Raw genomic sequence first — 57,426 nt, 5'->3', positions numbered from 1 at the left:
CACCGATCCCGAGTACAGCGCCTATCTGGGCAGCCGCTTTCTGGGCGGCCGCCGCATCCTCCGAACCTCGCCCTGATTGCTCTCTTGCTGGCAAGACGAAATAGCTTCTCCAGTGGGCACGCCACCGCTCGCGCCGGGGCGGCTATCTGACCTGGTGGTGCTGGCGGACGATGTCTTCCGGCTGTCCACCAAGGACCTGCGCCAGGTCCCCTTTCCTGGTGGTGATCAGGGTTGCCTGCCATGTCTCAACAATGACACAGGACTTCTCGATATTTGGAGCACCGAGTGGGCCGCAGGGCGGGGGTGCCAGCAGGAACCGCCCCAATTCGTGCCTTTTCCGGCTTCCGACGACCGCGATCCCTGGGCAGGCTTGGCATGATTCTTGCAAGTCATGCTGCGTGGAACCAGGCAAATGAACGCGAAGGGAGGCCGAGGGATGGAATTGGGAGCTTACCCGTACGCGAACTGGGTCCTGGTGGTGCTGGCCGTGTACCTGGCCGGCATGGTGCTGGTGGGCTGGTGGGCGTCGAAGCGGATCAAGGACGTGGCGGACTACGTGGTGGCGGGTCGGCGGATGGGGATGCTCTGGATTGCCGGGTCGTTATTTGCCACCTGGTTTTGCGCGGGCACGTTGATGGGGGCTACGGCAAACGCTTACCTGTTTGGAAACCAGGGGGTGATATTTGACCCCTGGGGGGCGGCGTTGTGCCTGGCGCTGGCCGGTTTCTTCTTTGTGCGCATTATGAGACGAGGCCGCTTCATCACGCTGGTCGACTTCTTCGAGATGAGGTACGGCCGGGAAATGGGGCTCGCCAGCACCATAGTGCTCATCATCGCCGAGATCGGCTGGGTGGGCGCTCAGCTGGTTGCTTTCGGGACGATCATCCAGATCTTCAGCGGCCTGCCCCTGTGGGTGGGTATCGTCATCTCCACCGTGGTCCTGGTGGCTTACACCTACATGGGCGGCATGTGGGCTGATACTCTCACCGACATCGTCCAGATGTTGATCCTGGCGGTGGGTGTAATCGTCATGTTGCCGGCGGCCATCTCCCACGTGGGGGGGTGGAGCTCGTTCTTCGCCAACGCCGGTAACTGGGCCGAGCTGCCCCCGTTCGCCATGGGTCCGGTCAAGGAGTCCGGGTACCTGGGATACACCGGCACGCTGGGATGGATCTATTACTTCGCGGCCTGGATGTCCATCGGGCTGGGCAGCATCCCCGCTCAGGACTTCATGCAGCGCGCCCTCTCCTCCCGGGACGAGAAGGTGGCCGTATACTCCTCGTACATCGCCGCCGTGGGTTACATCGTGATAGGCCTCATCCCGGTGGCCCTGGGCATGGCCGCCTACATTATCAATCCCGATCTGACCGTCCCCGAGACGGAGATGATCCTCCCCTGGATGGCCATGAACTTCCTTCCCCCGGCCCTGGCCAGCATCTTCGTGGCGGCTGCCGTGGCTGCCCTCATGTCCAGCGGTGACAGTGCCCTGCTGGCCATCGGGTCCCTGGCGGGTTACAACGGGCTGCGCTATTTCAAGCCCAATCCCTCCGAGAAGGAAAGCCTCTGGGTGACGCGCATCATAGTTCCCATCGCCGCGGTCGCGTCCCTGCTCCTGGCCCTGTACGCGGAGACCATCTACCGGCTCATGGTGATCGCCTGGACGGTGATCCTGGTAGGCCTGTTCGCCCCCTATGCGGCTGCGTACTTCTGGAAGAAGGCGAACCGGTCGGGTGCCTTAGCTGCCCTGCTGGGGGGCTTCGCTTCCTGGCTGGCGTTCATATTCTATTACCTTCCCACTACCATGGAGGCCAACACGGGGGTAATCGAAGAAGGCGTCGTCTACATGGACTGGGCCATATGGGATGCTGTGTACCTGGCATCGGTGCCCGGGTTCGTGATCTCCGTGGTGCTGCTGGTGGTGGTGTCCCTGCTCACGCAGCGGGCCGATCCGCCGCGGCTGCTAACGGATATCGACGGTAACCCGCTTCCGCTCAGGGACTGGCTGGGCATATTCCGCCGCAATCAGGCTGCGGAACGATCTTGAGGAGGGATGTATGGTGCCCCGTGCCAGCTACGAGCAAGTGATCGCGGAATCTCAGAAGATCCTGGACATGATCGCCAAGAGGGAACTGAGCCCGGAAGAGAGAGCCTGGGTGGTGGAGGAGACGGTGCGGGGGTTCCGGGATCATGTCAACCCCGGCTTCCTGGAGTATCGCAAGTCGGTATCCACCGATTACACCGCGGTGGAGTGGGATGACCGGGGGGTCACGTTCCGGGACGTCCACGGCAAGGTGTTCATCGACTGCCTGGGAGGTTACGGCATTTACAACTGCGGGCACCGCCACCCCAAGGTGCTGGCCGCGGTGCAGAACCAGCTCAACCGCCAGGCCCTGCACAGCCAGGAGCTGCTTGACCCCCTGCGGGCCATGCTGGCCAAGCTGGTGGCCGACATTACCCCGGGTGACCTGCAGTATTCGTTCTTCACCAACAGCGGCACGGAGAGCATCGAGGGGGCGCTCAAGCTCGCCCGCCTGCACACGGGGCGCAAGACCTTCATCGCTGCGGTTAACGCCTTCCATGGCAAGAGCATGGGCTCCCTGTCGCTCACCTCCAAGGCCGTGTTCCGCAAGCCATACTTGCCCTTGCTTTCCCACGTACATCACGTACCCTTCGGGGATGCCGATGCCCTGGAGAAGGTGATGTCAAGTTGCGCCTTCGTGGGGGAGGACGTGGCGGCGGTGGTACTGGAGCCCGTGCAGGGTGAAGGGGGTGTGCACGTGGCCCCCGACGGCTACCTGCCCCGGGTGCGCGAGCTGTGCGACCGTTTCGGCGCCCTGATGGTGCTGGACGAGGTGCAGACGGGCATGGGCCGCACCGGGAAGATGTTCGCCTGCGAGCACTGGGACGTGGTGCCCGACATCCTGTGCCTGGGCAAGGCCTTTGGTGGTGGCGTCATGCCCATCGGGGCGTTCGTCTCCACAGCCCGCATCTGGCAGGAGATGACCCCCAACCCCTTCCTGCACACCACCACCTTCGGCGGCAACCCCATCGCCTGCGCGGCGGCCATCGCGGCCATCAACGTGATCCTGGAGGAGAAGCTATATGAGCGGGCTGCGGTAGTGGGCGATTATTTCCTGCGGGGGCTGCAGGTGCTGGCCGATCGGTACCCGCAGGTATGCCAGGAAGCGCGCGGTCTGGGCCTCTTGCTGGGGATGGAGTTCCGCTCCAACGAGCTGGGTTACGAGGTGGCCAAGGGCCTGTTCGAGAACGGGGTTTTGGTGGCGGGGACGCTCATCAACGCCAAGACCATCCGCTTTGAGCCGCCGCTCACCATCGAGAAGGAAGAAGTCGACACCGTGCTGGGCATTTTGGAGTCGGTGCTCAAGAAAGTGGCACGGAGCCTGGGGTGATGATCATGAGACCGGTAGCGGTTCTGTCCATTGACGGGTCGAAGTGCACCGGTTGTCAGATGTGCCTCCTGGCTTGCAGCGCGGCCCGGGAGGGGGTGTTCAACCCCCTCCGGGCCACCCTGCGGGTGGAGAAGCCTTACACGTACGCGGGCCCGGAGGTGAAGTTTTCGGCCTGTGACGGGTGCCTTACCTGCCGGGAGGTGTGTCCCACGGGAGCCATCAGCCTGCGGGACGGTCACCTCCACCTGGAGCGGGAGCTGTGCACGGAGTGCGGCCTGTGCGTCGAGGAGTGTCCCCGGCACGTCATCGTCAGCGATCCCGTGCGGCTGTGCGACGGATGTGACGGCCGCGAGGGCGGCCCGGCCTGCGTGATGTGGTGTCCGGTGGGCGCGCTTTCTCTGGGGCAGGCGGTGGAGGAGGTGATCCGACGTGGCTGAGCCGGGTGCCGGTCGGGACACGTATGCGGGAAAGGTGCTGAGGGTGGATCTGGGGGCCCTGAGCAGTTGGGCGGAGCCCCTTAACCGGGAGTGGGCCCGTCTGTTCTTCGGTGGCAAGGGCCTGGGGTTCCGGTACTTCTATGACGCCGTGCCCGCGGGGACGGATCCCCTTTCTCCCGGGAATGCGCTGCTTTTTGTGACGGGGCCCCTCACGGGGACGCTGGCCCCCTGCACGGGGAAGCTGGGCGTGGTGACCAGGTCGCCGGCCACGGGGACCATCCTGGACTGCTCGGTGGGGGGCACGGTGGCGGCGCGGTTGAAGTACGCCGGGTACGACCTGGTGGTGATCACGGGGCAGGCTCCGCGTCCCGTGGTGCTGGTGATCGATGGCGACCGGGTGTGGTTCCGGGAAGCGGACGACCTGTGGGGCAAGGGGTGCCACGAGACCGAGTTTGTCCTGCGCGATGCCCTGGGTGAGGGGTTTTGCATCATGTCGACCGGGCCGGCGGGTGAGAACCTGGTGCCGCTGGCCTGCTTGACCTCGGAACTGTACCGGCAGGCGGGCCGGGGCGGTGTGGGGGCGGTGATGGGATCCAAGCGGCTGAAGGCGGTGGCGGTGCGGGGGACGGGGTCGGTGGCGGCTCCCGACATGGGGCGTTTCCTGGAATTTGCCTACCGGGCCATGCGGGATGACCTGCTCACCGACACCAACCTGTGGGCCTACACGGACGGTACCCCCATGATCGTGGGGCTTTCCCAGTCGGCGGGGATCCTTCCCACCCGCAACTTCCAGGGGGGTACGTTCCCGGGTGCCGAGGCCATCGGAGCCGATGCGGTGCGGGCACGCCGGGTGGCGAAGAAGTCCTGCTTCGGCTGCGGCCTGGGTTGCGGGAACTTCCTGCGCGTGACTCGGCAGGTTGCGGGGGCCGCGGGTGCAAACCGTCCGGATGCCGGAGCGAAGGCCTGGCCGGGTGAGGGGGCGGTGGAGGGGCCCGAGTACGAGACCCTCGCCCTGACCGGTTCCAACTGCGGCATTGGGGACCTGGAGGCCATCATCGAGTTCAACCGGCTGTGTGACGACCTGGGGCTGGACACCATCTCCACGGGCGGGGTGGTGGCGTTCGCCATGGAACTTCAGCAGCGTGACCTGGTCGACCTGGGCCTGCGCTTTGGCGACGTGGAGTCGTACCTGCGGGCGCCTGTGCTCATTGCCCGGGGCGAGGGAGCGGGCAAGGAACTTGGCCGGGGGGTGCGGTACCTGGCCGGGCGGTACGGCGGCAGGGAATTCGCGATGGAGGTCAAGGGCCTGGAATTCCCCGGGTACGAACCGCGGGGCTCCTGGGGGATGGGACTGGCTTACGCCACCGCCGACCGGGGTGCCTGCCACATGCGGGCCTGGCCGGTGGCGGACGAGGCGTTTGGAGGGCTTGACCCCTTCACCGGGGAAGGCAAGGCGCAACTGGTGATTCGGGGTCAGGACCAGAACTCCATCAAGTTTTCCCTGATCTTTTGTGACTTCTGGGCGCTGAGCCTGGATCTTATGGCCGGATTCTGCACGGTGGCGCTGGGCCGGGAGGTGACGCCCGGCGAGCTGCGCCTGGCCGGAGAGCGCATCTGGAACCTGGGCCGGCTGCTCAACGTGCGGGAAGGGTTCCGGCGCGAGCACGACTACCTGCCCGGGCGCGTCCTGCGCGAGCCGCTCCCGGAGGGGCCTGCTGCGGGCAAGGTGCTACCGCCCGAGGTCTTTACTTCCATGCTGGACGAGTACTATCGGCTGCGTGGCTGGGACGAGGACGGGGTACCGACCCCGGCAAAGCTTGCCCAGCTTGGGCTGGGGGGAATGTAGGATGGGCACCATCCGGATCAGCACCCCTGTACCGGGACCCCGCACCGGGGAGTTGCTCCAGAAGCGGGCCCGTTTTGTCCCGCAGGGGGTGTCCATGGCTACGCCCCTGTTCGTGGAGCGGGCTGCGGGCGCCGTGCTGGAAGATGTGGACGGCAACGTGTTCATCGACTTTGCGGGCGGCATCGCGGTGGTGAACGCCGGGCACTGCCCGCCTCCGGTGGTGGAGGCGGTGCGGCAGCAGGCGGGGCGTTTTCTTCACACCTGCTTTATGGTGGTGGGGTATGCGTCCTATGTGGACCTGGCGGAAGCGCTGGCACATGTCGCGCCCGGTTCCAGCCCCAAGAAGGTCATGTTCGTCAACAGCGGGGCGGAGGCGGTGGAGAACGGGGTGAAGATTGCCCGGAGGGCCACGGGCCGGCAGGCGGTGGTGTGCTTCGATGACGCCTTCCACGGACGCACCCTGCTTGGCATGACCCTGACCAGCCACCTTATGCCCTACAAGGACGGGTTCGGGCCCTTTGCCCCCGAGGTGTACCGGTTCCCGTATGCGTACTGTTACCGTTGTGCCTATGGCAGGTCGCATCCTGGCTGTGGGCTGTACTGCCTGCGGGCGTTTGAGGATGCCCTGGAGGACCGGGTGGGCGGTCGGAACGTGGCGGCGCTGGTGGTGGAGCCGGTGCAGGGGGAGGGTGGATTCATTGTGCCACCTCCGGGCTACCTGCGGGGGCTGAAGGAGATATGTGAGAAGTACGGGATCGTGTTCGTTGCCGACGAGGTGCAGACGGGTTTTGGTCGTACGGGGAAGCTGTTTGCGGTGGAGCATGAGGGTATTGAGCCTGACATCCTGCTGGTGGCCAAGTCGATTGCGGCGGGTTTGCCGCTGGCGGGGGTGATTGGCAAGACCGAGATCATGGACTCCGTGCACAAGGGTGGCATCGGGGGAACTTACGGTGGCAATCCCCTGGCCTGCGCGGCTGCCCTGAAGGTGCTCCAGATCGTGGAGGAGCCCGGCTTCCTCGCGCGTGCGCAGCAGGTGGGAGAGCGCATTGCGGGATTCTGCCGTGACCTGCAGGTGCGCTACCCGCTGGTGGGTGACGTGCGGGGGCTGGGTGCCATGGTGGCGATGGAACTGGTGAAGGACCGGCAGACGAAGGAGCCGGCTACGGCGGAGACGGCGACCATCATCCAGTATGCCTATGAGCACGGGCTGATCCTGCTCAAGGCGGGTCGCTACGGGAATGTGCTGCGCTTCCTGCCGCCGCTGGTGATCAGCGACGAGCAGCTTGAGGAAGGGCTGAGTGTGCTGGGCGATGCTATGGCTGCCGCATCGGCGGCCTGACGGTAAGCCGCACGGGGGCTCCGCGCGGGATGGGGTGGGTGCCGGCGTAACCGCTTGCCTCGCAGCGGGGTCATCGGGCACCGGCCCGGTTGCGCTCGGTCAGGATGCGATGGGCCTTGACGGCGAAGGCGAGGGAGGCGAGGCGTTCGCCTTCGAGGCTGGTCAGCCGTAGCAGCTGCTTGATACGGGTAAGGCGGTACTTCAGCGAATTCCGGTGGACGTAGAGCCGGGAAGCGGCCCTCTCCAGGTGACATCCGCTGTCCAGGAATACTTCCAGCGTGCGCACAAGCTGGGAGCCCCGGCGGCGGTCGTGTTCGATGAGGGGGCCGATTTCTTCGCTCACGAACCGCTCCAGTTCCGCCTGCGGTCCGATCCTCAGCAAGAGGCGATGTATCCCCAGGTCCTGATAAAAAACGATGCGGTCGCCTCCCGCCAGCCCGAGGCTGATATTGAGGGCATCTCTGGCGGCTGCAAAGCTTTCTGCGATCTGGGAGGGGCAGTTGCACAAGAGGCCTATCCCCACCGAAAGAGTGAGACCGGGCAGGACACGCGCGGCCGCCTGCTTAACCCTGAGGGCCAGGTCCTCGATGATCGCCCGCGGGGCGGGGGGCAGGGGGCAGGGATAGACGGAGGTGGGGGACAGGTTATCGTCCGGTACCTGGGCCAGGATCACCACGCTGTCGCTGCGGGGAGCCACCACGTGCTCTCCTGCCAGGGTCCTGTGGGTGGTCTCCGCCACCACGGTGAGAAAACGGCTCTTCAATTCCTGGATGGCCCGCTCGGAGAGGCGCCCTGACAGGCAGAACGATTGGAAGTCGTCCAGGTCAACGATGAGCACCGTGCGCTTACCATCCAGCTTCCAGGCCAGGTACCTGGCCCGTTGCTGGATCGCCTCGGGTTTGACGTTGCCCTCCAGGAGGTCTTCCAGGAAATCGTCCCGGCTGCGCTTGCGGGTGAACACCGCTTCCAGCACCGGGGTGATGATGTCGATGTAGCTGGCGTCCTCCGGGATCTCGATGACGGGAAAGTCGCACGACTCCGCCACCTCAAGTACCTGCGGGGGAGCACCATTGAGGTAGCTCTTGGTGTCCAGTGCTATGGCGGCTGCCCCGTGCGCGGCCAGGTAGCGGATCAGGTCCTGCTGGGTCCGGAGATTGTCCCTGATGGCATAGAAGCTGGTCAGGTACAGGACGTTCGCTCGCACCCAGGGGTCGATCTCGGGCATTTCGATGACGTCCACGTGCTCGATGAGCCTGCCCAGCCCCCGGCGGCCTGCCAGGACGCGGGCCCGCTGCAGCTTGCCTATGCGCAGCGCCTCCATGACACTGATGGCCACGGCCACTCCCCCCTGAGGGTGATTTCGCGCTGCCGGTGGTATTTTCCTGTGTATATCGGACAAAGCAATGACCCATTTTTGGTGCAAAAGGGAGACCCAGTACGGCAGGATGCCAGGCGCGGCTGCAGAACACTCGCCCACCAAAACGGGCTGCGGTGTTGCCCCGTCCGGAGCTGCGGTACTGGCACTTGCCCCGGTACCAGGAGAAAGCCGGCCCACGCGGTGGACCCGGGCGTGTGAGCGGGGGAGCACAGGACACCCGGAGTGAGCCGGGCCAGGGTGTGGGCCCGGCCACGTGTAAGCAAAGGGGGGACAGGGATGAACGGGCGGAAAGGTAGGTTAGGCCTACTGCTGGTGGCGATTGTGGCGGTTTCCCTGCTGGCCGCCTGCAGCAAGCCGGCCCAGCAGCCGGCCAAACCCCAGGTCGCGGTCTACGCCAACTCGAGCGAGGTCATGGTGTTCTGGGACCCGAGCGACAGCTTCTCCAACGAGATCATCGCCATGAACAACATGTACGAGACCCTGCTCCGCTACGACCCCATCGCTGGAAAGTTCACCCCGGTACTGGCCACAGACTATTCCCATTCTCCGGACGGGCTGGAATGGACGTTCCACATCCGCAAGGGTGTGAAGTTCCACACCGGCAATGCCATGGACGCCCATGCCGTGAAGTACTCCATCGAACGCACCATCCAGCGGGGGAAGGGGGCGTCCTTCATATGGGATTCCGTCGACAGGATAGAGGTGCCCGACCAGTACACGGTGGTGTTTAAGCTGAAGTACCCGGCTCCGCTTGACCTGGTCGTTTCTTCGGGGTACGGAGCCCATATATTCGACCCCCAGGCGGTGAAGGAGCATGGGGAGGATTGGTTCGCGGCCGGGCATGAAGCGGGCACGGGTCCTTACATGCTGGAGAGCTACGAGAAGGCCGGGGACCTGGTGCTCACCAAGTTCCCCGACTACTGGGGAGGGTGGGAAGGTAAGCACTTCGACAAGGTGGTGTTCAAGCAGGTTACCGAACCTACCACGCGCCGGCAGATGATCGAGGCGGGACAGGCTGACTACACCAACCAGCTTCCCCTGGATCAAATCGCCGACCTGCAGAAGAATCCCAAGGTCAAGGTGGTGGTGACTCCCTCCTTCCAGAACCTCCTGGGGATGCTGAATACGGAGAAGAAGCCGCTGAACAACCCGGATGTCCGGCGGGCCATCTCGTACGCCGTGCCTTACCGGGACATCATCTCCACGGTCATGCTCGGTTACGCCTCCCAGGCCCGGGGGCCAGTGCCCAAGGGGTTGTGGGGCTACTCCGAGGAAGTGCCCCAGTACACGTACGACCCGGCCAAGGCCCGTGCCCTGCTGGACAAAGCCGGCTACGGCAAGGGCGGGTTGAAGCTGACGCTTACGTACACCAGCGGGGACGACCAGGAGCGCAGGGTGGCGGAACTCATGAAGGCCTCCTTCGCCGAGCTCGGCATCGGTCTGGACATCCGGGTCATGAACTGGGAGCAGCAGTGGGAACTCGCCAAGAATCCGGACCCCCAGAAGCGTCAGGACATCTTCCTCTTTTACTGGTGGCCTGATTACGCCGATCCGTACAGCTTCCTGGTCAACCTCTTCCACTCCGAGCCCGAAATCGTCTTCAACCTGAGCTACTACAAGAATCCCGAGTACGACCGGCTCATCGAGGAGGGGCGCCGGGTTTCCGGCATCGACCGGCAACAGGCCATCGCCAAGTACGTGCAGGCGCAGAAGATCCTGGTGGAAGACGCAGCTGCCCTGTTCCTTTACGACCTGGAGTACGTGCGGCCCGTGGCGGCGTCGCTGAAAGGCTTCGTAGACAACCCGGCCTATCCGCACGTGGTGTGGTGGTACGACTGTTATCGCGAGGAGGCAAAGTAGCCTCCCTGGGGGTGGTCTTCGTTGCGCAAGCTGGAGATCCAGGAAGCCAGGGACGTGCTGGATGGTTGTGCCCTGCTCGCCACCGGCGGCGGGGGAGATCCCTCCCTGGGGTGGGAGATGGTGCGGCGCGAGCACGAGGCGGGACGGGTATTCTGGTTGGCCTCGCCACAGGAGTTGCCGGATGACGCCTCTACGTGCTCGGTGTACTTCACGGGTTCCACGGCCCCCAAAAGCCCGGAGGCATCTGCCCGTTTCGCCCGGTTGCCACGGCCCCAAGAGCCGCCCGCATACCTGGCCATGCGCGCCCTGGAGCGGCACCTGGGCCGTCCGTTTACTGCCCTGGTGTCCATTGAGTACGGCGGGCTTAACACGGCGGTGGGGATGGCCGTGGCCGCCCGGGCGGGGATTCCCCTGCTGGACGCCGATGCCGCGGGGCGGGCTGTTCCCGACCTGCAGTTCTCCACGTACTACCTGCAGGGGCTGCCTATCTACCCGCTGGCCCTGTGCACCGATTTCGGGGAGCCCATGGTCATTGAGCGGGTGGTGGACGATTTCCGGGCGGAAGACCTGGTGCGGGCCGTCGCCGTGGCCAGCGGGGGGATGGTGGCTACGGCGGATCACCCCGCCCGGGTGGGGCAGTTGCGGGCGGGCGGGGTGATCCCGGGGGCACTGACGCGGGCCCTGGCGGTGGGACGGGCGCGGCGCGAAGCCTGGGAGGCGGGCCGGGATCCCGTGGAGGCGGTGGTGCGGACCGGGGGAGGGGAACTCCTGTTCCGAGGTGTGGTGCGCACCGATCCCCGCTGGGAAGACAGGGAGGGTTTCCTGTTCGGGGAGATGGAACTCGAGGGTACCGGCGCTTGGGCGGGTAGCAGGTACCGGATCTGGTTCAAGAACGAGAACATCATCTCCTGGAAGGACGGGCACGTGGACGTCACCGTCCCCGATCTCATTTGCGTGCTCCGCCAGGAAGACGGCAGCCCGATCCTCAATCCTCATGCTCCGGCGGGGACGGAGGTGGCGGTGGTCGGATTCCCCGCTCCCCGGGAGTGGCTCAACGAGCGGGGGCTGGGCATCCTGGTTCCCCGCTTCTTCGGGTTCGACGTGGACTGGGATCCCGGCCGGTTCGCCCGGCAGGGGTAGGGGTACGGCTGCCCGGTGGGTACGCCGGCTGGGGGGAGATTCGTGCGTGAACTGCAGTGGGAAGAAGTAGAAGATCTGCTGGTGGGCTGTGCCGTCCTGGCCACGGGTGGTGGGGGCCACCTGGAGAGCGGCCTTGCCCTGGCGCGCAGGTGTTACCGGCAGTTCGGCCCGGTGTGGATGGTGGACCTGGACGAACTCGCCGACGGCGACCTGCTGGCCTGCCCGTATTTCGTGGGTGCCGTCGCCCCCGCCCAAGGTGGGGAGGCAGATACAGCGGAGGCGGGTACCCCCGGGGACGGCCCGGTTTCGGAAAGCTACGAGCCCCTGGTGGCCGTGCGTGCCCTGGAGAGATTCCTGGGCCACCCCATCGCCGGCGTGGTGCCGACGGAGTTGGGGGGTGGGAACACGGCGGCTGCCCTGGCCGTGGCCTGGGCCATGGGGAGGCCCGTCGTGGACGCCGACCCGGCGGGAAGGGCGGTGCCCGAGCTGTACCATTCCACGTTCTACCTGGATGGTGTGCCCATCGCCCCGCTGGCTCTGGCCAGCGGGTCCGGCGACGTGGCCATCGTGGAGAAGGTGGCTGATGACTTCCGGGCCGAGGCCATAGCCCGGGCTTTCGCGGTGGCCAGTGGTAACCGGGCCGGGGTGGCCGACCACCCGGTGCCGGCGGCAGTGGCCAGGCAGTCACTCCTGGCGGGGACGCTGAGCAGAGCCCGGGCGGTAGGGGCCGCCCTGCGGGCGGCCAGGAGCGGGGGGATGGACCCGGCCACGGCTGCCGCCCGGGCCGGCGGAGGCATGGTTATATTCCGGGGCGCGGTGGTGGCGGACAGCACCTTCCGGATCGCGGGGGGCCTGACGGAAGGTGAGGTGGCGGTGGCGGGCTCCGGGCCCTACCAGGGAAGAACACTGGAGGTGACGTTCCGCAACGAGCACATGGTGGCCCGGCTGGATGGGACCGTGGTGGCCACGATCCCCGACCTCATATCCCTGCTGGGGGAGGAGGACGGCCAGCCCGTGCTGAACCCCGCCATCCCGGCTGGCAGGGAGGTGGCAGTGGTAGTGTTCCCCGCCCCGGGCAAGTGGCGTACGGCCCGGGGGCTGGAGGTGCTGGGACCGCGGTACCTGGGGCTCGAGGCCGCATACGTGCCGGTGGAGGAGCTGTGCCGGTGTCACGGCTTGGGAGAGATGGCCGACGCGAGGATGGGTGATGCCGATGGGCGCCTACGAATTTGAGTTGAGCGCGGCCGCCGGGAAGCTGGTACGGGAGTCCCTGCGGGTCAAGCCGGGGGAAGTGGTGGCAATCACGGCGGACACGCTGAGTGACGAGGAAGTGGTGCGGGCCACGGCCGCGGCGGTGCTGGATTCGGGGGGCAAGCCCCTGGTCCTGAAAGTGGCGACTCCCCGCGGGGTGGGTAAGGCGGCCGACCCCGACCTTCCCGTAGAAGCTCTGGCCCGGGCGGTGGCATCCTCCCGGGTCTGGGTGGAGTACAACCACCAGTGGCTGCTGTATTCGGGGGTCTACGAGCATGCTACGGCCGCCAACCCGGAACTGCGCTACCTGTGCCTGTGCGGCATGACTGCGGACCTCATGGTGAGGGCCATCGGTCGCGTGGACATGGCCGCCCTGCGTCGCTTCCTGGAGAAGGTCCGCGACCTGACCTCCCGGGCCACCCACGTTCGCATCACCACCCCTGCCGGCACGGAGGTGTCATTCCAGAACGTGGGGCCGGACCACTCCATCAGTTGTGACTGGGGAGACGCGTCTACCCCCGGGGTGTGGATGCTGGCCGGGCAGGTGGGCTGGTCCCCCCGGCTGGAAACGGTGGAAGGAACCATCGTGTTCGACGGGTCACTGTGCCCGCCCCTGGGCATCCTCAAGGCGCCGATTTTCCTGGAGGTACGGGAGGGGCGCATAGTCTCCATCACGGGTGGCCCCCAGGCGGAGGAGTTCCGGGCCTGGCTGGAATCCTTCCGGGACCCCAATATGTTCCGGCTCGGCCACGTCTGCTACGGGTTTAATCCTGGGGCCAGGCTCACGGGAAACGTACTGGAAGACGAGCGGGTGTGGGGGTGCACGGAGTGGGGCATCGGTTACATGAGCCCCATTGATGTCCCGCCCGACGGCATCCGGGCCGCCTCGCACTGCGACGGCATATGCCTCAATTCGTCCGTGTGGCTGGATGGGGTCCAGATCCTGGACCGGGGCCGGGTGGTGGGCCCGGAACTGGAGGATCTGGCCAGAGCCGCGCGGGGCGGGTGAGGGATATGGATGCGGGGGACGTAATGGCAGGAGCTCGCCGCGCCCTGCAGGTGTGCCTGGGGGTGAAGCCGGGCGAGGTGGTGGCGGTGGTCTGCGACGCGCCCCGCCGCGAATTGGGGGAGGCATTTCGGCTGGCCGCCCGGGAAATGGGTGCGGAGCCGGTCCTGGTGCTCATGGAGGTGCGCAACCGGGACGGGGAGGAACCACCCCCCGCGGTGGCCGCTGCCATGGCGCACGCCCACGTGGTGGTGATGCCCACCACCTTTTCCCTGTCCCACACTTCCGCCCGACGGGAGGCCTGTGCGCGCGGGGCCCGCGTCGCCTCCATGCCGGGGATAACGGCGGATATGATGGCCAGGGTGCTCCCCGCCGACTACCACCTGGTGGCCCGGCGGGCGACGGTGCTGGCCGACCTCCTCACCCGGGCGGGGAGGGCGCGCATCGTGAGTGCCGGTGGTACCGACGTCACCATGTCCCTGGCCGGGCGGGTGGGTCATGCCGACACCGGGCTTTACCTGACCCCCGGGAGCTTCGGGAACCTGCCCGCCGGAGAGGCCTACATCGCCCCGGTGGAGGGCACGGCCGAGGGTGTGGTGGTGATCGATGGATCTCTGCTGGACGAGCGGGTGGACCAACCCGTGCGGATATGGCTGGAAGGTGGCCGCGCGGTGCGGATCGAGGGCGGCCGGGTGGCCGCGGAACTGAGGCGGCTGCTGGAAGAGGTGGGAGAGGGAGCTGCCAACCTGGCGGAACTGGGGATCGGCACCAACGACCTGGCCACGGTGAGCGGGAACGTGCTCGAGGACGAAAAAGTCCTGGGTACGGTTCACGTGGCCTTCGGGGACAACGCCAGCATGGGCGGGCACGTGCAGGTTCCCCTGCACGTCGACGGCATCATCATGACACCTACCCTTTTCCTGGACGGGGAGGTCATCCTGCGCGACGGAGTGCTGGCCGGGATGTCCGGGTGGCGTGAGCGGGCAGGGTGACGCAAGGCCGGGGAGGGGCCGGTACTGGGGGGACGAGTGTGGCTAGGTACCTTTTTGTCAATCCCGTGGGGACGGACACCTGGGACGCCCAGGACGAGGCATACCTCCGCTCCCTCGTTGCACCCGGGGACGAGGTACGGGTGGCCAGCCTGACGTACGGGCCCCCGGCGGTGGACACGGAGACCAGGCTAGTGGAGGCCGAGTACGGGGTAGCGGCGTTGCTGGACGTCCTGGCGGAGGCGGGCCGGGCACCGGAACGGGGCCCGGGCAGAGACGTCTATGACGCCGTGGTCATCAACTGCTGCGCTGACCCCGGCCTGGCCCCTGGCCGCGAACTCCTCGCCTGTCCGGTGCTGGGTGCAGGCGAGACGGCCCTGGCCCTGGCTCCCCTTTTCGGGGAAGGGGTGGCGGTGCTGGCTCCCGACGAGAATGCCGCGGTCATGTTCCGCCGTTACTTGCGTCGCCTGGGCCTGGAGGGGATGGTGGGCGGCATTTACCCCCTGGGCGTGGCGGTGGCGGATTTGGAACGCCAGCCCGACCGCACGGTGGAGTGCACGGTGCGGGCCGCCTTGCGCGCCCACGAGGAGGCCAACGCCCAGGTGATGGTGCTGGGCTGCACCGGCCTGGCCCCGCTTGCCCCCAGGGTGGCCGCCGTGCTGGAGGGGATGGGGCTGGTGGTGCTGGAACCGATGGCCCTTGCCTTCCGCGCCGCCCAGGTCCTGGTCAGGCTGGGACTGTCCCATTTCCGGGGGGGCCTGTATGCCCCTTACCGGGAGCCGCCGGTTGGGAGGATCCAGGGTTACGGCGCTGAAGGTACCAGCGGGCCTGGGGAGCAAGCAGGGGTGTTCACGGGTGGCCCTGGGGGCAGGATCGGCGGGGATCCTGATCCCGTAGATGTTTTGCTGGTCAATCCGGTAGTCTCGCCCGGCCTGCTATCATGGGTACCGGAATATGCTCACACCGTGTTGCCGCCCTGGACCAGGGTACACGTGAAGGACATCACCGAAGGGCCGCCCTGTATAGAAACCTTTTACCAGGAGGCATGTGCCCGTCCCGGTGTGGTGCGGGCAGCGCGCGGTGAGGAGGGGGCTTTCGACGTCAGTGTGGTTAACTGCTTCGCCGACCCGGCCGTGCGGGCCCTGCGGGAGTCCACCGGCAGACCTGCCCTTGGCCTGGCAGAGGCCAGCTGCAGACTGGCTCTGCTGCTGGGGCACCGCTTCGGGGTGGTATCGACGGGGCGGAACGCCGGCCCCTGGACCGAGCTGCAGGTCAGGGAGATGGGGTTGACCCAACGGCTGGCGGGTGCGGTGGGGATCGACATAGGGGTCCTCGAACTTTCCAGCGACGAGGCCGTCACGGCGGAAGCAATCGTTTCGGAAGCCCGGAATCTGGTAGGACGGGCTGGGGCGGAGGTGATTGTCCTGGGCTGCGGTGCGATGGCGAAGATGGCCGGCGCGGTAGCCCAGAAGCTGGATGTACCCGTCCTGGAGCCATTGGCCGTAGCTCTTAACCTGGCCGACTTGGTGGGGAGGGCGAGGCCTTGGCGGAAGAGATGACGCTGTCGGGAGGAAGTGGCGCTTATCGCGACACGGTCGGGAGGTACAGCAGGGATTGAGAGCGTACGTCGTTCGCAGGCTGCTGCTGGGAGTTGTGGTATTGTTTGGGGTGACGCTGGTGACCTTCTTCATCGCCAGGGTCATCCCCTCCGACCCCGCGGCGCGCTGGGTGGGAGGCCACCCCACCGCGGAGCAGATTGCCCGCGCCCGGGTAGAGCTGGGCCTGGACAAGCCGCTGTACGTGCAATACCTGCGCTACATGGGGGACCTGTTGCGGGGGGAGTGGGGCAGGTCCATCCGCACCCACCGTCCGGTCATCGCGGATATTCGCGCCTTCCTGCCCGCCTCGCTGGAGCTCATACTGAGCGGCATGTTGATCGCCGTGGTGGTGGGGGTGCCGATGGGCATCCTTTCCGCCACCCGCAAGGATAAGCTGCCCGATCACGGTGCCCGGCTGCTGTCCATCGGGGCGGTTTCGGTGCCCACCTTCTGGCTGGCCATGCTGCTGCAATTGCTCTTTTTCGGCTACCTTGGGATTCTACCCCTGGGGGGCCGGGTGGACACCGTGGTGCGGCTCACCTATCCCATTCACCGCATCACCGGGTCGTATTTGCTGGACTCCCTCCTTACCGGTAACTGGCCGGTATTCAGCAACGCCCTCAGCCACATGGTGCTGCCGGCCGTCACCATGGCCGCATACCCCCTGGGGCTCATCACCAGGATGACCCGCTCGTCTCTGCTCGAGGTGATGAGCGAGGAGTACATCGTGGTGCCACGGGCGTACGGCATCCCGCGCTCGGTGGTGTATTACCGGTACGCCCTCAAGAACGCGCTGGGGCCCACCATTACCGTGCTGGGGCTCACCTTCGCGTATTCCCTGGCGGAGACGTTCCTGGTGGAAAGCGTCTTCAACTGGCCGGGGTTGGGGCAGTACGCTTCCCAGTCCATCCTCTCGGCGGACTACCCCGCCATCATGGGAGTCACCATCGTGGTGGCATGTACCTACGTGATTGTCAACCTGGTGGTGGACCTCATCCTGGCCTGGCTCGATCCGCGCATCCGGCTGGAGGGATGACATGAGCGACGAGGCAACGCGCACTCTGGACGCCACCCCGGATCACAATAGTCAAGAGCGCAGGAGGGCGGGGGTCGGCTATACGTGGTACCTTTTCCGGCGCAACCGCCTGACGGTAGCCGGTACGGCGGTGGTGCTGCTGCTTATCCTCGTGGCGCTGGCCGCCCCCTGGCTGGCGCCCTATCCAGGGGATGCCGGCGCCGACGTGCATCCGGAGAGGGCACTGCTTCCGCCCAGCCGGGAGCACCCGTTTGGCACGGACGAACTGGGGCGTGACCTGTTCAGCCGGGTACTGTTTGGGTCCCGCATATCCCTGACTGTGGGGGTCATTGCCATCGGGCTGGCGCTGCTCATCGGGGTGCCCGTCGGGCTGGCGGCGGGGTTCTTCGGGGGAACGGTGGACGAGGTGCTCATGCGGGTGTGCGACGTGTTCATGAGCTTTCCGCCCTTGTTACTGTCCGTGGCCATATGCGCCATGCTGGGTCCCAGCCTGACCAACGTCATGATTTCTATCGGCATAGCGTGGTGGCCCTGGTACAGCCGCCTCATCCGGGCCCAGGCCCTGTCGGTCAGGGAGCGGGGGTTCGTGGAAGCCGCCCGCGCGGCGGGGGTCAAGCCCTGGGTGGTTATCTGGCGGCACATCCTGCCCAACACCATGGCTCCGGTGGTGGTGCAGGCTTCCATGGACTTCGGCGGGGTGATCCTCACCGCGGCGTCTTTAGGGTTCCTGGGGATGGGGGCGCAGCCCCCTACGCCCGAGTGGGGGCTGCTGGTGAGCATCGGGCGCAACTTCTTCCTCAACCAGTGGTGGTACGTTACTTTCCCCGGCCTGGCCATATTCGTGGCCGTGCTGGCATTCAACCTGGTGGGAGACGGGATCAGGGAGATTTCCGATCCCCGCACACGGGAGGCGTAGCCTGCTTGGAGCGGTTCCTCACGGCACCTGGTGCACCTGCGGCAACGGATGAGACCCTGGCCAGCGAGCTCATGTCCATCCGGGATCTGAAGGTGGGTTTCCGCGTTTACGGCGGCACCGTACAGGCGGTTGACCTGCAGTACCTGTCCTTGCAGACGGGGGAGACGCTGGCCCTGGTGGGAGAGACGGGGTGTGGCAAGTCGGTGACCGCCCGCGCCATCCTGCGGCTGCTACCGCCGGGCAAGGCCGTGGTCTCGGGCAGTATCATTTTCCGGGGGGAGGACCTGCTGAGCAAGAGCGAGCGGGAGATGGACCGGGTCAGGGGCAAGGAGATATCCATGGTGTTCCAGGATCCCATGTCCTCGTTCAACCCGGTTTTTCCCGTGGGCGATGCCATGGTGCGGGCCATTCGCCTGCACCAGGGGGTGACGGCTCGGGAGGCGCGCCAGCGCGCTATCGAGGTGTTCCGCCTGGTGCGCCTGCCCCGGCCGGAGGCTGTCCTGTCCATGTATCCCCACGAACTGAGCGGGGGCATGCGCCAGCGGGTGATGATCGCCATGGCCCTTTCCTGCCGCCCCTCCCTGCTCATAGCCGACGAACCCACCACCGCCCTGGACGTCACCATCCAGGCCCAGATTCTGCGCCTGCTGGTGGATCTCAGGCGCGAGGTGGGGGCGGCAGTCATCTTTATCACCCACAACCTGGGGGTGGTGGCCCAGATTGCCCAGAACGTGGCCGTGATGTATGCGGGGGATGTGGTGGAGTGGGGACCGGTAGAGGACATCTTCTACCACCCGGCCCACCCCTATACCCGCCTGCTGCTGGCGGCCATTCCTCGCCGGGGGAGCAAGGGCAGGCTGCAGGTGATCCACGGGGAGGTCCCCAGCGCCCTGCGCCTGCCCCGGGGATGCCGTTTCGCCCCGCGTTGCCCCGCGGCCCGGGAAGTATGCCGGCACGAGCGGCCGCGGCTGCACGCACACGCCGGCCGGGCGGTGGCCTGCCACTTTGCAGGGGAGGTGACCGCATGAGCACCGGGCTGCCGTTGGGGCTGGGCGTGGCCGGCGGCAAGGAAACCCCCCTTCTTGAGGTGCGAGGGTTGAAGAAGTACTTCCCCATCAGGACGGGGGTACTCCGCCGGGTGACGGGTTGGGTGCGAGCGGTAGACGGGGTCAGCCTGACGGTGCGGAGGCGGGGGGAATCCCTCGGCATAGTGGGGGAATCAGGTTGCGGCAAGAGTACTCTGGCCCGCACCATCCTGCGCCTGGTGGAACCCACGGGCGGAAGCGTGGTCTTCGACGGCCACGATATCACTTCCCTTCGGGGTGAAGACCTGCGGCGCATGCGCCGGCACATGCAGATAGTTTTCCAGGATCCTTACTGGTCCCTGGACCCGCGCCTGCGCGTTATGGACATCGTGGCCGAGCCCCTGCGGGCCCACATGCGACTGTCGTGCAGGGAATTGCGTCGCAGGGTGGAGGAACTGTGCGCCCTGGTGGGACTTCCTGCGGAATTCCTGAGCCGCTACCCGCACGAGATGAGCGGAGGCCAGCGTCAGCGGGTGGGGGTGGCGAGGGCCCTCGCCCTCGATCCCTCACTGGTGGTACTGGATGAGCCCACCAGTTCTCTGGATGTATCGGTGCAGGCCCAGGTATTGAATCTGCTCTCGGACCTGCAGGCCCGCCTGGGACTGTCTTATCTGCTCATCTCCCACGATATCGGCGTGGTGGAACACATGTGCGATAACGTGGGGGTCATGTACCTGGGGGTGATGGTGGAGACAGGACCGGTCGAGAAGGTACTGGGCCGGCCCCTCCATCCGTACACCGGGGCCCTGATCAATGCGGTTCCGGCGCCGGATCCCAAGAAACGCAGCCTGGGTGCTCCTCTGGAGGGGGACGTGCCGGATCCTTCTGCACCGCCGCCGGGATGTCGCTTCTGGACCCGCTGCCCCCACGCCCGCGACATTTGCCGGGCCGAGGTCCCGGCCCTGCGCCCCGTCGAACCCGGGCACGAGGTGGCCTGCCACCTCGCCTGACAAGGGCGGTACCTCCGCCGGGGCTTTGTGCTGCTCTCAATCATAAGCTGGTTGGGAGGAGTATTGGGGGGAACCCGGCGTGACCGTGACGGTGGTGGTACGCAACCGGGTGTCGATACCGGTGCCGGTCGACTCTCTGGGTGCCTGGCGGGCCGTGTGTCAGGCTCTCGGGCACCGGCTTTTCTGGGATGAGGCGGGCGGTACTTTGCACGTCGATTCCCACCTGGACGGATGGACCGTGGTGCTTGACCCTGCCCACGGAGGTGTGGACCGGACGGGCCGTGGCCCTACCGGCTACGTCGAGGCGGATTTCGTGCTGGACGTGGCCCTGCGGGCGGCATCGGAGTTTTCCCGGGTGGGGGCCCGGGTGGCGCTCACCCGCGAGCAGGACCGCACCGTACCCCTCCCGGACCGGGTGCGCCTGGCCCGGGCAGGCCGGGCCTGCCTGTTCATTTCCCTCCACACCAGCCCGGCGGCTGAGAGGAGTCAGGTGGAGGTGGTGTATCACGTCGCCGGCTGGCCCCACGCGTGTCACCTGGCGGGTCACCTGGCCCGATGGCTGGGCCGGCAGACCCAGTTGCCGGGCCACGTGCGGTGGTGCCTGCTGCCCGGGGCAGAGGAAGGGTACGGGGCAGTGCTCTGGCGGGCGGGCGCCCTGCCTCTGCTCGGGCAGCGGGTCAGGCTGGCTGTCCTCGCTTATCTGGGGAGCCACGGCGATGCCGTGGGAGAAAGCAGGCTGGCCGATCCCGGTTTCCGGCAGGCATGTGCCCAGGGCCTGCTCCTGGGTGTCCTCGATTTCCTCATGGAGTATCCCCTGAGGGAAAGGGAGGGATTTCGTTTGCTGGTGTCTGCCCGCCGATTCCTTGATGGTCACCCCACGGGCGCCGGCCTCCCGGATCGCGCCGGTCCGGTGGATGGCCTGGATGTACCAGGGATCCCCGTGTCCCCGTTTTTCGCTGGTCTGTCCTCCCAGAGTTCCGCCCGGGAAGGGGTAACCCCGGCCTCGCCAGAGGCTGAGCATGGAGGGGAACTCACCGCCCCGCCACCAGCAGTGCTTCCCGCGGGCGGGGCCGCCGTGCGGGTGCCTTCGGGTACCGTGTCGGCGCCGGGGGTTCCTCCCCGGCCCGGACCGCCTCCGTTGCCGCGCGTGGTAGGGGGTAGCGTGGTGGTACCGGGTGCGCCCGAAGGTCTGGTTTCCCCCGCCCGCTTCACGGCCAGTGTGCGGGTCCCCGCGTTCCCGCCTTCTTCCGTACCTGCTCATCCTTCGTCCCAGGCCGGCACCGGGCGGGGGCCTACCGCACCGCTCGGCCAGGTCACGGTTCGGCCGCCGTTTGGCTGACACCGGCGGGCTTACGGCCGTGAGCCGGAAAGCAACGCTTGAGCCCGAGCTGGCCTCCCGATGTTGGCACGTGACTATAACAACAGGGCCACAGTGGCCAAGAGGGTGAAAAGCCTGGTGTAGCCGAGCGACAGGGGGATCCGCGGTGTCGCTGGGAGCCGACCGGTTGACAGGAGGACCAGCCTGGGCGAGTATATAGGGGAAATCTGGCGGGCTGCATTAGCCGCTGAGGAGGACTGCAGATGCGTGCGAGCCGTCGTTCCTCGATCGAACCCCGCGTACCCCTGCGTCTCTTGACCTGGGGGGCCGTGCTGATCGCCCTCAGCATAGTGCTGACCAGAGTGGCCAGCGTACGCATTGCCGTGGGCGGCGTGGAGGCCATCCGCATAGGCTTCGGGGCCCTCCCTATCCTTATGGCGGGAATATGGGGCGGTCCCCTGTTCGGTTTCCTGGTGGGAGCTCTGGCGGACGTGCTCGGTTACGGCATCAACCCCATGGGTCCTTACGTCCCCCTCATTACGCTCGGTTCCGGTATCCTGGGCCTGGTGCCCGGCCTGGTGTTGAAGATCTTCCCGGGAAGGGAAATGGGATTGGCCCGCATAGCGGCGGCTGTGGGTGCAGCCCAGGTTCTGGTGGGTATGGTGCTGACGCCCTGGTTCCTGCACCTCAGTTTCCTGATTCCGTACTCGGTACTCATTCCGCCCCGGCTGGTGTCCAAGCCGCTGGAGATAGTGGTATTCACGGTCATCATTCACCTGGTCACTGTACCGCTGGCCCGCCGGGGGACGCTGCCTGCTGCCGCGGGCAGGTGAGCCGTGCAGTATCCTGCCTACACCCGCTTCGCCCTAATTTATGACCGGGTGATGCAGGGTGTGGATTACGAAATGTGGGCCTCCTATGTGGAGGAACTCCTGCGTGCCCACGGCCTGGAGGCCAGGACAGTGGTCGACCTCTGCTGCGGCACGGGGGGTTCCACCCTCCCGTTCGCCCGACGGGGGTACCGGGTGATAGGGGTCGACCGCTCCCCCCACATGTTAGAGGTGGCCAGGAAGAAGGCCGCCGCCCTGGGTCTGGACATCCCGTTCCTGGAGCAAGACGCCACTGCTCTGGATCTCGATCAGGTGGCTCGGGGTGGGGAGGTGCCCGTGGCCCCGGAGGGATTTGACCTCATCATCAGCCTTTTCGACAGCCTCAACTACGTCCTCTCTCCGGACGATCTGGAGGAGGTATTCCGTCGGGTGGCCAGGGCGCTGCGCCCCGGGGGAGCGTTCATCTTCGACATGAACAGTCCGGAGAAGCTGGCCGCCATGAACAACACGGTCAGCCTGCTGGAGGGGGATGGTTACGTCCTGTTCTGGCGCAACCGCTTTCTCCTTCCCGAGCGGATATGGCAGGTGACCCTGGATGGCTTTCTGCGCCAGGGGGAGGGGTGGGAGAGATTTCGCGAAGTGCACGAGGAAAAGGCGCACTCCCTCTCCGAGGTGCAGGAACGGCTGTGCGCGACCGGCCTGCAGGTATTGGGCCTGTATCACGCGTATACCCTATCACCGGTGCGCCCCGGCACCGATCGGGTTTTCTACGTGGTGCGCCGCCCCCCCGATCACGCGGCCTGACCCAGGCGGGGTAGGACCCGGCCGGGGATGTGAAGCTTGGGGGAACGGTAGACAAAACATACACACAATCGGCACCAGACCAGGGCAGAGAGTGTGCTTGTGGCTGTTCCGGTTCTGTCTATCGCGGGCGGCACCCAGGCCCGCAACAGGCCTTACGGCCCGCCCGGCGACGGTTTTTCCCCGGCACGAGGTGCGATCCCCCGGCATAAGCCGCCGGGAGAGATGTTTGCCTCGTGCCACAGGCGGCGTTTCGGCGATTGGGTGGAAGGAAGGGACGGTGGGAAGATGGGAGTCGGACGGTTCGCCAGTGAAGAAATGGGGCCCGGTGTGCGGCTGCACCACTTCCCCGCACCCAAGTTCAAGGACCTCTCCCTCAGTCTGGGATGGCGGGTCAACCTCGAGAAAGATACGGTGACCAGCGTGGCGCTGGTGCCGTCTGTCCTGCGCCGGGGTACCCGGTCCTTTCCCACCGCCCGGGACCTGGCCCGCCGCTGTGAGGAACTTTACGGTTGCCGGCTCTCGGCCCGGGTGTACCGGCTGGGCGAGCAGCAGGTGTGGTGGGTGAGCCTGGATTTTCCCCATCCCCGCTTCGTGGGCGGTTCCGGGTACCTGGAGGGCGTCCTGGCCTTGCTGGCGGAGCTTCTGTGGGAGCCGGTGACAGAGGGAGGGGTGTTCCGCTCCGATTACGTGGCGGAAGAGCGGGAGGTCCTGCGGCGGGCCCTGCGGGCGCGCTTCAACAACAAGGCGTCCTGGGCCAACCTGCGCTGTGTGGAGGAGATGTGCGCCGGGGAAAGATATGCCCTGCACCCGCTGGGGCGGGAGGAGGACCTGGACGGGATCGAAGCGGCCGCTCTGTACAATACTTATCGGGATGTGCTGGCGGGCGGGCAACTGGACGTGGTCGCGGTCGGGGACTGGGGCGCAGCGGCAGGCGATCTGCGGGATTTGCTGAGGAGGTTGCTGCCCGAACCACATGGCCGCGAACGCTCCCCGCGACCCCTGGCGCCAGTGGAGGTGAAGCCCGCCCGGCCGCAGGTACGGGAGGTGGTCGAGCACCAGGCGGTGAGCCAGGCCCGTCTGGTGGTGGGTCTGCGCACTACGGTGACCATGGCCCACGACCTCTTTGCCGCTCTCCTGTTCCTGGACGGGCTCCTCGGGCGTTACGCCCACTCCCGGTTGTTCGTGAACGTCCGGGAAAGGGCCGGCCTGGCCTATTACGCCAACACCATCCTCGACCCCGTGAAGGGGATCGTCCTCATGGTGGCGGGTGTAGATCCGGGGGCGTTTCAGAAAACCCGCGATACTTGCCTTGAACAGCTTCGTGCCCTCCAGCGGGGGGAGATCTCCGATCAGGAGTGGGAGGCCACCCACCGTTCCCTGCGGGCTGAGGTCGCCACCTGGAGCGACGACCCCGGGGGGCTGGCCTGGGGAATGATGGAGGCTCTCACCGTGGGACGCGAGTTCACTCCCGGCGAATTGGTCGCCGCGGTTGACCGGGTGACCCGTGAGCAGGTGGTGGAGGTGGCCCGGGGATTGCAGCCGGATACCGTTTACTTTTTGACCCGAGAGGAGGCCGCGGCGTGAGGACCCTGGCGGATCTGGGGGAAAGGATTGTCTACCACCGCTGGGAAGACGACCTCAGCGTGTACATATTGCCGCGCCCGGGGTTCGTGCGCAAATACGCGAGCCTGACCGCCGGTTTCGGGTCGGTGGACCTGCACTTCGTGTCTGCCGAGGGGCGGAAGTACACCGTCCCCGCGGGCGTGGCTCATTTCCTGGAGCACAAGATGTTCGAGGATCCCGACTCTCCGGTCCTCGACCGCTTTGCCCGCCTGGGCGCTTCGGCCAACGCTTACACTTCGTACGAGGTAACCAGCTACCTGTTCTCCTGTGCTGACGCGTTCTGGGAGGCACTTGACCTCCTGCTGGGGTTTGTGCAGGAGGCTCGCTTCACCCCGGCGGGAGTGGAAAAGGAGAAGCCCATCATAGAACAGGAAATCCGCATGGGCCTGGACAGCCCCCACCGCACTGTCATGCACAACCTCAGGCGTCTTCTCTACCGGCGGCATCCGGTGCGGGAGGACGTGGCGGGGTCCCTGGAGTCGATCCGGGAGATTACCTTCGAGCACCTGGATTTGTGCTACCGCAATTTCTATCACCCCTCAAATCTGGTCCTCTACGTGGCCGGTGACCTGGACCCGGGGCAGGTCCTCGATCACGTGGACCGTCACGTGGGGGGACGCCGGCCGGGTCCCGCCCCCGGGTTCCGCAGGGTGGGAGTCCCCGATCACGGTGAGCTGGAAGAAAGGAATGCGGAACAGCGTATGGCGGTGGCCGTTCCCCTGCTGGCACTGGGATTTCGGGACCCCGCTTTCCCCGGGGGTGGCGACCTGAGGCGGCGGGTGGCGGGGGAGATGGCGCTCGAGATCGTGCTGGGGAGGGGATCGGATCTCTTCCACCAGTTGTACCAGGAGGGACTGATCGACGATTCCTTCGCCGCCAGCTACGCATGCGGGCGCGACTGGGCTTTTACCGTATTTATGGGGCGCACCCCCGATCCCGGGCGGCTGGGCGACCGCCTGCGGGAAGGCATATTCTCAGCCCGGCGCAACTGGAGCGACCGCGATCTGGAGCGGTGCCGGCGCGCTGCCCTGGGGCAGTTTGTGTCATTCTTTGACTCCCTGGACGCCCCTGCTTACCTGGTGCCGGACCTGCACTTTTACGGGTTGTCCCTGGAAGATTACTACCGGACATTGCAGCAGGTGGAGGCAGGCGACGTTGCCCTGTACCTGGAGCAGGCCCTGCAGCCCGAACTGGGTGCCCTGTCGACCGTGTTGCCCCGTTGAAGGCAGGGATTGCGCGGCGGGGTACCGAAAGCGTTTACGGCTCCAAAACGTGAGGGGGGCGTGGAAGCGGCGTGGACACTGTGGTGCTCACCGGGTCTACCCTGACAGTGCTCGAAGTGGAGGGTGTGGCCCGGCGAGGCTGGAAGGTCAAGGTGGGCGAGGAAGCGGCCCGCCGGGTGAAGGCGGCGCGGGAGGAGGTGGAACGCCTCCTGGTTGAGGGAGAGGTGGTCTACGGGGTTACTACCGGGTTCGGGCGGTTAGCCGATGTGGTGGTTTCCCCCTCACAGGCCGCTGCCCTGCAGCGCAACCTCATCCGCAGCCATGCGGCTGGGGTGGGCGATCCCCTCCCCGAGGACGTGGTGCGGGCTGCCATGACCTTGCGGGTGAACGCTTTGCTCAAGGGCTACTCGGGCATCCGCCTCGAGGTACTGGAAACCCTGGTGCAGATGATTAACCGGCGCGTGCACCCCGTGGTGCCGGAAAAGGGATCGGTGGGTGCCAGCGGCGACCTGGCTCCCCTGGCCCACGTGGCCCTGGTGCTCATTGGAGAGGGTGAGGCGTTTTACCACGGGGAGAGGTTGCCGGGAGGGGAAGCGCTGCGTCGGGCCGGCATAGAGCCGGTGGCACTGGGGGCCAAGGAAGGACTGGCCCTCATCAACGGGACCCAGGTGATGAGTGCCCTGGGCTGCCTGCTGGTGAGTGAGGCACGCCGGCTCGCGGGTGTGGCGGACGTTGCCGCTGCTCTCAGCCTGGAGGCACTGCGAGGTCAGATCGCCCCGTTCCACCCCCTGGTGCAGGTGGCGCGTCCCCACCCGGGCCAGGAGGAGGTGGCCCGCAACCTGCGCAGGCTCACCGAGGGCAGCAGGCTGGTCACGGCCCCGGGGGAAGCCCGGGTGCACGACGCCTATTCCCTGCGCTGCATCCCCCAGGTGCACGGGGCCTGCCGGGACGCCCTGGCCCACCTGGCAGAAGTGCTGGAACGCGAGATCAATTCCGCCACCGATAATCCCCTGGTGTTTCCCGACGAACGCCTGGTGATCTCGGGCGGTAATTTCCACGGTCAGCCGGTGGCGATGGCCCTGGACTACGCCGCCATCGCCCTGTCAACCTTCGGGACCATTTCCGAGCGCCGGCTCGAGCGGCTGCTCAACCCCGGCCAGAGTGGCCTTCCCGCCTTCCTCACCAAATCGGGAGGGCTGTGTTCGGGCCTCATGCTGGTGCAGTACACTGCAGCCGCCCTGGTTTCCGAGAACAAGACCTTGGCTCACCCCGCCAGCGTGGACTCCATCCCCACCTCGGCCGGGCAGGAAGACCACGTCTCCATGGGTCCCTGGGCGGCCCGCAAAGCCCGGCGGGTGCTGGACAACGTGGAATGGATCCTGGCGGCAGAGTTGCTGGCGGCTGCCCAGGCCGTGGAGTTTCTGGGACCGCAGGGGCTGGGGGCCGGTACAGCCCCCGTCTGGCAGCACATCCGCCGGTATGTCCCTCCGCTCGACGAAGACCGTCCCCCTGCGCCGGACCTGTCTCGGCTGAAGGAACTGGTTTCCGCAGGCGAGATCCTGCGAGTGGCCGAGGAGGCAGTAGGGCCGCTGGCGTGACGGCTGGCCGGCCCGGCGGGTTCTGCTCCGGTACTTGCCCCCGCAGGCTGCTGGCGTGTTGTCGGAATTGGCCTGCGTGGTGCACACTGCGGTGCGCGCCGGCACTTCTCTTCTATGGAGACTCGCCCGGGCATACGTCTAGGGCGAGAGGTGACCGGCATGACGGGCAGGAGGCCGCGGGGGTCAGGATGCACGGTGGCGGTCATGCTCCTGGCGCTGGTGGCGGGTGTGCTGGCCGCCGGCGGTCCGGAGCGGGCCGGTCGCTACGAGCACGGGGTGATCTGGCGGGCGCCATGGGGGAAGGAAGCGGGCCAGGTTGGGCGGGCGGAGGGCAAGGATGGTCAGTGGTACGGGCCCCGTTCGTTTGCACTTCACCCGGACGGTCGCATCCTCTTGCTCGATACGTTCAACCAGCGCGTCCTGGTGCTGGGCCATAACGGAGAACTGGCGGCTACCATTCCGCTCGATGGGATGGGCTACGATGACGTGGCCGTGTCGCCCGGGGGCACCGTGTACCTGGCCGACAACGTAAAGGGCGAACTGGTGTGGCTGGATGCAGGCGGAAGCGTGGCGGGGCGGGAGGCCATGCGGCCGGAAGGAGTAGATGTCTACCTGATAGAAGAACTGGCCGTTGGGGAGAAGTCCGTCTTCGTGCAGGAGGCCGGGTGGACCACCACCGGTTTCTTCAGGCGGGTAAGCTTCCTGAAGGGCCGGGGTGAGGCCCGCCGGACCCTGGCGTCCGTACTGGTGAGCGTCTCGGGGGTACGGGAGGACACGGAAGGTGTGATCTCGGAAGCGGTGCGGGGGACGGTGGTGGCGCCCGACGGCTGCCTTTACCTTGACCTGCACTCCCCGGACGGCTTCGTGCGCCGGGTGCAGGTGCTGTCGCCCCGGCTCGAGCCCTGGGGCCAGGTAGAGTTGCGTACGGGGACGTTTATCGGAGAGGGATCCCTGGTGGGGGTGGACGGCAAGGGTTACCTGTACTACCTCCTCTACGGGGGCGAGCCTGCGGGCCTGCACCGGTTTGACCGCAAGGGTCAACTGGTGCAGGTGCTCGACATTCCCACCACGGGTCACGCGCGCCTGAAGAGGTTTGTCAGGGTAAGCCCGCGCGGCGACGTCTACTTCCTGTGCGCCCGTGAAGAAGGTCTCAGCCTGGAGGCCTACCGGTTGCGTCAGGTGTTGCGTTGGCGCTGGCGTCGCTAGTCCTGGCGCTGGCCTCAGAGCGCGCCGGCGACACCGCACCCAGCGGGCAGGCGCAGGCAGCATCGTCGGGCAGGCTGGGGGGGCCGCCCGCCTGGCCCCCCGCTATGGGAAGGGGGATTTTAGGTGGACAGGCTCATCGAGTGCGTGCCCAACTTCAGCGAGGGGCGCCGTCCGGAAGTGGTGGCAGAGATCGTGCAGGCCATGCGGGGCCAGGGAGTGACGGTGCTGGACGTGCACTCCGATGCCGCCCACAACCGCAGCGTGGTCACGGTGGCGGGCGTTCCCGAGCAGGTGCTGGAGGCGGCATTCTCTGCCTGCCGGTCGGCGGCCCGCCTCATCGACATGGAGCAGCATCGGGGCGAGCATCCCCGCATCGGCGCCACGGATGTCATCCCCCTGGTCCCCCTGCGGGGGACAAGCCTGGAGGAGTGCGTTGTCTGGGCGCGGGAGCTGGGGAAACGGATAGGCGAGGAACTGGGTATCCCCGTCTACCTTTACGGGGCCGCCGCTACCCGTCCCGACCGGGTGCGCCTGGCGGACGTCCGCCGGGGAGAGTACGAAGGTCTGAAGGAAGCCATCTCTCTGCCGGAGCGGCACCCCGATTTCGGGCCTGCCCGCCTGCATCCCCGGGCCGGAGCCGTGGCGGTGGGAGCGCGGCCCTTCCTGATCGCGTTCAACGTCAACCTGGATTCAACCGACCTGGGGGTGGCCCGATCCATCGCCCGGGCCGTGCGGGAGTCGGGCGGGGGACTTCCGGCCGTGCAGGCCCTGGGCCTGCGCCGGGACGACGGCGGTGTACAGGTTTCCATGAACCTCCTTGATTACCGGCGCACCTCCCTTCCCGCCGTCTACCTCCGGGTGGAGGAGGAAGCCCGACGTCACGGTACGAGGGTGGCCGGCTCGGAACTGGTGGGACTGGCACCGGCGGAAGCCCTGCTGGATGTGGTGCGCCACTTCCTGTGTGCCCCCGACCTCAAGGTGGATCAGATGCTGGAGGTGCGTCTGTGGAATGCCGCGCGAGAAAGCTGACCTGCTGGTGGTGGGGGCGGCCCAGGTAGTTACGGTTGCTCTTCCCCCGGGAGTACCTGCCGGACCCCGCCGGGGGGAGGCCATGAGGCAGGTGGGAGCCATCCCCGGGGGGGCGGTGGCGGCTTACCGGGGTCGTATAGTGGGCGTGGGGGAAGAGGGGGAGCTGAGGCGCCGGGTCGAGCTGGAGCCGGGGGCGACCGTGGTGGATGCCGCGGGGGGCACGGTTTTGCCCGGGCTGGTGGATCCCCACACCCACGCCTTGTTTGCCGGCTGGAGGGCCGATGAGTTTCGCCTGCGCCTGCGCGGGGTGGCGTACCTGGAGATCCTGGAGGCTGGGGGTGGGATACTCTCCACGGTGCGGGCCACCCGGGCTGCCCCGGCCGACGAGCTGGCCCGGCTCCTGGAGGAACGGCTGCGCGCCATGCTCCTCTGCGGGGTGACGACTGCGGAGGTGAAGAGCGGCTACGGTCTCTCCTGGCCCGACGAACATAAACTCCTTGCCGTGATAGCCCGCGTGGCGCAAACTCAGCCGATTGAGATAGTTCCCACTTTCCTGGGCGCCCACGCCGTGCCGCCGGAATACAGAGGAAATGCCGATGGGTACGTAGAACATATCGTCCGTGTCATGCTGCCGGAAGTAGCCCGGCAGGGCCTCGCGCGTTTCGTGGACGTGTTCTGCGACCAGGGCGTGTTCAGCCTGGAGCAGACACGCCGCATCCTCACCACCGCCCGGGAACTGGGGCTGGGCGTGCGGTTGCACGCCGACGAACTGGCCCCCCTGGGGGGTGCTGAGTTGGCGGCGGAACTGGGGGCTGCTTCGGCGGATCACCTGCTCCGTTCCCGCCCGGAGGGCTGGAAGCGGATGGCGGAGGCAGGGGTGGTGGCCGTCCTCCTGCCCGGCACAGCCTTATTCCTGGGCAAGCCCTACGCGCCGGCCCGGGACATGATCCAGGCGGGGGTACCGGTCGCCCTGGCCACGGATTTCAACCCCGGCACCTGTCCCATCGCCTCCCTTCCCCTCGTGATGGGGCTGGCGTGCGTGGGCATGGGGCTGGAGCCCGAGGAGGTTGTGGTGGCCGTCACCGCCAACGCCGCCTGGGCACTGGGCCGGGGCGAGGACCTGGGATCTCTGGAGGAGGGGAAGCAGGCGGACCTGGTGGTGTTCGGTGTGCCCGGGTACGAGCACATCCCCTACCGGATGGGGGGTGCCCCCGTGACCTGGGTGATCAAGAAGGGCAAGGTAGTGGTGAGGGAAGGCCAGGTGCTGGCCCTGCAGAGGGGGTGACCCCATGGAAGGTCATACGCCGGAGCCGCGCAGAGGCGAGGCGACACCGGCCGAACCACCAGGGCCCGCTGCGGAGGCGATGCCTGCCGAGCAGCCGGAGTCCCGGGCGGCCGAGCGTGGCGGGCAGCGGCGGGTGGGATGGCGGGACTGGGCTCTGCTGTTCCTGATATTCCTGGTGGGGATGATTTCGGCCCGGGCGTGCCGGGGCGGGTGACTGGAGGGTCGGGTTTGGAAAATTTGCGTGACCTGGCGGTGTGCGAGTTTCTGGAGCGGCTCGGTTCGGATGCTCCTGCCCCTGGGGGCGGGGCGGTGGCTGCACTGGCAGGGGCTCAGGCCGCGGCTCTGGTGGCCATGGTCGCACGCATCACCGTGGCCAGGAAGGGGCAGGAAGCTGCCGATTTGCGTGACACCCTGGACAGGGCGGGAATGCTGTCCCGGGAGCTGGCGACCCTGGTGGATCGCGACACGGAAGCTTTTCTGGAGGTGATGTCTGCCTACCGTCTGCCGAAGACTGATGCCGGGCGGTCGGGAGCGATCCAGTCGGCCCTCCGGCAGGCAGCCGTGATACCTCTCGAGGTGGCGCGCCGGTCGGTGGAGGTGATGGACCTGGCCCGCATGGCGGTGGAACGGGGTATCAGCAGTGCCCGCACGGACGCTGCCGTAGCCCTGCTGATGGCCCGTGCTGCCTTGGAGGGGGCTGCCCTCAACGTTCTGGTGAACCTGGCCGCTTTGAAGGATCGGGAATTCGTGCGGGAGACGGCATGGGAGGTGACGGAGCTCAGAGCAAGGGCAGGGGAGAGTGCCAAGCTTGTCGATGCGGTGTTTTCCGGGTTACAGGACGGACTACCGGGGGTCTAAGGGGGGACTCAGGTGAAGAGCGACATCGAAATTGCCCAGGAAGCCAAGATGAAGCCCATCGTGGAAATCGCGCGGGAGATGGGCCTGGAAGAGGACGAAATCGAGCTGTACGGTAAGTACAAGTGCAAGGTTTCCCTGGACGTGCTCAAGAGACTGGAAGGCAGGCCGAACGGCAAGTACGTCACCGTAACCGCCATCACTCCCACTCCCTTGGGCGAGGGCAAGACGGTCACCACCATCGGCCTGGGCCAGGCTCTGAACCGAATCGGTTACCGGACTATCAACTGCATCCGGCAGCCGTCTCTGGGCCCGGTGTTCGGCATTAAGGGAGGGGCCGCAGGCGGGGGGTATTCCCAGTGCGTGCCCATGGAGGACTTCAACCTCCATTTCACCGGCGACACGCACGCCGTGGCCCTGGCCCACAACCTGCTGGCGGCGTTCATCGACGCCCACATCCTGCACGGCAACAAGTTGAACATAGACCCATTTTCCATCACCTGGCCGCGGGTGGTGGACGTGTCCGACCGGGCCTTGCGCAAAATCATCATCGGCCTGGGTGGCAAGGAGAACGGATACCCGCGGGAGACGGGGTTCGATATCGCGGTGGCGTCCGAGGTGATGGCCATCCTGGCCCTGACCACCGGGCTCAAGGACCTGCGCCAGCGCCTGGCCCGCATCGTGGTAGGTTACACCCCCGAGGGTAAGCCGGTGACGGCGGAAGACTTAAAGTGCGCGGGTGCCATGACCGTCCTGCTCAGGGACGCCATCAAGCCCAACCTCATCCAGACCCTGGAGAACACCCCCGTGTTCGTGCACGCTGGGCCGTTCGCGAACATCGCCCACGGTAACAACTCCATCCTGGCCGACCAGATCGCGCTCAAGCTGGCGGACTATGTGGTCACGGAGTCCGGGTTCGGTGCCGACATCGGCGCGGAGAAGATGTTCAACATCAAGTGCCGGTACAGCGGCCTCAAGCTCAACGCGGCCGTGGTCGTGTGTACGGTGCGGGCCCTGAAAATGCACGGCGGTGCCTTCAAGGTGCGGCCCGGGCGACCGATGGATCCCGAGGTCATCGCCAAAGAGAACATGCCCGCCCTCGAGAAAGGCTGCGAGAACCTGGAGAAGCAGATCGAGAACGTGCTCATGCACGGGATCCCGGCCGTGGTGGCCATCAACCGCATGACGACCGACCGGGACGAGGAGATCGAGCTGATCAGGCAGAAGGCCCTGGCGGCCGGTGCCTCCGGCGCCGTGGTGAGCGAGGTGTGGGCCAAGGGCGGTGCCGGCGGCGAAGACCTGGCCCGCGCGGTGGTGAAGGCCTGCGAGCAGCCCAGCAACTTCCACCACCTGTACCCCCTGGACATCCCCATCAAGGAGAAGATCGAGATCATCGCCACCCGGGTGTACGGGGCCGACGGGGTGGACTATCTCCCGAAGGCAGAGCAGCAGATCAAGCTGTACACCAGCCTGGGGTACGACAAGCTCCCCATCTGCATGGCCAAGACCCACCTTTCCCTCAGCGCCGATCCCAACCTCAAGGGGCGTCCGCGCGGATTCCGCGTCACCGTCCGCGAAGTGCGGGCCTCGGTGGGTGCGGGCTTCCTCTATCCGTTGCTGGGCGAGATGAGCACCATGCCGGGTCTCCCCAGCGAGCCCGCCGGCCAGAAGGTGGACATCGACGAAGAGGGCCGGGTGGTCGGCCTGTTCTAGCCCCAAGACCCGTAACCGCGAATTAAGGGTGTTGCTACCCAGGGAGCCCGGGGTCTTCCCCCGGGCTCCTTAATTGGCGGTGCAACGTGGGGCGAGGGTGGGGCGTCTCATGCGTGGGAGCGGCGGAAAGGGGGATGCGGATGTACAGGAAGCTGGTGGCCGCCGTGGCAGTGCTTGCCGTCTTGCTGGGGGCGGGGTTGGCGCTGCGCGGGTCCGAGGTCCAGGCAGTGGACGAGGCCCGTGTGGATCGCTTGATCCAGGTGAACGGTACCGGGGAGGTGCAGGTGAAGCCCGACATGGCCAGCCTGCAGGTGGCCGTGGAGACCACGGGCAACACGGCTCGGGCGGCCCAGGAGCAGAACGCCCGGGCCATGCAAGAGGTGATTTCAACCCTGAAGACACTGGGGATCGCGGAGAAGGATATACAGACCACGCAGCTTTCCCTGTATCCGATTTACGAATCCACCAAGCCCGAACGGCCGCAGGAGGAACCGCAGCCGCCCCGCGTGATCGGGTTCCGGGCGGAAAACGGTGTACAGGTGACGGTACGCAAGCTGGACGACCTGGGCAAGGCGGTGGATGCGGTGGTGGCGTCGGGTGCCAACCGCATCCAGGGGATTTCGTTCGGCCTGAGTGACCCCAGGCCCTGGCAGGACAGGGCCCTGGAAGAGGCCGTTGCGGATGCCCGCCGGCAAGCGGAACTGGCGGCGAAGGCAGCCGGAGTGCAAATCAAAGGCGTACGGAACATCAGCGTGCACAGGGGTGGCATCCCCATCATCCGCGGGCCCATGCTCATGAAGGCTGAGGCAGGATACGGTGCAGCCCCGCCCGTGATGCCGGGTGAGCTGACCATCCAGGTGAGCGTGAGCATGACCTTCGAGTTCTGATTCTGGTCATTGGTCAAAGGGGCACGTGCCCGCAATCAGCATCGCCCGGGTGAGGCGGCGGGAACCCCGCCGCCTCAAGCTTTTCAGGCTGGTGAGGCCATGGGCAGGGAGCGGTGCGCCCGCGTGGAATAACTACAAGCAGCACGGGAGGTGGTGACGGTGGAGATCCAGTGGTTGGGGCATGCTTGCTTCCTGCTCACCAGCCCGGGTGGGACGCGGGTGGTGACAGATCCGTTCAACGAGCAGGTGGGCTACAAGGTGAAGCAGGTGGCGGCCGACCTGGTGACGGTGAGCCACGAGCATTTCGACCACAACCACGTCCAGGTCGCGAGCGGTTCGCCGCAGGTGGTCAGGGCCCTTGCCCCGGGCGGCGATTGGGCCAATCCCAGTGCCCGGGTGGGGGATGTGATGGTCAGCATGGTTCCCACCTTCCACGATGGCGAGAAGGGGGCCAAACGGGGCAAGAACGGTTGCTTCGTACTCGACATGGGCGGGCTGCGGGTGGTCCATCTGGGCGACCTGGGACACCCCGTGTCCCCGGAGCAATCCGGCGCCTTCGGATCGGTGGACGTCCTGCTCACGCCGGTGGGAGGGTTCTACACCATAGGGCCGGCGGAAGCCGACCGGGTGATCGATCTGCTCAAACCACGGATCGTCATCCCCATGCACTTCAAGACGGCGGCCAACCCCGACTGGCCCATTGCGGGTGTGGATGAGTTTCTGCGCGGCAAAGAAGGGGTCAGGCGGCCCGGTGGCTCCGTGGCGCGGGTGGAAAAAGGTCAGCTTCCCGTCAAAACTGAGTACTGGGTGCTCGAGCCGGCCTGGTTATGAGCCGCTGGGAGCGGGAGAGAGATCCTGATCTGGAACTGGCCAGGAAGCAGGTGGAAGACGGCATCGCCTCTGTGGCCCTGGCCTGCGAGGGTCGCTTGCTGGGCCGGGCGCGCGGCAATGGCCTCTTGCCTCTGGTGGAACTCCTGGACCGGCTGGGATGGAGCCCCGAGCGGGGTAGTTCGGCCTGGCCGGCTCCCCCCGCCCTGGCCGACCGGGTGGTGGGCAAGGCGGCTGCCCTGCTCGCCGTCCGGGCGGGAGTGCGGGCGGTGTGGGGGCAGGTGGTGAGCCAGCCCGCCCGGGACGTCCTGGCGGAGCAGTGCGTGCACGTGCAGGGTGAGGAAACGGTGCCCTTTGTGTGCGGACGCCAGCCCGGGGAGATATGCCCCATGGAGCGGCTGGTGGCCCTGGTGAGGGATCCCGGGGAAGGCAGCGAGATCCTGTGGAGTGCCCTGGGGAAGTCCCCTCGCCCGGACTGGCTGGAGGAGATCGTCGCCCGCCTTTCGCCCCGCGCCACAGGGGGGCGGGTGGTGGGCCGGTTGCTCCTGGGCTACGAGGAATGCTCCTCCACCAACGACGTGCTGGCCGATCTGGCCCGGCGGGGGTACCCGGAAGGCACGGTGGTGATGGCTTGCCGTCAGACGGCGGGTCGCGGGCGCCTGGGACGCCGCTGGGAGTCCCCGCCCGGCGGAATCTGGATGTCCGTACTGCTCCGGCCCGAGAACGACCTGCTGTATGCGGGAGGGGTCCTGGTGGCAACTGCGTCGGTGGCCGCGTGCCGGGCCCTGTCCGAGGTGGTGGGACTGGAGGCCGGGATCAAGTGGCCCAACGACATTTACTGGGAAGGGCGCAAGCTGGGTGGGGTGCTGGCCGAGGTCGGGCCTGGCCACGTGGTGCTGGGGATCGGGTTAAATGCTGCCTTCCCCGTAGCGGTGTTGCCGGCCGCTGAGCGCGAGCGCGCCACCACCATCCTGGAGGCGGCGGGGCGGGCTCCCCTGCCGGAACTGGCCGCCTCCCTGGTGGACCATCTGGACCGGCTGTACGGCGGGCTGCGGAAAGAAGGCCCGGTGCCCCTGTTGCAGCTCTGGCGCCAGCGTGCTACCGTCTTGGGGAAAGAAGTGCTCATTGCCGGTAAGGAAACCTGGGCGGGGGTGGCGGAGGACATCGACGAGCAGGGCGCACTCCTGGTGAGAAGGGCCGGAGGTGAACTGGTGCGGGTAGTGGCCGGGGACGTTTCCCTGCGCAGTTCCGGAGGTCGGGGGGAAAGTGGGGATGTACGGTAACATCACGGATGTGGCGGGGGTGAAGGTGGGCAACGCCTCCGACCCGGAGGGCCTCACCGGTTGCACTGTGGTGCTGGTGGAAGAGGGGGCGGTGGCAGGTGCCGACGTGCGGGGATCGGCGCCCGGCACCCGGGAGACCGACCTGTTGCGACCGGTGAACCTGGTGGAAAGGGTGCATGCCGTAGTGCTGGCGGGAGGATCCGCCTTCGGCCTGGACGCGGCCTGCGGGGTCATGGAGTGGCTGGAGGAGCGGGGAGTGGGGTTCGACACCGGCGTGGCCCGGGTGCCCATCGTCCCCGCGGCCGTGCTGTTCGACCTGGATCTGGGAAATCCCCGCGCCCGTCCGGACCGGCACATGGGCATCCTGGCCTGCCAGCAGGCGGCAGCGGGTTCCTTTCCAGAAGGGAACGTGGGAGCGGGGACCGGGTGCACGGTGGGGAAGGTGTTTGGGACCCGCTGGGCGACCAGGGGCGGGCTCGGCAGCTGCAGCATCCGCCTGGGGGATGGGCTGACCGTGGGTGCCCTGGTGGCCGTGAACTCCTTCGGTGACGTGCTGGACTGGCGGACCGGGCGCCTGCTGGCGGGGGCGCGCAACCCCATGACGGGCGAGTTGCTGGATACCGCCCGCCACCTGCGCGAGGCCGTCACCGGCGACATCTCCGCTTGGCCGGTTCCTCCGCGGAGCGGTGGGCCCGCCGCATGGTCAGGGGGCAGCGGGGGGAGGGCTGACGGGTCAGCCGAGCCCCGGGTGGTGGGGGCGGGGTGTAACACCACGCTCGCGGTGGTGGCCACCGATGCCCACCTCACCAAGGAGGAAGTCAACAAGCTGGCCCAGATGGCGCAGGATGGCCTGGCGCGGGCCATTTCCCCCGCCCACACCATGTTCGATGGTGATGTGGTGTTCGCCCTGGCCACGGGGAAGCGGCAGGCTAACGTCACTCTGGTGGGGGCGCTGGCCGCGGAAGCGGTTGCGGAGGCCATCCGGCGGGCGGTGCTGGCCGCCACCGGGGCCGGGGGCATTCCGGCATGCCGCGATCTGACTGGGAATTGAGGTGCATCCATGCTCCTGGCCGTAGATGTGGGAAACACAAATATCGTCTGGGGAGTATACCGGGGCCGGGAACTGGCCTTTCACTGGCGCACCACCACCGGGCGCCAGGCCACCGCCGACGAGTTCGGGATGCTGCTTCACCAGCTGTGCAGCTTTCACGGCCTGGGGCTGGTGGCGCTGCGAGCGTGTGCCATTGCATCGGTAGTACCGCCCTTGACGCCTGCCCTGGAGGAGATGGCCCGCCGCTACCTGGGTGTGGAAGCCCTGGTGGTAGGCCCGGGCGTCAAGACCGGGATGGATATCCGGTACGAGAATCCCCGCGAGGTGGGTGCGGACCGCATCGTGAACGCGGTGGCTGCCTTCGAGCTTTACGGGGGGCCCTGCATCGTGGTGGACATGGGTACCGCCACCACGTTCGACGTGGTGTCCGCCCGGGGGGAGTATCTGGGGGGCGCCATCGCCCCCGGTATCGGCATATCTACCGAGGCCCTCTTCGAGCGGGCTGCCCGGCTGCCCCGCATCGAACTGGTGAAGCCCAGGAGTGCCATCGGCAAGAACACGGTGGCCAGCATGCAGGCGGGGATTGTGCTGGGGTTTGCCGGCATGATCGACCACCTGGTGACGCGCATCAAGAAGGAGCTGGGTGGGGAAGCACGGGTGATCGCCACCGGGGGCCTGGCTGAGCTGGTGGTGCAGGAAGCCCGCACCGTGGAGGTGGTGAACCCGCTCCTGACCCTGGAAGGCCTGCGACTGGTATACGAGAGAAACCATCCCGGAGAGGACGAAACATAGAGAGGACGAAGCTTAGTTGGTGCTGCGGTACGAAGCCGTGCTGTTCGACCTGGATGGCACCCTAATCGACACCCGAGACCTCATCCTGGCCTCATTCCGGTACGCCCTGCACGAGGTGCTGGGCCGGGACTTTCCGGATGAGGTGCTGCTTGCCGGGCAGGGGACCCCGCTCATGGATCAGATGCGGCGGTTCGATCCCGAGCGGGCGGAAGAACTGGTGCGCCTTTACACCGAGTTCAACCTCAGGGAGCACGATGCCCTGGCGAGGGAGTTTCCCGGCATCCGGGAACTCCTGGGCGATCTGCACGGGGCAGGAGCCCGCCTGGCCGTGGTCACTTCTAAGAGGAGGCGGGGAGCCGAGATGGGGTTGCGCCGTTTCGGCATCGCTCCTTACCTGACCACGGCCGTGTTCCTGGAAGATACCCGGGAGCACAAGCCCTCGCCCGAACCGGTGCGGGAGGCTTTGCGGCGTCTGGGATGTCCGCCGGGGCGGGCGGTCATGGTGGGCGATAGCCCCTACGACATGCAGAGTGCCCGGGGTGCTGGGGTGGAGGCGGTGGGAGTGGCATGGGGTTCCCATCCCCCTGAGCGTCTGCGCGAAGCGGGGGCAACGATGGTAGCACGCGACGTGCAAGAACTACGCAGCTATCTCTGGAAGAGGGTGGAGTGAGAATTGGACGGACTGCTGGCGGGGCTGACGGGCATCACACCGGGACATCTGATCATGTTCGGCATCGGTGGCGTCCTCATCTGGCTCGCCATCCGCAAGGAGTACGAGCCGGCACTGCTCTTACCCATCGGGTTCGGGGCCATCCTGGCCAACATCCCCTTCTCAGCGGCGGTGCTGCCGGGAGGGGTGCTCGAACTCCTGCACAGGGCAGGCATCGCCACCGAGTTGTTCCCGGTGCTCATCTTCGTGGCCGTGGGAGCCATGATGGATTTCTCGCCTCTTCTGCAGAACCCTATCCTCATGGTGTTCGGGGCTGCTGCTCAGTTCGGTGTGTTTTTCACCATGCTGCTGGCGGCCACGGCAGGATTCGGCCTCAAGGAGGCGGCTGCCATCGGCGTGATCGGGGCAGCCGACGGTCCCACCTCGATTTATGTGGCCTCCCGGTTTGCCCCCCACCTGCTGGGACCCATCTCGGTGGCCGCCTATTCGTACATGTCGCTGGTCCCCATCATCCAGCCGCCGGTTATCCGGTTTCTGACCTCGAGGGCAGACCGGCGCATCCGGATGGCTTACCGGCGTCAGGATGTGTCCCGCGCGGCCCTCATCCTGTTCCCCATCGCGGTCACGGTGATCGCGGGGTTGGTGGCGCCCATCAGCGTTCCCCTCATCGGCATGCTCATGTTCGGAAACCTGATCCGGGAGTGCGGGGTGCTGGACCGGTTGTCTCGGGCCGCCCAGGAAGAGCTGGCCCACCTGGTCACCCTGCTCCTGGGGATCACCATCGGGTCCACCATGCGGGCGGAGACGTTCCTCACCCCCGCCACCCTGCTCATCCTGCTCATGGGCCTGGCCGCCTTCGTCATGGATACGGCCGCCGGGGTGGTGTTTGCCAAGCTGCTCAACCTGTTCCTGCGGGAAAAGATTAACCCCATGGTGGGGGCGGCGGGGATATCTGCCTTTCCCATGTCGGCGCGCGTTATCGCCCGTATGGCCCTGAACGAGGATCCTCAGAATTACATCCTGATGCATGCTGCCGGGGCCAACGTGGCCGGGCAGATCGGATCCATCATGGCGGGCGGGCTCATCCTCGCCCTGGTGAGGTGAGGCCGATGGCCTGGATCGACTGGGGAACGGTCGTGGCCAGCCTGCGGGTCATGGGGCTGGGGATGGCCAGCATCATGCTTGCCGCCCTGGCCTTCTGGGGGGCCATCGTGGTCCTGCGCCGGGCATTTCCCCCTGCGCCGCAAGCGCCGGAGACGGAGCACCAGCCTCAATCGGGTCATCAGGCCTGACCGCACGACCCTGCCCCTCAGGCGGAGCACAAAGCACCCCCCGACTCGGCTCGCCCAAGCTTCTGCCGGCCGAGCGGCCTTACCCCTTGGGCGTAAGCAGGCGGATAGCCCCCGCGTGCACGCGGAGGGTGAGCGGCAACTCAAAGGGGACGGGATCTCCGTCGATGTGCACGGGCAGGGGGCGTTCCGCACTGATCACCGCTTCCCGACCCGACAGGAGGCGGACGCCGGGGCGCCCGGCGTGCTTGCCTTGGAAGGACAGGATCATGAGCTGCAGGACGCGGGGAGCGGACACGCCGGAGGCCACACACAGGTTGAGCTGGCCGTCCCCGGGGTTCGCGCCGGGGCATACCTTCATGCCCCCTGCCAGGCGCTCGGTGTTGGTGCAGGCCACCAGCCAGGTGCCGTTGGAATGGACCGGGACACCGTCGAGGAGCACCCTGCTGTCGGTGGGACGGAAGGTGAGCAGCCCCCCGGCGGCCCCGAAGGCGTAAGCCAGCGCACCCAGGCGCTTCAGCCAGCGGCGGGAGTGGGCCAGGTGGGCCACGTAGGCGTCGAAGCCGATTCCGATAGAGTTGATGGCGTAACGCCTGTTCCCCCCGGCATCTTCCACCTCGAAGGCGTCAACCGGGGTGGGCCGGGAACCTTCCAGGATGGACCTGAGCACGCTTTCCCAGGATATGGGGAGGTCTTGCCCCCGCACGAAGTCGTTGCCGGTGCCAGTGGGTACGGCGCCTATGGGGGTTTCGGGGCGCGTGCTGCCCAGCACGCCGTTCACGATTTCCCCCGTGGTGCCGTCCCCCCCTATCCCCACGATGGCCGCCGCTCCCTCATCGGCCGCCTGCCGCGCCAAATCCCGGGCTTCCCCGGGTCGGGCGGTGAATGTGGCCCGGAAGGGGATCCCTTTCTCGGCGATGATGCGCTCCATGAGGGGCCACAGGCGGGCGGTGCGGCCGCGCCCTGCCACCGGATTCACGATAAAATACCAGTCCAACGCTTCCCTGCCTCCTCGCCCCGGCGCAAGAGATTTCGTAAGCCCAGGATTCGCCGCCCGCAGGGAAAAACCTCCCGGACCGCTGCCCCGTCACCGGGAGCCTCCGCTCTGCCGGGAAACATGCGGACTTCGCTAGAACGAAGGAGGCGACATGACGGTAAGCATGACGGCTTCCTCATCGCCATCGTTGGCGTATTTGTGTGGTATGAGGGAACTGAAGTGAACGCTTGAACCCTGCTCCAGGTCGATCGTCTCGTCCCCAAGGAAAAGTTTCACCCGGCCGGTTATCACGTATGTGAACTCCTCGGCCGGGCCGTATCCATGGGCCAGGGGCTGGTCACAGGTGTGTGCCCCGGGGGGCAGGTGGGTGAGTGCCGCCTCCAGGTTGACCGGTCCGTGGCTTCCTGAGAGCAACTCGAAGGCCACGTTGAGCTGGGGCCATTTCACCGTCTTGCGTTCGCCCGGGCGCACCACCGACGAGTACCTGTCTTCGCCGTACGCCAGCAGCGTGAACAGCGAGGTGTTCAAACCCTGGGCGATTTTGCGCAGAGAAGAAAGGGAAGGCAGCGTCTGGCCGTTTTCCACCTGAGAGAGGAACCCCAGGCTGAGGCCTGACGCCGCCGCCAGTTGCTGTAGGGTGAGCTTTCGTTCCTTGCGCTTCTGCCGGATGATCCGACCCAGTTGGCAGCAACCACCGCCCACGCAGCATCACCTTCCTTTGCCCAAATTCGCCATAAAGTTGCCGCTTTCCTGCGGGGGTCGGGAGTGGGGCGGGTTTGTGCTGTGGTTCGACTGGGACGCGCTCATGCTTGAGACGGTTGTGCCGGGCAGTGCGTAGTGCGACAAACCCGGCCCTGGACCCAGCGGGACACCAGGCCCGCGATCCCGGCGGGGTCTTCCAGCAGCAGGGCATGGGCCAGACCTCCGAACTCCTGCCAGGTACGATCGTCGGTACCCAGGCGGGAGAATACCTCCCTGGTGGAGCGGTTGTCCACGACCAGGTCCGTACGGGAGATGAGGAAAAGGACGGGGACCTTGACCTCGGGGGCCCTGCGGGCAGCTTGCTCGCCTGCACGCACCAGCTCGGCCACGTAGCGGGTGCTCAGCCGCCGGTGCAGGAAGGGGTCCCGGCGCACGATCTCCCCAGCCACCGGATTTCTGCTCACCGCCAGGGGAGCACCCCGGGGCAGCCGGAGCCGAGGCGCCACCCGCGCCATGGCCCGGACGGCCGTGAGGGCCCAACCCGGCACCCCCGCCACCCGGAAGGCTGGTGCAGACAGCACCAGCCCGCTCACGGGATTCCCCCCCGACTGCTGGCGGCTGGGATCGGGGTGCCCGACAGCGTAAAGGAGTGCCAGCACCGCCCCGTAACTCTCGCCGATGAGGAAGGTGGACGGGGCAGGACACGCCGCCCGGGCCCAGTCCAGGGCCTCCCCTATGGCTTCCAGGTAGGCGGTGTGGGAGCGGGTGTGGGCGGGAGTGCCGTCGGAAAGGCCATGGCCGGGGAGGTCAAGCAGGGTGACCGAGATCCCGGTGCTGGCCAATTCCCAGGCGAAAGGTAAGTACGGTCCCAGGTACGACCCTGCCCCGTGCACCACCAGGGCCAGGGCGACGGGATGCTCGGGGGCGATCAGGCTTACGAAGACGCGGCGGCGTGCCGCGCCGGCAAATCCCACCTGGTAACGCACCGTTTTCCCTCCCGCGCGATGGGGCCGCAAACCGCGATGGGTCTCCGCGCCCCAGTACGGCTGCAAACCGCAGCCTGCCACCCCTCGATGGGTGGTGGTTCCCGTATCCATGATAGCATAGGAAAGGCACCCAGGCGGCACTCTACCCATTGATTCCCGCATCAGGGGAGGGGTGGATTTGCAGAACAATCTGGGAGCCACCGATCGCACGGTGCGCATTGTGGTGGGGGTAGTGCTCCTGGCCCTGCGCTTTTTCGTCCCGGTGGCGGGATTCCTGGGGGGCCTGTTCGTCCTGGTGGGGGCCTACCTGCTGGTGACGGCCGCAATCGGCTACTGCCCGGTGTACCACCTGTTTCGCTACTCCACGGCCCGGGAGCAGCGCCAGCAGCCCACCAGTTGACCAGTGCCCGAGCTGGCCGGGCACCCGTTGGCTAGCGCGGCGGATACCCCGGGGCAGTCGACCGCGTGGGGGAGAGGCCCGCGAAGTGGTTTGTGCGGCAGGACACCGGCGCAATGGAGGCGAAATAGCCCACGGGGGTTCTGCCTTGGCGGCATCACGCCGGGAACACATCCTGGCTCTTTTGAGACAGGCCCGCGGCCCGGTCACCGGGTCAGACCTGGCGCGCAGGTTGGGCGTTAGCCGGCAGGTGATTGTGCAGGATATTGCCCTCTTGCGCGCGGCCGGGGAGGACATCCTGGCCACCCCCCAGGGATACCGGTTGGGGCCCGGTATGCCGGCCCGTCCCTACCGGAAGGTGATCGCGGTCAGGCATTCCCCCGCCCAAACCGGGGACGAGCTGTACACCCTCGTGGAGGCGGGGGTACGGGTTCTGGACGTGATCGTGGAGCATCCCATCTATGGGGAGCTGCGCGGTCTTTTGCTCCTGGAAACGCGGGAAGACGTGACCACCTTCCTCGAGCGGGTGGCCAGTTCCGGGGCTGCCCTCCTTTCCAGCCTGACGGGGGGCGTGCACCTGCATACCCTGGAGGCGTCTCACCCGGATGCCATCGAAGCTGCTCGGACCCGGCTGCACGAGAAAGGCTACCTGCTGGACGCTTCGTGAGTTTTCTGCTCCGGGCCCCCGGGCAGGATGGCCCGGCTAGAAACCTTAAGCGCCTCTGTCTTGTCACCTGTCAAGTCATCTGCTATACTGGGTGCGATCCGGGGGATTATTACGTTCCGGGGGTGAGATGGTGCGCGCTAAGGAAGTTGTCGTCGGTGGTTTGCTCACTGCGCTGGCTTTGTTGATTCCCATCCTTTTTCGCGGTTACCTGCAGGTGGTCATACCACCTTTTTCCGCTACGCTGTTTTCTCACGTGCCCGAGATGCTGGCCATGCTGGTGAGCCCGGCCGTGGCGGCGTTTGTGGGGCTGGGTTCGACTTTTGGGTTCCTGATTACCCTGGGCCCGGTGGTGGCAGCCCGCGCATTCGTGCATGTGTTGTGGGGTGTTCTGGGCGCCATCCTGGTAAGGCGGGGCTGGCCCCTTTGGGCAGCCCTGGCGGTTGCCCTACCTGTTCATGCTCTGGGCGAGGCGTTGGCGGTGTTGGCCTTCGGCTATAACCTGGCGGTGGCCCTGGTGCAGGTGGGAGTGGGGACGGCTCTTCACCACGTGGCCGATGGGGTGGCTTCCCTGGCGGTGGCCAGGGTACTGGGGACAACACTGACGTCAGTAAGCCTTCCCGTGCAGCCGGCGATGCGCCGGCGCTAGCCACGTGCCCCTCAGGCAGTAACGGGAACACGTCTGCAACGGGGCGCGACGTGCTTGTTCCTCCCTCGGCATGGTCCCGGGGAGCCGAGGTGGAAGGGCACGGGCAAGAACAAGGCGTGGCTCGGGGAGCCACGCCTTGCGCCTTCCCGCATTTGCGTGCGACGACGCCGGTCCGGCGTCATGTCACGGTGGCACTGCGGTAGGGTCAGCCCGCCAGCCACAGCCCCCTACTTCTTGGGTTTTTCCACGTCGATGGTGAGCCGGCGAGGCTTGGCAGTGGGCTGATAGGGCACGGTGATCTCCAGGACCCCGTTGCGGTAGGTGGCCTTGATGTGCTCCGTGTCGGCCTCGGCGGGCAGGGTCAGGCACCTCTGAAAGGACCCGTAACGCAATTCGCGCCGCAGCCAGTTTTCCTTTTCGACCTGTACCTCTTCCTTGCGCTCGCCTTTGATGGTGAGCTGGTTGTCCTCTACCGTCACTTCCACCTGCTCCGGATCCACCCCCGGCAGTTCGGCCCTGATCAGAAGCTGCCCCTCCTTCTGGATGACGTCCAGGGCCGGCACCCAGCCGGTGCTCCGGACCGGGGCCGCCAGGGGCTGTTCCCAGGTGGCGAATGTACGCCGGAACAGGTCCTCCAGGCTCCGCTGGATCTCCACCAGGTCACGGAACGGATCCCAGCGCATGAGGGACATAGCAGATGCCTCCTCTCTGACATGATGTTTCTTCTGCTGGTCATTATATGCAGCCTAACCGCGGTTGTCAAGATCCTTATATCGGACGGTATATGTTTCGTTTGGAGCGAGGAAGGAGTTGCGGCAGGAGCTAGCTGCTTCCAGCGCGAATACCCCAGAGGAGGTGGTGCCCTGCCCATCAGACCCGCAGGCCCAGGCTAAGCCGACCAGCCGATGCAAGGGGGGCAGGCGATGAGAATTGCTATCGTGGGCGTGGGCGCCACGCCGCTGAGGTCGTTGTCTACCTGTGCCTCTTTTCGCGAACTCGTTTACGAAGCGGCCACCAGGGCTTACGAAGATGCCGGCATCGAACCCAAGGACGTGGATACGTTTGTGGCCGTGTCCGAGGATTACTGGGAAGGCACGGCCATCTTTGATGAGTACGTGCCCGACCAGCTGGGCGCCGTCCTGAAGCCCGTGCACACCATCTGCGCGGATGGCATCACGGGCCTGGCGGCGGGCCTCCTGCTGCTGGAGACGGGCCAGTTCCGTATCGCCGTGGTGGAGGGGCACGCCAAACCCTCCAACGTGCTGTACCCATCCCACATCGAAGCGTTCGCCCTCGACCCCGTCTTCGTGCGCCCGCTGGGTCTGAACCCGCGCTTTGTGGCGGGGCTCGGGATGCGCCGTTTCCTGGCCGAGCGCGAGTACACGGAACTGGATTGTGCCCGCGTGGTGGCGAAGAACCGGCGGCATGCCCTGGATAACCCCTGGGCGGCCCACCCGGCGGTGGTCGAGCCCGAGGACGTGCTGGCCTCCGAGCCGGTGGCCGAGCCCCTCAAGGAACTGGACGTGGCTCCTTACGCAGACGGGGCGGTGGTGCTCGTCCTGGCGTGCGAAGAGGTGGCGCGCCGGCTGCGGGATGACCCCGTGTTCGTGCGGGGGATCGGATGGGCGCAGGACACCCCTGACCTGAGCCGGTGGGAGTGGGGGCGGGCCGTGTACTGCGAGCTGGCCGCCCGCATGGCCTACCGGATGGCCGGCATCAGGGATCCCGTGCGGGAACTGGATCTGGCCGAGGTGGATGACACCTTCTCCTACAAGGAACTGCAGCACCTGGAGGCCCTGGGGCTGGCCCGGCCCGGGGATGCGGCTGCCATGGTGCAGGAGGGATTCTTTTCCCGGGGCGGCCAGCTCCCCGTGAACCCCTCCGGTGGCAACCTGGGGGCGGGGTATCTTCTGGATGCCTCCGGGTTGCGGCAGGTGGCGGAAGTGGTATGGCAGCTGCGGGGTGAGGCGGGTGCCCGTCAGGTACCGGGGGCGGAAGTGGGGCTGGCCCAGTCCTGGCGCGGGATACCCACTGCCTCCGGCGCCGTGGCAGTCCTGGCTCGTTAGGAGGGGGTGAGGCAAGATGGGATATCAGAATAAGGTGGCAGTGGTGGGCGCCGGCCTCACCCGCTTCGTGCGGCGGGCCCAGGAGACGGGGAAGGAACTGTGCTTTGAAGCCGCCCGCATGGCCCTGGATGCGGCTGGGCTGCGCCCGCGGGACATCGAGGCTGTGGTGATGGGCACCGCGCCCGACGTGTTCGATGGGGTGCACATGAAGGGGGAGTACCTGGCCGACGGCGCGGGAGGGTTCCGCAAGCCCTACATGCGCTCATTCGTGGGGGGCGGGTCCGGCGTGTTCGCCGCCATCCACGGATGGTACCACGTCGCTTCCGGTCACTTCGACACCGTCCTGGTGGTGGCGGAGGAGAAGATGTCCTCCTGCCTGCCTCACCCCCAGGCGGCTTTTAACGGCATTTACGACCAGTTCCTGGAGAGGCCGCTGGGCGTCAACCTGTTGTGGATTTTCGCCCTGGAAATGAACCGCTACATGCAGGTACACAAGATCCCCCTGGAGACCATCGCCCTGGTGTCGGTCAAGAACAAGAGGAATGGCCTGGACCACCCCTGCGCCCAGGAAGGTATCCCCGGCAACTACACCGTGGAGGAGATCGTTGGTTCGGAGGTGATGGTCTGGCCGGTAACCCGGCTCATGGTTTCCCCGGTCACCGATGCGGCGGCCGCCATCGTCATGGTATCCGAGCGGGTGGCCAAGCGCATCAGCGATCGGCCGGTGTGGGTGAAGGGGGTAGGGTGGCACCTGGACACGTCCTACTGGACAAACCGGGACCTGTACTATCCCAAGTACGTAGAGTACGCCGCCCGCATGGCCTACGACATGGCCGGCATCACCAATCCCCGGCGGGAGATAGACGTGGTGGAGGCATACGATCCTTTCGCGTACAAGGAGTTGCACCACATGGAGGGACTGCTCCTGTGCGACAAGGGTGAGGCTCCCCGCCTCCTGGAAAGGGGTATCACCGCCCGGAACGGAGAGCTCCCCGTCTGTCCCTCCGGGGGCCTGCTCGGGGTCGGGAACCCCATCGCCGCCGCCGGCCTGATGAAGGTGGCGGAGATATTCTGGCAGCTGCGCGGGGAAGCGGGAGCAAGGCAGGTTTCCCGGCCCGTGCGCACCGGCCTGGCTCAGGCCTGGGGTGACCTGATGCAGGTGGGCACCGTGGTGGTACTGGGGGTGTGAAGATGAGCGTGCATATCCGCGAATATCCCGGAGTTCCCCTCAGAGACCGTGACCTGCAGGAAGGCAGGGTGCTCGCCACGGAGTGGCGCGTGAAGGCCCAGTACGCCTGGGACACGGGGGCAGCCCTGAGCAGGTTCTTCCGGGGGCTCAAAGAGGGCAAGATCTACGGGCGCTGGTGCCCTGGCTGCAACCGGGTGATGGTGCCGCCCCGCATGTTCTGTGAGTGGTGCTTCCGTCCCACGGTACGCTGGGTGGCCGTGCGGGACACGGGGCGGGTCAACACCTTCTCCGTCTCGTACGTTAACTGGGATGCCAGCCGCTCTTCCGTGCCCCGGGTGCCGGCGGTGATTGAACTGGACGGGGCCAGCCCGGGGATGGGCATCATGCACCTCCTGGGCGAGGTGGGCGACACGCTGGAGGAAATCCTGCGTCGGGTGCGGGTGGGTATGCCGGTGCGGGCCGTGTGGAAGCCGCCGACCGAGAGGCAGGGGGCCATCACCGACATCCTGTACTTCGCACCGGTCGAGGGGCCGGGAGGTGGGGAGAATGGGTAGCCTGGAAAAGCCGTCCCGCTGGCAGGATGCGCCACCCCTGTTCGGCGACCAGGGGGTGTGGCACCAGTACACGTACGGACTCGCGGGAGAGAAGTTCTTCCGGGGCCTCATGGAAGAGAAGTTGCTGGCTGCCACCTGCCCCGAGTGCGGGCGCCGCTACCTGCCTCCTCAAATTTACTGCCCCGAGTGTTTCACCCGCACCGGGGATTGGACAGAGGTGAAACCGCCGGGGGTGGTACAGAGCTTCACCGTTTTACACCGGGACCTGGAGGATGCCCCCCTGCCCGAACCGCAGGTGGTGGTGTTCATTTCCTTCCCCGGTACCTGCGGGGGCATCATCCACCTGCTGGGTGAGATCCCCCGCGAGGAGGTATGCATCGGCCTGCTTGTAGAGCCGGTGTTCGCGGATGAAAAGCAGGGGAACTGGCAGGACATCCGCTACTTCCGTCCCGCACGCCGTGCCGGCTAAGACAAAACCCTGACCTGCGCAACCGAGGCGGGCCCGGGGCCAGCAGCACCCGGCCCGCCTCGAGCGCTGTTGGCCCCGCACGTCCCACCTCGATGACCTGGCAGGAATAAATTGCCCTCGCTGGGAGCATCCTCAGCACAGGTGAGATGTTCCCCACGGGGGTGATGGAGTGGGAACCAGAGTGTGGGCAGGGGTCCTCGGTGGACTGGCGGGAACCCTCGTAATGCTCATCGTGTTCTCGGCGGCATTCTACCTGGGAGCCATAGCCCTGAACTATCCCGCCGCTCTGGGAGGCTGGATCATCCCGCACGCTGCCACCATGGCCAGATTCTGGGTGGGGGTCGGCTTGGCCCTGGTCATCGGGGCCGTCCTGGGGCTGGTGTTCGGGTTAATCTTTCCGGCCCGGGCGGCTACCTCGGTGGGGATCCTCTACGGGGCAGTATGGTGGCTGATCGCGGGACTGGTGTTGTCCGCATTCGGGGTCATGAGTGCCTTCTGGCGGCTGGGTCCCGGTGTGCTGGCCATATCCCTGGTTGCGTACATGATTTACGGTGGCCTCACCGGCTACCTGGTGGAACTGACGGCCAGGCGCCGGGTGGGTACCACGACCTGATACGGCTGCTACCTCCGTGCCGGACGCGGCGGGCAGGCACGGTAAGGGGGGGGTCGGCCAGGCCGGGACGGAGTGGCGGTGCCGTCAGGGTGAGGCGGGTCCCCGACGGTGGGCGATGCGGGCCGCTGCCGCCGCAGCCAGAGCGGAGATGAGGTCGTCAAGGAAGGTATTGACCTGGCCCACGCGGCGGTTTGCGCCTCCGATAGGGCCGGGTTTGACCTTGTCCAGGTAACCGAAGTTGGTCAGGCCTATGGTACCATAAACGTTGACGATGGAGAGCGGCAGGATCTCGTCGATCCCGTAGAGGGGATCATCCCGGCGGACCATGCTCCCCAGCGGCTCGGGGAGCATGTCCTTTTCTGCCAGCATGTCCAGCGCCAGACCGGTGAGTACGGCGTTTTGGACTTCGCGTTTATCGAGCACGTGCCACAGCGACTCCTCGCACTCGGCCAGGGTGAGGTCGGGGGCGTAGGGCCTCTGCAGATCCAGTACCACCTGCGCCAGGGCGGGGATGCTCACCCCGCGCTGGCTGAGCATGGTGGCCACCACCTGCCGCATGGGGATGGAAGCCGGTTGGGGTTGTGAAACTGCCATGACTGTGCACTCCTCGCTCGAGGCCATCTCGTCGGAAGCCTGTGCCTGCACGATGTGCTGGTACCGGGCTACGTGGAACTTCGTGACCGGGGGGCCTCTTCCCTCTCGGGCGGGAAAGGCCGGGCCCACGCGACCTGGGAGGAGGAGGAATTCTGCTCGCCCTCGCGAAGCGGGTGTGTACGGGAACCCCGGGGGCAGAGCCGCCTGGGCTGCGAGACCGGAAGCTTGGAGGGAGTGAGGAGGGTGTCGGGGCGTACCATAGTGGTGGTGCAGGCCCACCAGGATGATGGCGACTTTTACTGCGGCGGCAGTGTGGCCCGCTGGTGCCGGCAGGGGGACCGGGTCATCTACGTGATCGTGACGGACGGCAGCAAAGGGACTATGGATCCACAACAGGACCCAGCCGCCCTGGCGGAGATCAGACGGGAGGAGCAGAAGCGGGCAGCAGAGGTGCTGGGGGTTAAGGAGTGCCTGTTCCTGGGATACCCTGACGGTGACCTGGTGCCCGACCTGGCCCTGCGCGAGAAGCTGGTGGCTATCTACCGGCGGTACCGGCCCGACCTGCTGGTGACCCACGATCCGTCGTGGAAGAGCTACCTGCTTCATCCCGACCACCGCATCACCGGGGAAATGGCCATGTACGCTGCCATGGCGGCGGGAATGCCCCTCTTCCACCGGGAACACCTGCAGCAGGGGCTGGAGGCGCACCAGATAGCCGAGGCCTTGCTCTTTCACTCTCCTGACCCGGACTACACCGAGGATATCAGTGATTACGTGGGCATCAAGGTGAAGGCCCTGATGTGCCACCGCAGCCAGTTCTACCTGCTGGGCCAGGCGGAGAGCGCCCTGGGGATTTCATTTGATCAGCTGCAGTTCCTCTACCAGCGGAAGCCCGAAAGTCTACCGATGGGTGTTGTGAGAGAAAGGTTCAAGCGCGTGGTGATGACCGCCGGGGGTCCCGCTCTCTGACCAGGAGCGCCACAGTAGCGCGGGCGTTTTCCCAGGCCAGGTCGTGGAGGACGGCGGCCTTCTGCCGCACGCTTTCACGCAGGTTCCCGTCGGCGAGTACGCGCCTGGAAACCTCCAGGAGCTTGTCCCCGTTCAGGTCGGACGGTGTGCCGGCCCGGGGGCATCCCACCTCGGCCAGGAAGCTGTCCACCTTGGGATCGTAGCTGATGCCTACCACGGGTACCCCGGCGGCGATAGCGAATATGAGGGCGTGCAGGCGCATGCCGATGACCAGATCGAGTTCGCCGGTGAGGGCCAACAGTTGCCGCGGGCCGTATCGTCCCGTCAGCACGCAAGAAGGTTCCTGCATCGCGGCCCGTACCTGCTCGATCATCCCCATGTCCTGAGGGTATTGCATGGGGATGAACACTACGGTGGCTCCGTCGCGGGCCAGGGAGTCGAGGGCGCGTGCGATCTCGGTGACGAAACGGGGTGAGGCGGGCCAGGGACGGGGTGCGACTCCCACCAGGGGGTGGGGGAGCCCGTCCCAGCCCTCGTGTTTCCTGATTTCCGCCACTTCTTCTGCCGGCGCGGGGGAGAGCAGGAAGGCGGGGTCGGCGGTTAGCAGGGGATCCCGGGCTCCCAGACGGAGGGCCTCTTCCCACGAGTGGCGATCCCGCAGGCTGACCAGCCGGGCGCGGGAAAGCAGCCCGGCCGTGAGGAAACGTCCCAGGCGGGAACGTATGGGCCCCAGCCCGTTGGCGTACACCGCCACCGGTTTCCCCAGCATCAGAGCCAGGGCGAATATGGACTGGTAGTAGAGCAGGGAACGGAAGCTGGTCACGTCCTGCAGCAAGCTACCCCCACCGAATATGAGGAGGTGACAGCGAGCCAGTGCCCCCAGCACCGCCCGGGGGGAGAATCTGTGGACCGCTTCCACGGAGAGACGGGCGAGGGTGCGGGCCGGTTGCGCGGAGAGCACGGTGATGTGGACATCCGGGACAAGGGAGCGGAGGGCGTACACCACCGCCTCGGCGATGGCTTCGTCTCCGGCGTTGTCGTACCCGTAATACCCTGCCACCACTACGCGGCGCTGGTGGCCACCTCGTTCAGGATCCCCCGGAACGGCTCACACCCCCCGCTGCGGTTTCCCATATCTTCCCGGTTGCGATCGTGAGAGCTACCACCATCCAGAAAGAGATGGTGATGGTAGCCATGTACAGGATGTTCTCGACCAGTCCGTGGAAGAGAGTGCCGGATACGGCTGCCAGCCCCGCCATAACTATCGCCGGCGCCGGGTCCGCTGCAGCCCTGACGGCCCGGCCCGGGGGCGCGGCGACCGGCGCGTGGCTCGTTGGGTCGCGACGGCCCGGACGGAGATAATGCAGACCGGTCCGGTACACGGTGAAGATGACCCAGAGGAATACGGCCAGGCCAACGATGCCCAGTTCTATGGCCTGTTCCAGAAACAGGCTGTGGCTGTGCCAGGCAAACCGGCCTTTGAGCTTGTATTCGGCGTACACCTGCATGAAGGCCCGGTGGCCGAGCCCCACGCCCGTGAGCCAGAAATCCCGCAGCATGGCCAGGCTGGCCAGCCATACGCCCACCCGGTGGGCGTTGGAGGCATCCTTGAGGCTGACCATACTGGCCACCCGATTCAGGACAACCTCGGGGGCTGCGAGGTAGCTCAGCAGGGCCACAGCGGGGAGGATCCACATGACCCGGCGCTCGCGGAAGAGCACGAACACCAGCACCGCCACCGCCAGCCCCAGCCAGCCGCCCCGGGAGTACGTGAAGAGGAGACAGGCGGTCATCACCGCCAGGGAGCTGGCGAGCAGCAAGCGCCCTTGCGGGCGGCGCTGAGAAACGAAGCCGGCCAGGCCAAAGGGGATGACCAGGCCCAGGTATTCGGCGAGCACGTTCGGATTGCCAAAGGTGGAGTACACCCGTACGCGCAGTTCCGGATGGAGTTTCACGTCGTACCAGGCCTTGTCCACCGGAACGCCTACGAGGTACTGGTACACACCGTATGCTGCCACCAGCGTACCCGCAAGCAGAAGGGTGTTCAGCAGGCGCAGCACCATCTTGCGGTCTGCTGCCCGGGTGATCGCCAGAAACAGCCCGAAGGCGCAGGTGTTGATGGCCAGATCGCGCAGGCTCCCCCGGGGATCCACCGAGGTAGCGGTGGCAAGGACGGCGAGGGCGTAGTAAACCGCCAGGGGGAGATCAACCGGAGTACGTGACCGGGGGGCAGTTCCGGATATGACCTGGGCGGCGTAGAACGCGATGGGCAGCGCGGCGGCCGCCAGCAACAGCTCCGGCGGGAGGATGGGCAGAGCGAGGATCAGGAGGTGAAGGCTTCCCTCCAGGGCCTGCGGCCGGGTTACCCAGGCCCAGCAAGCGCTCTTCTCCAGGGCCACCCTGGCTGCCGGCTGGAGTCGGCCCAGCATCGGTCCCAGATGTGCTGCTAGCGCGTCTGCCAGGGTGGCCAACTACTTCTTCTCCTCCATGCCCACGATGATCCCTCGCACCAGGAACCGCTGCCCTTTAAGGGCGGGGTTGAACCCGATCCGGATCTCCTGTCCCCCCATCCTGATGGCTCCGGGGGTGACCTGAGCTTCTCCCTCCAGGGTCAGGAGGACGTCGAACTTTCCGGGGACCTCAGCCAGCACCACCCGGCCGTCCGCCGTCTCCACGTACCGGCGGGCCGGACGCACTTCCCGCGCCACGATGCGTCCCAGCACCTGGTTGCTGTCCCCTTCTTTGACCGTAAGCCCTTCTTTCAACTCATCCACGGTGGGCTGCCGGATTTCTTCCACCAGCACCGTGACGTAATAGGTTCGGGTCACCGCCGTGTACTGGGGGTTCACCACCAGGAGCTTGTACGCGGCAAAGGCAGCCACCGCCAGTACCACCAGGATCCCCGCCACGTCCAGGCCGGTCAGGCGCCTCCACAGGGGAACCCTCCTATCCTTTTCCGCCAACTGCTGTCCTCCTCTCCAGGATTCTCTCGTAAATGGCGATCTGCTGGTCGCGCATCTTCTCCAGAGAGTAATTCGCCCGGGCGTGCTCGTACAGCCTGTGTCCCAGTTCCCGCCTGCGTTCGGGGTGGGCGAGCAACTCCAGCAGGCAGCGGGCCAGAGTACCGGCGTCCCCAGGCGGGTACAGGAGCCCCGTCTCCCCATGGATCACCAGTTCTGCCACGCTGCCCACGTCCGAACTCACTGTGGCGCGAGCCAGCCGGGCTCCTTCCAGCAAGGCGTACGGGAAACTCTCGCTGAAAGATGCCAGGGTGTTTACATCGAAAACGCTCATGATGGCGTCGGGGTGAGGGTGGTAGCCCAGAAAATGAACTCTGTCCGCAATGGCCAGTTCCCTGGCCTGAGCCTCCAGATTCGACCGTTCCTCTCCATCTCCCACGATCAGGAAATGGACAGCCGGGTATTCGCGCAGGACCATGCTGGCCGCCCGCAGGAATATGCTGTGCCCCTTGACAGGGGCCAGGCGCCCCACTATCCCCACCACGGCGTCGGAGGGGGGTATGTCCAGGCCCAGCCGGCGCAGCACTTCCTCGCGGGGAGGGAGGGGGGGCAGTTCCCGGAAGTCGATGCCGTTGTACACGGTGAACACCCGGTCGGCCGGAAAGCCCCGGGCCACCAGCATGTCGCGGAAACTCCGGGAGACGGCCACATAGTAGTCGAAGAAACGCAACGCCAGCCGGTTGAGATTTCCGTACACGAGGCTCTTGTAAAGGTTCCCGGCAAAGTCCAGAGTGTAGTCGCTGTGCACGGTGGTGACCAGGGGCCGCTTCAACCAGGGCTTGAGCAGGATGACCAGGAAGTTGGCCCGGGCTCCGTGGGTGTGCAGGAGCTGGAACCCTTCCCGCTGTGCCATGTCGTAAATGTCTCTGAGTACGGAGAGGTCGTAACGCCTGTTCTGGGCCAGCAACAGGACGTCTATGCCCGCCCCCCGGGCCTCTTCGTAGAAAATCCCGGGTGTGAAGCAGACCAGCCTGATGGTTATCCGTTCCTGCAGGCCCTTCAGCAGGGAAAGGACGTGGGTCTTGGCGCCGCCCACGTCTCCGCCGCTGATGAGATGCAGCACCTTCATGGGCATCTCCCGCCCCCGGCGGCTCAGGCGGGGCCTGGCGGCTGAAGGTGCCCGTCCCCGCCGCCTGTGCCTATCCGGAGTTCTTGTGATCCCCGGGGGATTCCTTCTTCCTTCCGTTGTTCTGCCGGGTCAGGCCCGAACTCCAGGCAGACCGGGAACACGGCGGTCCCGGTGTTTCTCCTCTGCAACCGGTAAGCGGCAGCCCGGGGTTCGTTGTCGGCCGGCGAAATCACCACGTGCACCACCGGCCAGAAGGCCTGCTCGAGATCCACCGGGGAAAGGGTTGCCGGTCCGGCAGGGTGCGAGTGATATATGGCCAGCAGTTGTTCGCCCCGCTCCTCGATGTCGAGGAGAGCCCGGTAAAGGGATTCAGGATCGGCCAGATAGGCGCGGGTCGGGGTGGGAGATATGTTGGGAAGGGGGATCGCCCGGGACACTCTGTTTCCGGTGCCGGCCAGGATACCGCATGCTTCGCCGGGCAGCTGCAAGCGGCAAAGGTGAATCACCTCGCCCCACACCCGTCGGGGGATGCACAGTGTATCCATACCATCTTCCCATCCCGTGGCAGCGGGTCCGCCGTTGACGGGGCCCGCGGTAGGCTGATCCAGGGGAGGAATACGATCACCCACCGGGAATTGCTTTAACGGTCCTCCTCTCGATAATGTCCTCATTTCCGCGTTTTGTCCAGTATACCCCTCCCCAGGCTGTCGGGGGAAGGAGGAGAGATGATGATCATCCCCAGCGGCGGTGATGTGACCCGGGCGCGGCGGAGATTGGCGGGGAAGGTCAGGGAGACGCCACTGCTCCCCGCCCCCGAACTGGGGGAGCGGGCCGGCGGGTACGTGTGGCTGAAGGCCGAGAACTTGCAGGCGGAAGGGTCTTTCAAGCTGCGGGGAGCCACTAACCGCTTGCTGGTGCTGAAAGAGCAGGGTTGGCAGGGCGGGGTGGTGACGGCCTCGTCGGGGAACCACGGGCGTGCGGTGTCGAGGGCAGCCCGCGACCTGGGATGGCCGGCCGTAGTGGTCATGCCGGAGGATGCTCCCGCTGTCAAGGTGAAAGCATGCCGACGGCTGGGAGCCCGGGTTGTGCTGCACGGTACTTCCTCCACGGCGCGCGCGGAATTGGCCGAGCGCCTGGCCCGGGAGGAGGGTCTGGCCTTTGTCCATTCCCACGACGACCCCGACGTGGTCGCCGGTCAGGGCACCGTGGCCCTGGAGATCCTGGAACGCCTGCCTTCCTGCAGGGTCATCCTGGCTCCTGTGGGCGGTGGCGGCCTCGTGAGCGGGATCGCCCTGGTGGCCGGAGAACTCGCCTCCGGGGTGGAGGTTTGGGGCGTGGAGCCGGAAGGGTCGGCGTGCATGTGCCGATCGCTGCAAGCGGGTGAGCCGGTTACTCTCGATACGGTGAATACCGTCGCCGACGGGCTCAGGACGCGGCGGCCGGGTAGCATCCCCTTTGCCCTGGCCCGTCGGTACCTGAAAGGAGTAGTTCTGGTGTCCGACGAAGAAATCCTGGCTACCGTGGCTTACCTGGCACGGGAGTGCCACCTGGTAGTTGAGCCGTCGGGCGCGGTGGCGGCGGCAGCGCTATGGGCGGGAAAGCTAAACCTGGCCGGACGCACGGCCGTGGCCGTTCTCAGTGGGGGAAATGTGGACCCTGCCCTGCTCTGCCGCGTGATACAGGAAGGGGAACGACATTGCGGAGTGTGAAAGATATGCTCGTGCGGATGTTCCTGGGGCGCCGGGCGCTGGACTGGCCCGGTCTCGAGGGGCGGTCGGCCAGCCGCTTGCCATCTCGAGAAAGGGATCGGGATCGACCTGAGGGGGGAGTCCGAGAAGATCGCGAGGCCGGTGCTGCCGGGGTCGACGGGGGCGAGGCTGCCCAGGGGGAGCTGCCACCCCTGCGCCCGGACTGGCGGGATATCGTGGCGTTCACCATCGCCATGTACCAGATCCTGGCTGTA

The 57,426-nt window shown here is 66.5% G+C and carries 58 protein-coding genes (2 of these 58 running past the window's edge); 47 read left to right on the top strand and 11 right to left on the bottom strand.

What is annotated here, in order from left to right; translation table 11 throughout:
- From AB1446_01115 to gabT, 6 genes are all read left to right on the top strand, one after another.
- On the top strand, positions 1-76 hold the final stretch of the coding sequence (locus tag AB1446_01115; protein ID MEW6545504.1) for an NlpC/P60 family protein. Its footprint begins 1,163 nt before the window's first position; the window shows 76 of its 1,239 coding nt (coding positions 1,164-1,239); its start codon lies off the left edge, out of view; the stop codon is at positions 74-76.
- A 360-nt stretch (positions 77-436) separates the two neighbouring features.
- On the top strand, positions 437-2,044 hold the full coding sequence (locus tag AB1446_01110) for a sodium:solute symporter family protein (GenBank protein MEW6545503.1): 1,608 nt from the start codon (positions 437-439) through the stop codon (positions 2,042-2,044).
- 10 nt (positions 2,045-2,054) lie between these two features.
- Complete coding sequence (locus tag AB1446_01105) at positions 2,055-3,410, top strand: putrescine aminotransferase (protein MEW6545502.1); 1,356 nt, start codon at positions 2,055-2,057, stop codon at positions 3,408-3,410.
- 5 nt (positions 3,411-3,415) lie between these two features.
- Positions 3,416-3,847: a 4Fe-4S binding protein gene (locus tag AB1446_01100; protein ID MEW6545501.1), complete on the top strand. Its 432-nt coding sequence runs from the start codon at positions 3,416-3,418 to the stop codon at positions 3,845-3,847.
- On the top strand, positions 3,840-5,693 hold the full coding sequence (locus AB1446_01095) for an aldehyde ferredoxin oxidoreductase family protein (GenBank protein MEW6545500.1): 1,854 nt from the start codon (positions 3,840-3,842) through the stop codon (positions 5,691-5,693). The genes AB1446_01100 and AB1446_01095 overlap by 8 nt, the downstream gene beginning before the upstream one ends.
- Position 5,694: 1 nt before the next feature.
- Positions 5,695-7,032, top strand: a complete 1,338-nt coding sequence (gene gabT, locus AB1446_01090; protein ID MEW6545499.1) for a 4-aminobutyrate--2-oxoglutarate transaminase — start codon at positions 5,695-5,697, stop codon at positions 7,030-7,032.
- Between the two features lie 70 nt (positions 7,033-7,102).
- Here the strand turns inward: gabT and AB1446_01085 are convergent, their stop codons facing one another.
- Complete coding sequence (locus tag AB1446_01085; protein MEW6545498.1) at positions 7,103-8,368, bottom strand: PucR family transcriptional regulator ligand-binding domain-containing protein; 1,266 nt, start codon at positions 8,366-8,368, stop codon at positions 7,103-7,105.
- A 318-nt stretch (positions 8,369-8,686) separates the two neighbouring features.
- Here AB1446_01085 and AB1446_01080 point away from each other — a divergent pair, with 318 nt between their 5' ends.
- The 30 genes from AB1446_01080 (at position 8,687) to AB1446_00935 (ending at position 40,528) form a co-directional block, all read left to right on the top strand.
- On the top strand, positions 8,687-10,270 hold the full coding sequence (locus tag AB1446_01080) for an ABC transporter substrate-binding protein (protein MEW6545497.1): 1,584 nt from the start codon (positions 8,687-8,689) through the stop codon (positions 10,268-10,270).
- Between the two features lie 21 nt (positions 10,271-10,291).
- On the top strand, positions 10,292-11,410 hold the full coding sequence (locus AB1446_01075; GenBank protein ID MEW6545496.1) for a DUF917 domain-containing protein: 1,119 nt from the start codon (positions 10,292-10,294) through the stop codon (positions 11,408-11,410).
- 42 nt (positions 11,411-11,452) lie between these two features.
- A complete protein-coding gene (locus AB1446_01070) occupies positions 11,453-12,643 on the top strand; it encodes a DUF917 domain-containing protein (GenBank protein MEW6545495.1) in 1,191 nt (396 codons plus the stop codon).
- A complete protein-coding gene (locus tag AB1446_01065; GenBank protein ID MEW6545494.1) occupies positions 12,624-13,670 on the top strand; it encodes an aminopeptidase in 1,047 nt (348 codons plus the stop codon). The genes AB1446_01070 and AB1446_01065 overlap by 20 nt, the downstream gene beginning before the upstream one ends.
- Positions 13,671-13,675: 5 nt before the next feature.
- Positions 13,676-14,659, top strand: coding sequence for an aminopeptidase (locus tag AB1446_01060; GenBank protein ID MEW6545493.1), 984 nt, complete (start codon positions 13,676-13,678; stop codon positions 14,657-14,659).
- 38 nt (positions 14,660-14,697) lie between these two features.
- The gene (locus AB1446_01055) at positions 14,698-16,215 is read left to right on the top strand and encodes an aspartate/glutamate racemase family protein (GenBank protein ID MEW6545492.1); all 1,518 of its coding nucleotides are present in this window, start codon (positions 14,698-14,700) and stop codon (positions 16,213-16,215) included.
- A gap of 55 nt (positions 16,216-16,270) precedes the next feature.
- Positions 16,271-17,290: an ABC transporter permease gene (locus tag AB1446_01050; GenBank protein ID MEW6545491.1), complete on the top strand. Its 1,020-nt coding sequence runs from the start codon at positions 16,271-16,273 to the stop codon at positions 17,288-17,290.
- A gap of 1 nt (position 17,291) precedes the next feature.
- The gene (locus AB1446_01045) at positions 17,292-18,206 is read left to right on the top strand and encodes an ABC transporter permease (protein ID MEW6545490.1); all 915 of its coding nucleotides are present in this window, start codon (positions 17,292-17,294) and stop codon (positions 18,204-18,206) included.
- Positions 18,207-18,211: 5 nt separating this feature from the next.
- Positions 18,212-19,234, top strand: coding sequence for an ABC transporter ATP-binding protein (locus AB1446_01040; GenBank protein ID MEW6545489.1), 1,023 nt, complete (start codon positions 18,212-18,214; stop codon positions 19,232-19,234).
- Complete coding sequence (locus AB1446_01035; protein MEW6545488.1) at positions 19,231-20,241, top strand: ABC transporter ATP-binding protein; 1,011 nt, start codon at positions 19,231-19,233, stop codon at positions 20,239-20,241. Before AB1446_01040 ends, AB1446_01035 begins: the two co-directional genes overlap by 4 nt.
- Positions 20,242-20,320: 79 nt before the next feature.
- A complete protein-coding gene (locus tag AB1446_01030; protein ID MEW6545487.1) occupies positions 20,321-21,580 on the top strand; it encodes an N-acetylmuramoyl-L-alanine amidase in 1,260 nt (419 codons plus the stop codon).
- 242 nt (positions 21,581-21,822) lie between these two features.
- The gene (locus tag AB1446_01025; protein ID MEW6545486.1) at positions 21,823-22,392 is read left to right on the top strand and encodes a folate family ECF transporter S component; all 570 of its coding nucleotides are present in this window, start codon (positions 21,823-21,825) and stop codon (positions 22,390-22,392) included.
- A 3-nt stretch (positions 22,393-22,395) separates the two neighbouring features.
- Positions 22,396-23,193, top strand: coding sequence for a class I SAM-dependent methyltransferase (locus tag AB1446_01020; GenBank protein ID MEW6545485.1), 798 nt, complete (start codon positions 22,396-22,398; stop codon positions 23,191-23,193).
- Between the two features lie 285 nt (positions 23,194-23,478).
- Complete coding sequence (locus AB1446_01015) at positions 23,479-24,777, top strand: insulinase family protein (GenBank protein ID MEW6545484.1); 1,299 nt, start codon at positions 23,479-23,481, stop codon at positions 24,775-24,777.
- Entirely contained in the window at positions 24,774-26,039 is a 1,266-nt protein-coding gene (locus AB1446_01010) for a pitrilysin family protein (protein MEW6545483.1), read from the top strand. The genes AB1446_01015 and AB1446_01010 overlap by 4 nt, the downstream gene beginning before the upstream one ends.
- 71 nt (positions 26,040-26,110) lie before the next feature.
- A complete protein-coding gene (gene hutH / locus AB1446_01005) occupies positions 26,111-27,637 on the top strand; it encodes a histidine ammonia-lyase (GenBank protein MEW6545482.1) in 1,527 nt (508 codons plus the stop codon).
- Positions 27,638-27,796: 159 nt separating this feature from the next.
- A complete protein-coding gene (locus tag AB1446_01000) occupies positions 27,797-28,843 on the top strand; it encodes a hypothetical protein (GenBank protein MEW6545481.1) in 1,047 nt (348 codons plus the stop codon).
- 123 nt (positions 28,844-28,966) lie between these two features.
- Complete coding sequence (gene ftcD, locus AB1446_00995) at positions 28,967-29,872, top strand: glutamate formimidoyltransferase (GenBank protein ID MEW6545480.1); 906 nt, start codon at positions 28,967-28,969, stop codon at positions 29,870-29,872.
- Positions 29,853-31,157 (top strand): imidazolonepropionase, encoded by a 1,305-nt coding sequence (gene hutI, locus AB1446_00990; GenBank protein ID MEW6545479.1) that lies wholly within the window; start codon positions 29,853-29,855, stop codon positions 31,155-31,157. The genes ftcD and hutI overlap by 20 nt, the downstream gene beginning before the upstream one ends.
- A 79-nt stretch (positions 31,158-31,236) precedes the next feature.
- Positions 31,237-31,371, top strand: a complete 135-nt coding sequence (locus AB1446_00985; GenBank protein ID MEW6545478.1) for a hypothetical protein — start codon at positions 31,237-31,239, stop codon at positions 31,369-31,371.
- Positions 31,372-31,385: 14 nt separating this feature from the next.
- The gene (locus AB1446_00980) at positions 31,386-32,015 is read left to right on the top strand and encodes a cyclodeaminase/cyclohydrolase family protein (GenBank protein ID MEW6545477.1); all 630 of its coding nucleotides are present in this window, start codon (positions 31,386-31,388) and stop codon (positions 32,013-32,015) included.
- 12 nt (positions 32,016-32,027) lie between these two features.
- On the top strand, positions 32,028-33,725 hold the full coding sequence (locus AB1446_00975) for a formate--tetrahydrofolate ligase (protein ID MEW6545476.1): 1,698 nt from the start codon (positions 32,028-32,030) through the stop codon (positions 33,723-33,725).
- Between the two features lie 140 nt (positions 33,726-33,865).
- Positions 33,866-34,612: an SIMPL domain-containing protein gene (locus AB1446_00970; GenBank protein MEW6545475.1), complete on the top strand. Its 747-nt coding sequence runs from the start codon at positions 33,866-33,868 to the stop codon at positions 34,610-34,612.
- Between the two features lie 153 nt (positions 34,613-34,765).
- Complete coding sequence (locus AB1446_00965; GenBank protein ID MEW6545474.1) at positions 34,766-35,443, top strand: MBL fold metallo-hydrolase; 678 nt, start codon at positions 34,766-34,768, stop codon at positions 35,441-35,443.
- A complete protein-coding gene (locus AB1446_00960; GenBank protein ID MEW6545473.1) occupies positions 35,440-36,723 on the top strand; it encodes a biotin--[acetyl-CoA-carboxylase] ligase in 1,284 nt (427 codons plus the stop codon). Before AB1446_00965 ends, AB1446_00960 begins: the two co-directional genes overlap by 4 nt.
- Positions 36,713-37,774, top strand: coding sequence for a P1 family peptidase (locus tag AB1446_00955; protein MEW6545472.1), 1,062 nt, complete (start codon positions 36,713-36,715; stop codon positions 37,772-37,774). The genes AB1446_00960 and AB1446_00955 overlap by 11 nt, the downstream gene beginning before the upstream one ends.
- 9 nt (positions 37,775-37,783) lie before the next feature.
- A complete protein-coding gene (locus tag AB1446_00950; protein MEW6545471.1) occupies positions 37,784-38,566 on the top strand; it encodes a type III pantothenate kinase in 783 nt (260 codons plus the stop codon).
- 19 nt (positions 38,567-38,585) lie between these two features.
- Positions 38,586-39,236, top strand: coding sequence for an HAD-IA family hydrolase (locus AB1446_00945; GenBank protein ID MEW6545470.1), 651 nt, complete (start codon positions 38,586-38,588; stop codon positions 39,234-39,236).
- A 3-nt stretch (positions 39,237-39,239) separates the two neighbouring features.
- Entirely contained in the window at positions 39,240-40,340 is a 1,101-nt protein-coding gene (locus AB1446_00940; GenBank protein ID MEW6545469.1) for a sodium ion-translocating decarboxylase subunit beta, read from the top strand.
- A 5-nt stretch (positions 40,341-40,345) separates the two neighbouring features.
- The gene (locus AB1446_00935) at positions 40,346-40,528 is read left to right on the top strand and encodes a hypothetical protein (protein ID MEW6545468.1); all 183 of its coding nucleotides are present in this window, start codon (positions 40,346-40,348) and stop codon (positions 40,526-40,528) included.
- Between the two features lie 79 nt (positions 40,529-40,607).
- Here AB1446_00935 and AB1446_00930 read toward each other — a convergent pair whose 3' ends face one another.
- From AB1446_00930 to AB1446_00920, 3 genes are all read right to left on the bottom strand, one after another.
- The gene (locus tag AB1446_00930) at positions 40,608-41,522 is read right to left on the bottom strand and encodes a diacylglycerol kinase family protein (GenBank protein ID MEW6545467.1); all 915 of its coding nucleotides are present in this window, start codon (positions 41,520-41,522) and stop codon (positions 40,608-40,610) included.
- Positions 41,523-41,654: 132 nt separating this feature from the next.
- The gene (locus tag AB1446_00925; GenBank protein ID MEW6545466.1) at positions 41,655-42,224 is read right to left on the bottom strand and encodes an XRE family transcriptional regulator; all 570 of its coding nucleotides are present in this window, start codon (positions 42,222-42,224) and stop codon (positions 41,655-41,657) included.
- Positions 42,225-42,325: 101 nt separating this feature from the next.
- Positions 42,326-43,210 (bottom strand): alpha/beta fold hydrolase, encoded by an 885-nt coding sequence (locus AB1446_00920; protein ID MEW6545465.1) that lies wholly within the window; start codon positions 43,208-43,210, stop codon positions 42,326-42,328.
- 178 nt (positions 43,211-43,388) lie between these two features.
- Between AB1446_00920 and AB1446_00915 the strand changes: the two genes are divergently transcribed.
- From AB1446_00915 to AB1446_00905, 3 genes are all read left to right on the top strand, one after another.
- Positions 43,389-43,610, top strand: coding sequence for a DUF2892 domain-containing protein (locus AB1446_00915; GenBank protein MEW6545464.1), 222 nt, complete (start codon positions 43,389-43,391; stop codon positions 43,608-43,610).
- 145 nt (positions 43,611-43,755) lie between these two features.
- Entirely contained in the window at positions 43,756-44,274 is a 519-nt protein-coding gene (locus AB1446_00910) for a transcription repressor NadR (GenBank protein MEW6545463.1), read from the top strand.
- Positions 44,275-44,404: 130 nt separating this feature from the next.
- Positions 44,405-44,920, top strand: coding sequence for an ECF transporter S component (locus tag AB1446_00905; GenBank protein ID MEW6545462.1), 516 nt, complete (start codon positions 44,405-44,407; stop codon positions 44,918-44,920).
- Between the two features lie 227 nt (positions 44,921-45,147).
- Here the strand turns inward: AB1446_00905 and AB1446_00900 are convergent, their stop codons facing one another.
- Positions 45,148-45,612, bottom strand: a complete 465-nt coding sequence (locus AB1446_00900; GenBank protein ID MEW6545461.1) for an Hsp20/alpha crystallin family protein — start codon at positions 45,610-45,612, stop codon at positions 45,148-45,150.
- A gap of 231 nt (positions 45,613-45,843) precedes the next feature.
- Here AB1446_00900 and AB1446_00895 point away from each other — a divergent pair, with 231 nt between their 5' ends.
- The 5 genes from AB1446_00895 (at position 45,844) to AB1446_00875 (ending at position 49,811) form a co-directional block, all read left to right on the top strand.
- Positions 45,844-46,986 (top strand): acetyl-CoA acetyltransferase, encoded by a 1,143-nt coding sequence (locus tag AB1446_00895; GenBank protein MEW6545460.1) that lies wholly within the window; start codon positions 45,844-45,846, stop codon positions 46,984-46,986.
- 16 nt (positions 46,987-47,002) lie between these two features.
- The gene (locus AB1446_00890) at positions 47,003-48,175 is read left to right on the top strand and encodes a thiolase domain-containing protein (GenBank protein MEW6545459.1); all 1,173 of its coding nucleotides are present in this window, start codon (positions 47,003-47,005) and stop codon (positions 48,173-48,175) included.
- A gap of 2 nt (positions 48,176-48,177) precedes the next feature.
- Positions 48,178-48,729, top strand: coding sequence for a Zn-ribbon domain-containing OB-fold protein (locus tag AB1446_00885; GenBank protein MEW6545458.1), 552 nt, complete (start codon positions 48,178-48,180; stop codon positions 48,727-48,729).
- A complete protein-coding gene (locus AB1446_00880; protein MEW6545457.1) occupies positions 48,722-49,198 on the top strand; it encodes a Zn-ribbon domain-containing OB-fold protein in 477 nt (158 codons plus the stop codon). The genes AB1446_00885 and AB1446_00880 overlap by 8 nt, the downstream gene beginning before the upstream one ends.
- A gap of 169 nt (positions 49,199-49,367) precedes the next feature.
- Positions 49,368-49,811, top strand: a complete 444-nt coding sequence (locus AB1446_00875; GenBank protein MEW6545456.1) for a hypothetical protein — start codon at positions 49,368-49,370, stop codon at positions 49,809-49,811.
- A gap of 84 nt (positions 49,812-49,895) precedes the next feature.
- On the opposite strand, the gene AB1446_00870 is transcribed toward AB1446_00875, so the two are convergent.
- Positions 49,896-50,369, bottom strand: coding sequence for a phosphatidylglycerophosphatase A (locus AB1446_00870; GenBank protein ID MEW6545455.1), 474 nt, complete (start codon positions 50,367-50,369; stop codon positions 49,896-49,898).
- A 270-nt stretch (positions 50,370-50,639) separates the two neighbouring features.
- Here AB1446_00870 and AB1446_00865 point away from each other — a divergent pair, with 270 nt between their 5' ends.
- Positions 50,640-51,374 (top strand): PIG-L deacetylase family protein, encoded by a 735-nt coding sequence (locus AB1446_00865; GenBank protein MEW6545454.1) that lies wholly within the window; start codon positions 50,640-50,642, stop codon positions 51,372-51,374.
- Here the strand turns inward: AB1446_00865 and csaB are convergent.
- Genes csaB through AB1446_00840 form a run of 5 tightly spaced genes read right to left on the bottom strand, consistent with a single transcriptional unit; the run spans position 51,334 to position 56,008 of the window.
- The gene (gene csaB, locus AB1446_00860) at positions 51,334-52,434 is read right to left on the bottom strand and encodes a polysaccharide pyruvyl transferase CsaB (GenBank protein MEW6545453.1); all 1,101 of its coding nucleotides are present in this window, start codon (positions 52,432-52,434) and stop codon (positions 51,334-51,336) included. The genes AB1446_00865 and csaB overlap by 41 nt on opposite strands.
- A gap of 28 nt (positions 52,435-52,462) precedes the next feature.
- Positions 52,463-53,845, bottom strand: a complete 1,383-nt coding sequence (locus tag AB1446_00855) for an O-antigen ligase family protein (GenBank protein MEW6545452.1) — start codon at positions 53,843-53,845, stop codon at positions 52,463-52,465.
- Positions 53,846-54,337 (bottom strand): DUF4330 domain-containing protein, encoded by a 492-nt coding sequence (locus AB1446_00850; protein ID MEW6545451.1) that lies wholly within the window; start codon positions 54,335-54,337, stop codon positions 53,846-53,848. It abuts the gene before it with no gap.
- Complete coding sequence (locus AB1446_00845) at positions 54,321-55,463, bottom strand: glycosyltransferase (protein ID MEW6545450.1); 1,143 nt, start codon at positions 55,461-55,463, stop codon at positions 54,321-54,323. Before AB1446_00845 ends, AB1446_00850 begins: the two co-directional genes overlap by 17 nt.
- Before the next feature lie 23 nt (positions 55,464-55,486).
- The gene (locus AB1446_00840) at positions 55,487-56,008 is read right to left on the bottom strand and encodes a M67 family metallopeptidase (GenBank protein ID MEW6545449.1); all 522 of its coding nucleotides are present in this window, start codon (positions 56,006-56,008) and stop codon (positions 55,487-55,489) included.
- Positions 56,009-56,191: 183 nt separating this feature from the next.
- On the opposite strand from AB1446_00840, the gene AB1446_00835 reads away from it, so the two are divergent.
- The gene (locus tag AB1446_00835; GenBank protein MEW6545448.1) at positions 56,192-57,172 is read left to right on the top strand and encodes a threonine/serine dehydratase; all 981 of its coding nucleotides are present in this window, start codon (positions 56,192-56,194) and stop codon (positions 57,170-57,172) included.
- Positions 57,160-57,426, top strand: partial view of a hypothetical protein gene (locus tag AB1446_00830; GenBank protein ID MEW6545447.1) — the 5' portion only. 66 nt of this gene lie beyond the right edge of the window; only the first 267 of its 333 coding nucleotides appear in the window; its start codon is at positions 57,160-57,162; the stop codon falls past the right edge of the window. The genes AB1446_00835 and AB1446_00830 overlap by 13 nt, the downstream gene beginning before the upstream one ends.

It is taken from the genome of Bacillota bacterium (assembly GCA_040757085.1).
Lineage (GTDB): Bacteria > Bacillota > Sulfobacillia > JACIYH01 > JACIYH01 > JACIYH01.
Note: the sequence above shows the minus strand (reverse complement) of the source record. Positions and strands in the feature narration are given on the sequence as shown.

Bases quoted from the DNA above. Each gene is read 5' to 3' on its own strand.
- AB1446_01110 (MEW6545503.1), top strand. From the start codon at position 437: ATGGAATTGGGAGCTTACCCGTACGCGAACTGGGTCCTGGTGGTGCTG.
- AB1446_01105 (MEW6545502.1), top strand. From the start codon at position 2,055: ATGGTGCCCCGTGCCAGCTACGAGCAAGTGATCGCGGAATCTCAGAAG.
- AB1446_01100 (MEW6545501.1), top strand. From the start codon at position 3,416: ATGAGACCGGTAGCGGTTCTGTCCATTGACGGGTCGAAGTGCACCGGT.
- gabT (MEW6545499.1), top strand. From the start codon at position 5,695: ATGGGCACCATCCGGATCAGCACCCCTGTACCGGGACCCCGCACCGGG.
- AB1446_01080 (MEW6545497.1), top strand. From the start codon at position 8,687: ATGAACGGGCGGAAAGGTAGGTTAGGCCTACTGCTGGTGGCGATTGTG.
- AB1446_01065 (MEW6545494.1), top strand. From the start codon at position 12,624: ATGGGCGCCTACGAATTTGAGTTGAGCGCGGCCGCCGGGAAGCTGGTA.
- AB1446_01060 (MEW6545493.1), top strand. From the start codon at position 13,676: ATGGATGCGGGGGACGTAATGGCAGGAGCTCGCCGCGCCCTGCAGGTG.
- AB1446_01045 (MEW6545490.1), top strand. From the start codon at position 17,292: ATGAGCGACGAGGCAACGCGCACTCTGGACGCCACCCCGGATCACAAT.
- AB1446_01035 (MEW6545488.1), top strand. From the start codon at position 19,231: ATGAGCACCGGGCTGCCGTTGGGGCTGGGCGTGGCCGGCGGCAAGGAA.
- AB1446_01025 (MEW6545486.1), top strand. From the start codon at position 21,823: ATGCGTGCGAGCCGTCGTTCCTCGATCGAACCCCGCGTACCCCTGCGT.
- AB1446_01015 (MEW6545484.1), top strand. From the start codon at position 23,479: ATGGGAGTCGGACGGTTCGCCAGTGAAGAAATGGGGCCCGGTGTGCGG.
- AB1446_01000 (MEW6545481.1), top strand. From the start codon at position 27,797: ATGACGGGCAGGAGGCCGCGGGGGTCAGGATGCACGGTGGCGGTCATG.
- hutI (MEW6545479.1), top strand. From the start codon at position 29,853: ATGCCGCGCGAGAAAGCTGACCTGCTGGTGGTGGGGGCGGCCCAGGTA.
- AB1446_00985 (MEW6545478.1), top strand. From the start codon at position 31,237: ATGCCTGCCGAGCAGCCGGAGTCCCGGGCGGCCGAGCGTGGCGGGCAG.
- AB1446_00970 (MEW6545475.1), top strand. From the start codon at position 33,866: ATGTACAGGAAGCTGGTGGCCGCCGTGGCAGTGCTTGCCGTCTTGCTG.
- AB1446_00960 (MEW6545473.1), top strand. From the start codon at position 35,440: ATGAGCCGCTGGGAGCGGGAGAGAGATCCTGATCTGGAACTGGCCAGG.
- AB1446_00955 (MEW6545472.1), top strand. From the start codon at position 36,713: ATGTACGGTAACATCACGGATGTGGCGGGGGTGAAGGTGGGCAACGCC.
- AB1446_00950 (MEW6545471.1), top strand. From the start codon at position 37,784: ATGCTCCTGGCCGTAGATGTGGGAAACACAAATATCGTCTGGGGAGTA.
- AB1446_00935 (MEW6545468.1), top strand. From the start codon at position 40,346: ATGGCCTGGATCGACTGGGGAACGGTCGTGGCCAGCCTGCGGGTCATG.
- AB1446_00900 (MEW6545461.1), bottom strand. From the start codon at position 45,612: ATGTCCCTCATGCGCTGGGATCCGTTCCGTGACCTGGTGGAGATCCAG.
- AB1446_00895 (MEW6545460.1), top strand. From the start codon at position 45,844: ATGAGAATTGCTATCGTGGGCGTGGGCGCCACGCCGCTGAGGTCGTTG.
- AB1446_00890 (MEW6545459.1), top strand. From the start codon at position 47,003: ATGGGATATCAGAATAAGGTGGCAGTGGTGGGCGCCGGCCTCACCCGC.
- AB1446_00885 (MEW6545458.1), top strand. From the start codon at position 48,178: ATGAGCGTGCATATCCGCGAATATCCCGGAGTTCCCCTCAGAGACCGT.
- AB1446_00880 (MEW6545457.1), top strand. From the start codon at position 48,722: ATGGGTAGCCTGGAAAAGCCGTCCCGCTGGCAGGATGCGCCACCCCTG.
- AB1446_00870 (MEW6545455.1), bottom strand. From the start codon at position 50,369: ATGCGGCAGGTGGTGGCCACCATGCTCAGCCAGCGCGGGGTGAGCATC.
- AB1446_00845 (MEW6545450.1), bottom strand. From the start codon at position 55,463: ATGAAGGTGCTGCATCTCATCAGCGGCGGAGACGTGGGCGGCGCCAAG.
- AB1446_00840 (MEW6545449.1), bottom strand. From the start codon at position 56,008: ATGGATACACTGTGCATCCCCCGACGGGTGTGGGGCGAGGTGATTCAC.
- AB1446_00835 (MEW6545448.1), top strand. From the start codon at position 56,192: ATGATCATCCCCAGCGGCGGTGATGTGACCCGGGCGCGGCGGAGATTG.